General features: G+C 74.7%; 52 protein-coding genes (2 of these 52 cut by a window edge). 31 read left to right on the top strand and 21 right to left on the bottom strand.

All coding sequences use genetic code 11. From position 1 onward, the window contains the following. The 4 genes from secD to RI578_RS07905 form a co-directional block, all read right to left on the bottom strand. Nucleotides 1-884, bottom strand: the 5' end (the start) of a protein-coding gene (gene secD, locus RI578_RS07920) for a protein translocase subunit SecD (RefSeq protein WP_399063054.1). The gene continues 1,399 nt to the left of window position 1, outside the view; only the first 884 of its 2,283 coding nucleotides appear in the window; it begins with the start codon at nt 882-884; its stop codon lies beyond the left edge, outside the window. Between the two features lie 145 nt (nt 885-1,029). After that, nucleotides 1,030-1,479, bottom strand: coding sequence for a hypothetical protein (locus RI578_RS07915; RefSeq protein ID WP_310870429.1), 450 nt, complete (start codon nt 1,477-1,479; stop codon nt 1,030-1,032). 62 nt (nt 1,480-1,541) lie between these two features. Next, entirely contained in the window at nt 1,542-2,255 is a 714-nt protein-coding gene (locus RI578_RS07910) for a response regulator transcription factor (protein ID WP_310870428.1), read from the bottom strand. Between the two features lie 2 nt (nt 2,256-2,257). Beyond that, complete coding sequence (locus tag RI578_RS07905; RefSeq protein ID WP_310875699.1) at nt 2,258-3,211, bottom strand: HAMP domain-containing sensor histidine kinase; 954 nt, start codon at nt 3,209-3,211, stop codon at nt 2,258-2,260. 350 nt (nt 3,212-3,561) lie between these two features. On the opposite strand from RI578_RS07905, the gene RI578_RS07900 reads away from it, so the two are divergent. The 4 genes from RI578_RS07900 to RI578_RS07885 all read left to right on the top strand — a co-directional run bounded on the left by RI578_RS07900 (nt 3,562) and on the right by RI578_RS07885 (nt 6,393). Further along, entirely contained in the window at nt 3,562-3,888 is a 327-nt protein-coding gene (locus RI578_RS07900; protein ID WP_310870427.1) for a TraR/DksA C4-type zinc finger protein, read from the top strand. A 55-nt stretch (nt 3,889-3,943) separates the two neighbouring features. Continuing rightward, nucleotides 3,944-4,324 carry a TraR/DksA C4-type zinc finger protein gene (locus RI578_RS07895; protein ID WP_310875698.1) on the top strand — a complete coding sequence of 127 codons (381 nt, stop codon included), beginning with the start codon at nt 3,944-3,946 and terminating at the stop codon, nt 4,322-4,324. Next, complete coding sequence (locus RI578_RS07890) at nt 4,321-5,166, top strand: rod shape-determining protein (RefSeq protein WP_399059671.1); 846 nt, start codon at nt 4,321-4,323, stop codon at nt 5,164-5,166. The genes RI578_RS07895 and RI578_RS07890 overlap by 4 nt, the downstream gene beginning before the upstream one ends. A 588-nt stretch (nt 5,167-5,754) precedes the next feature. Next, nucleotides 5,755-6,393 (top strand): hypothetical protein, encoded by a 639-nt coding sequence (locus RI578_RS07885; RefSeq protein ID WP_310870425.1) that lies wholly within the window; start codon nt 5,755-5,757, stop codon nt 6,391-6,393. Between the two features lie 7 nt (nt 6,394-6,400). On the opposite strand, the gene RI578_RS07880 is transcribed toward RI578_RS07885, so the two are convergent. Beyond that, nucleotides 6,401-7,189 (bottom strand): hypothetical protein, encoded by a 789-nt coding sequence (locus RI578_RS07880; RefSeq protein WP_310870424.1) that lies wholly within the window; start codon nt 7,187-7,189, stop codon nt 6,401-6,403. A 161-nt stretch (nt 7,190-7,350) separates the two neighbouring features. Beyond that, the gene (locus tag RI578_RS07875; RefSeq protein WP_310870423.1) at nt 7,351-9,033 is read right to left on the bottom strand and encodes a PucR family transcriptional regulator ligand-binding domain-containing protein; all 1,683 of its coding nucleotides are present in this window, start codon (nt 9,031-9,033) and stop codon (nt 7,351-7,353) included. 300 nt (nt 9,034-9,333) lie between these two features. Between RI578_RS07875 and RI578_RS07870 the strand changes: the two genes are divergently transcribed. The 5 genes from RI578_RS07870 to RI578_RS07850 all read left to right on the top strand — a co-directional run bounded on the left by RI578_RS07870 (nt 9,334) and on the right by RI578_RS07850 (nt 16,070). After that, nucleotides 9,334-10,224 carry a xanthine dehydrogenase family protein subunit M gene (locus RI578_RS07870; protein WP_310870422.1) on the top strand — a complete coding sequence of 297 codons (891 nt, stop codon included), beginning with the start codon at nt 9,334-9,336 and terminating at the stop codon, nt 10,222-10,224. Beyond that, complete coding sequence (locus RI578_RS07865; protein ID WP_310870421.1) at nt 10,224-10,820, top strand: 2Fe-2S iron-sulfur cluster-binding protein; 597 nt, start codon at nt 10,224-10,226, stop codon at nt 10,818-10,820. Before RI578_RS07870 ends, RI578_RS07865 begins: the two co-directional genes overlap by 1 nt. Nucleotides 10,821-10,822: 2 nt before the next feature. Continuing rightward, complete coding sequence (locus RI578_RS07860; RefSeq protein WP_310870420.1) at nt 10,823-13,207, top strand: molybdopterin cofactor-binding domain-containing protein; 2,385 nt, start codon at nt 10,823-10,825, stop codon at nt 13,205-13,207. A gap of 201 nt (nt 13,208-13,408) precedes the next feature. Beyond that, nucleotides 13,409-14,866: an NCS2 family permease gene (locus RI578_RS07855; protein ID WP_310870419.1), complete on the top strand. Its 1,458-nt coding sequence runs from the start codon at nt 13,409-13,411 to the stop codon at nt 14,864-14,866. Nucleotides 14,867-14,918: 52 nt separating this feature from the next. After that, entirely contained in the window at nt 14,919-16,070 is a 1,152-nt protein-coding gene (locus RI578_RS07850; RefSeq protein WP_310870418.1) for an XdhC/CoxI family protein, read from the top strand. 15 nt (nt 16,071-16,085) lie between these two features. Here the strand turns inward: RI578_RS07850 and RI578_RS07845 are convergent, their stop codons facing one another. The 3 genes from RI578_RS07845 to RI578_RS07835 all read right to left on the bottom strand — a co-directional run bounded on the left by RI578_RS07845 (nt 16,086) and on the right by RI578_RS07835 (nt 18,310). Continuing rightward, nucleotides 16,086-16,973: an endonuclease/exonuclease/phosphatase family protein gene (locus RI578_RS07845; RefSeq protein WP_310870417.1), complete on the bottom strand. Its 888-nt coding sequence runs from the start codon at nt 16,971-16,973 to the stop codon at nt 16,086-16,088. 85 nt (nt 16,974-17,058) lie between these two features. After that, nucleotides 17,059-17,499 (bottom strand): SRPBCC family protein, encoded by a 441-nt coding sequence (locus tag RI578_RS07840; protein WP_310870416.1) that lies wholly within the window; start codon nt 17,497-17,499, stop codon nt 17,059-17,061. A gap of 31 nt (nt 17,500-17,530) precedes the next feature. Then, nucleotides 17,531-18,310: a polysaccharide deacetylase family protein gene (locus RI578_RS07835; protein ID WP_310870415.1), complete on the bottom strand. Its 780-nt coding sequence runs from the start codon at nt 18,308-18,310 to the stop codon at nt 17,531-17,533. A 129-nt stretch (nt 18,311-18,439) separates the two neighbouring features. Between RI578_RS07835 and RI578_RS07830 the strand changes: the two genes are divergently transcribed. The 12 genes from RI578_RS07830 (at nt 18,440) to RI578_RS07775 (ending at nt 31,386) form a co-directional block, all read left to right on the top strand. Further along, nucleotides 18,440-19,432 (top strand): NAD-dependent epimerase/dehydratase family protein, encoded by a 993-nt coding sequence (locus RI578_RS07830; protein WP_310870414.1) that lies wholly within the window; start codon nt 18,440-18,442, stop codon nt 19,430-19,432. A 180-nt stretch (nt 19,433-19,612) separates the two neighbouring features. Continuing rightward, a complete protein-coding gene (locus RI578_RS07825) occupies nt 19,613-21,253 on the top strand; it encodes a carbamoyltransferase C-terminal domain-containing protein (RefSeq protein ID WP_310870413.1) in 1,641 nt (546 codons plus the stop codon). Continuing rightward, the gene (locus tag RI578_RS07820; protein WP_310870412.1) at nt 21,250-22,284 is read left to right on the top strand and encodes a glycosyltransferase; all 1,035 of its coding nucleotides are present in this window, start codon (nt 21,250-21,252) and stop codon (nt 22,282-22,284) included. The genes RI578_RS07825 and RI578_RS07820 overlap by 4 nt, the downstream gene beginning before the upstream one ends. Beyond that, nucleotides 22,281-22,928, top strand: a complete 648-nt coding sequence (locus tag RI578_RS07815) for an HAD family hydrolase (RefSeq protein ID WP_310870411.1) — start codon at nt 22,281-22,283, stop codon at nt 22,926-22,928. Before RI578_RS07820 ends, RI578_RS07815 begins: the two co-directional genes overlap by 4 nt. Beyond that, the gene (locus tag RI578_RS07810) at nt 22,925-23,914 is read left to right on the top strand and encodes a glycosyltransferase family 9 protein (protein ID WP_310870410.1); all 990 of its coding nucleotides are present in this window, start codon (nt 22,925-22,927) and stop codon (nt 23,912-23,914) included. The genes RI578_RS07815 and RI578_RS07810 overlap by 4 nt, the downstream gene beginning before the upstream one ends. After that, nucleotides 23,911-24,864: a glycosyltransferase gene (locus RI578_RS07805; RefSeq protein ID WP_310870409.1), complete on the top strand. Its 954-nt coding sequence runs from the start codon at nt 23,911-23,913 to the stop codon at nt 24,862-24,864. The genes RI578_RS07810 and RI578_RS07805 overlap by 4 nt, the downstream gene beginning before the upstream one ends. Further along, nucleotides 24,861-26,078: a glycosyltransferase family 1 protein gene (locus tag RI578_RS07800; RefSeq protein ID WP_310870408.1), complete on the top strand. Its 1,218-nt coding sequence runs from the start codon at nt 24,861-24,863 to the stop codon at nt 26,076-26,078. Before RI578_RS07805 ends, RI578_RS07800 begins: the two co-directional genes overlap by 4 nt. Continuing rightward, on the top strand, nt 26,078-26,686 hold the full coding sequence (locus RI578_RS07795; RefSeq protein ID WP_310870407.1) for an SIS domain-containing protein: 609 nt from the start codon (nt 26,078-26,080) through the stop codon (nt 26,684-26,686). The genes RI578_RS07800 and RI578_RS07795 overlap by 1 nt, the downstream gene beginning before the upstream one ends. Nucleotides 26,687-26,694: 8 nt before the next feature. Further along, nucleotides 26,695-28,065, top strand: coding sequence for a D-glycero-beta-D-manno-heptose 1-phosphate adenylyltransferase (gene rfaE2, locus RI578_RS07790; protein WP_310870406.1), 1,371 nt, complete (start codon nt 26,695-26,697; stop codon nt 28,063-28,065). Between the two features lie 542 nt (nt 28,066-28,607). Beyond that, entirely contained in the window at nt 28,608-29,561 is a 954-nt protein-coding gene (locus RI578_RS07785) for a glycosyltransferase family 9 protein (protein WP_310875697.1), read from the top strand. Continuing rightward, nucleotides 29,558-30,493, top strand: a complete 936-nt coding sequence (locus tag RI578_RS07780; protein WP_310870405.1) for a glycosyltransferase — start codon at nt 29,558-29,560, stop codon at nt 30,491-30,493. Before RI578_RS07785 ends, RI578_RS07780 begins: the two co-directional genes overlap by 4 nt. Continuing rightward, nucleotides 30,490-31,386, top strand: a complete 897-nt coding sequence (locus RI578_RS07775; protein ID WP_310870404.1) for a glycosyltransferase — start codon at nt 30,490-30,492, stop codon at nt 31,384-31,386. The genes RI578_RS07780 and RI578_RS07775 overlap by 4 nt, the downstream gene beginning before the upstream one ends. Before the next feature lie 46 nt (nt 31,387-31,432). On the opposite strand, the gene RI578_RS07770 is transcribed toward RI578_RS07775, so the two are convergent. From RI578_RS07770 to RI578_RS07755, 4 genes are all read right to left on the bottom strand, one after another. Then, nucleotides 31,433-31,741: a DUF3040 domain-containing protein gene (locus RI578_RS07770; protein WP_310870403.1), complete on the bottom strand. Its 309-nt coding sequence runs from the start codon at nt 31,739-31,741 to the stop codon at nt 31,433-31,435. Nucleotides 31,742-31,802: 61 nt separating this feature from the next. Next, nucleotides 31,803-32,726, bottom strand: coding sequence for a polysaccharide pyruvyl transferase family protein (locus tag RI578_RS07765; protein WP_310875696.1), 924 nt, complete (start codon nt 32,724-32,726; stop codon nt 31,803-31,805). A 47-nt stretch (nt 32,727-32,773) separates the two neighbouring features. Then, complete coding sequence (locus RI578_RS07760) at nt 32,774-34,216, bottom strand: hypothetical protein (RefSeq protein ID WP_310870402.1); 1,443 nt, start codon at nt 34,214-34,216, stop codon at nt 32,774-32,776. Further along, nucleotides 34,213-34,596: a hypothetical protein gene (locus tag RI578_RS07755; RefSeq protein ID WP_310870401.1), complete on the bottom strand. Its 384-nt coding sequence runs from the start codon at nt 34,594-34,596 to the stop codon at nt 34,213-34,215. The genes RI578_RS07760 and RI578_RS07755 overlap by 4 nt, the downstream gene beginning before the upstream one ends. 316 nt (nt 34,597-34,912) lie before the next feature. Here RI578_RS07755 and RI578_RS07750 point away from each other — a divergent pair, with 316 nt between their 5' ends. Continuing rightward, nucleotides 34,913-38,701, top strand: coding sequence for a WD40 repeat domain-containing protein (locus tag RI578_RS07750; protein ID WP_310870400.1), 3,789 nt, complete (start codon nt 34,913-34,915; stop codon nt 38,699-38,701). Nucleotides 38,702-38,714: 13 nt separating this feature from the next. Here the strand turns inward: RI578_RS07750 and RI578_RS07745 are convergent, their stop codons facing one another. From RI578_RS07745 to RI578_RS07735, 3 genes are read right to left on the bottom strand one after another with little or no spacing between them, the layout of a single operon-like run. Further along, complete coding sequence (locus RI578_RS07745) at nt 38,715-39,053, bottom strand: Asp23/Gls24 family envelope stress response protein (protein WP_310870399.1); 339 nt, start codon at nt 39,051-39,053, stop codon at nt 38,715-38,717. Continuing rightward, nucleotides 39,050-39,724: an Asp23/Gls24 family envelope stress response protein gene (locus RI578_RS07740; RefSeq protein WP_310870398.1), complete on the bottom strand. Its 675-nt coding sequence runs from the start codon at nt 39,722-39,724 to the stop codon at nt 39,050-39,052. Before RI578_RS07740 ends, RI578_RS07745 begins: the two co-directional genes overlap by 4 nt. Further along, on the bottom strand, nt 39,715-40,257 hold the full coding sequence (locus RI578_RS07735; RefSeq protein WP_310870397.1) for an RNA polymerase sigma factor: 543 nt from the start codon (nt 40,255-40,257) through the stop codon (nt 39,715-39,717). The genes RI578_RS07740 and RI578_RS07735 overlap by 10 nt, the downstream gene beginning before the upstream one ends. A gap of 193 nt (nt 40,258-40,450) precedes the next feature. Here RI578_RS07735 and RI578_RS07730 point away from each other — a divergent pair, with 193 nt between their 5' ends. The 6 genes from RI578_RS07730 to RI578_RS07705 all read left to right on the top strand — a co-directional run bounded on the left by RI578_RS07730 (nt 40,451) and on the right by RI578_RS07705 (nt 45,497). Further along, on the top strand, nt 40,451-40,978 hold the full coding sequence (locus RI578_RS07730; protein ID WP_310870396.1) for an Asp23/Gls24 family envelope stress response protein: 528 nt from the start codon (nt 40,451-40,453) through the stop codon (nt 40,976-40,978). Between the two features lie 30 nt (nt 40,979-41,008). Further along, on the top strand, nt 41,009-41,194 hold the full coding sequence (locus tag RI578_RS07725; RefSeq protein ID WP_310870395.1) for a hypothetical protein: 186 nt from the start codon (nt 41,009-41,011) through the stop codon (nt 41,192-41,194). Nucleotides 41,195-41,420: 226 nt separating this feature from the next. Then, on the top strand, nt 41,421-42,587 hold the full coding sequence (locus tag RI578_RS07720; protein WP_310870394.1) for a DUF6286 domain-containing protein: 1,167 nt from the start codon (nt 41,421-41,423) through the stop codon (nt 42,585-42,587). Nucleotides 42,588-42,805: 218 nt separating this feature from the next. Continuing rightward, a complete protein-coding gene (locus RI578_RS07715) occupies nt 42,806-43,390 on the top strand; it encodes a hypothetical protein (RefSeq protein WP_310870393.1) in 585 nt (194 codons plus the stop codon). Next, nucleotides 43,387-44,256, top strand: a complete 870-nt coding sequence (locus RI578_RS07710; protein WP_310870392.1) for a YihY/virulence factor BrkB family protein — start codon at nt 43,387-43,389, stop codon at nt 44,254-44,256. The genes RI578_RS07715 and RI578_RS07710 overlap by 4 nt, the downstream gene beginning before the upstream one ends. 131 nt (nt 44,257-44,387) lie before the next feature. Further along, nucleotides 44,388-45,497, top strand: coding sequence for a winged helix DNA-binding domain-containing protein (locus RI578_RS07705; protein ID WP_310870391.1), 1,110 nt, complete (start codon nt 44,388-44,390; stop codon nt 45,495-45,497). A 112-nt stretch (nt 45,498-45,609) separates the two neighbouring features. Here RI578_RS07705 and RI578_RS07700 read toward each other — a convergent pair whose 3' ends face one another. The 3 genes from RI578_RS07700 to RI578_RS07690 all read right to left on the bottom strand — a co-directional run bounded on the left by RI578_RS07700 (nt 45,610) and on the right by RI578_RS07690 (nt 50,455). Next, complete coding sequence (locus RI578_RS07700) at nt 45,610-46,398, bottom strand: serine protease (RefSeq protein WP_310870390.1); 789 nt, start codon at nt 46,396-46,398, stop codon at nt 45,610-45,612. Nucleotides 46,399-46,669: 271 nt separating this feature from the next. After that, nucleotides 46,670-49,501 carry an AAA family ATPase gene (locus tag RI578_RS07695; protein WP_310870389.1) on the bottom strand — a complete coding sequence of 944 codons (2,832 nt, stop codon included), beginning with the start codon at nt 49,499-49,501 and terminating at the stop codon, nt 46,670-46,672. A gap of 168 nt (nt 49,502-49,669) precedes the next feature. Further along, the gene (locus RI578_RS07690) at nt 49,670-50,455 is read right to left on the bottom strand and encodes a response regulator transcription factor (RefSeq protein ID WP_383552892.1); all 786 of its coding nucleotides are present in this window, start codon (nt 50,453-50,455) and stop codon (nt 49,670-49,672) included. A 193-nt stretch (nt 50,456-50,648) separates the two neighbouring features. Here RI578_RS07690 and RI578_RS07685 point away from each other — a divergent pair, with 193 nt between their 5' ends. Then, on the top strand, nt 50,649-52,322 hold the full coding sequence (locus RI578_RS07685) for an AMP-binding protein (protein WP_310870387.1): 1,674 nt from the start codon (nt 50,649-50,651) through the stop codon (nt 52,320-52,322). Further along, entirely contained in the window at nt 52,319-53,899 is a 1,581-nt protein-coding gene (locus RI578_RS07680) for an AMP-binding protein (RefSeq protein ID WP_310870386.1), read from the top strand. The genes RI578_RS07685 and RI578_RS07680 overlap by 4 nt, the downstream gene beginning before the upstream one ends. A gap of 18 nt (nt 53,900-53,917) precedes the next feature. Here RI578_RS07680 and RI578_RS07675 read toward each other — a convergent pair whose 3' ends face one another. Then, nucleotides 53,918-54,604: a hypothetical protein gene (locus RI578_RS07675; RefSeq protein ID WP_310870385.1), complete on the bottom strand. Its 687-nt coding sequence runs from the start codon at nt 54,602-54,604 to the stop codon at nt 53,918-53,920. A 146-nt stretch (nt 54,605-54,750) separates the two neighbouring features. Between RI578_RS07675 and gcl the strand changes: the two genes are divergently transcribed. Then, complete coding sequence (gene gcl / locus RI578_RS07670) at nt 54,751-56,535, top strand: glyoxylate carboligase (RefSeq protein WP_310870384.1); 1,785 nt, start codon at nt 54,751-54,753, stop codon at nt 56,533-56,535. Between the two features lie 65 nt (nt 56,536-56,600). Here gcl and RI578_RS07665 read toward each other — a convergent pair whose 3' ends face one another. Next, nucleotides 56,601-57,090 carry the 3' portion of a TIGR04222 domain-containing membrane protein gene (locus RI578_RS07665; RefSeq protein WP_310870383.1) on the bottom strand. 155 nt of this gene lie beyond the right edge of the window, so only the last 490 of its 645 coding nucleotides appear in the window; its start codon lies beyond the right edge, outside the window; the stop codon is at nt 56,601-56,603.

The following is a 57,090-nucleotide window of genomic DNA, read 5'->3' as shown; positions in this document are numbered from 1 at the left end:
AGGGCGCCCATCAGCCGGTATACGACGATGATGAACAGCCCGGTCAGGGCGGTGCCGATGACGGCGGCCCAGGCGCCGGCCGAGATCGCCTCGTCGCCCAGGGTGGCGCCGATGGTGCGCTGCTCGATGGTCTCGACCGGCACGGGCAGGGCACCGCCCTTGATGAGCAGCGCCAGTTCGCGGGCCTCGGCGTCGTCGAAGGAGCCGGTGATCTGGGTGGAGCCACCGGCGATGCCCGCCCCGCAGGCCACGGAGGGGTCGACCTGCGGCGAGGAGATGATCTTGTCGTCGAGCACGATGGCGACCCGGCGCTGCGGGTCGCCGGCCGGATGGCAGGCGGCTTCGCCGGTCACCTCGGCCCAGCGGTCGCCGCCCGCGTCCTTGAAGTCGACGGTGACGTGCCACCCGGCTCCGCCCTGCTGGTCGAAGCGGGCGTCGGCGCCCTTGACGTCCTGTCCGGTCAGCGTGGCGGCCTTCAGCCGGAGGGACTGACCGGACTCGTCCGGCAGGACCCGCTCGGCGTCCGTGCCGGACGGGTTCCCGGTGTCGTTCCCGGCGCTGTTCCCGGCGGCCTCGGCCGGGCCGAGGACCGAGTGGACGGTGAGCTGCGCGGTGCGGCCCAGTACGTCGGCCGCCTTCTTCGGGTCCTGTACACCGGGCAACTCGACGACGACGCGGTTGTCGCCGGAACGGACGATGGTCGGCTCGGCGACGCCGAGCGCGTCGATACGGCCGCGCAGCACCTCCACGGTGCGGTCGGTGGCCTCACGGTCGGCCTCGGTGGTGGCGGTGGACTTGGTCTCCAGCACGATCTGGGTGCCGCCGCGCAGGTCGAGCCCGAGGCGGATCGGCATGGTCAGGGCGATGGCCACGGCTCCGGCCATCACGAGGAGGGCGACGAGCGCGCGCCCCTTCGTGGAGTGGGCTCGGGAGCGGGGACGAGAACGTTTCAACGGGGGCCTCCGGCGGGCACGCCGCGGCGGCGGCCCAGCGCGGCCGCGGCGAAGGATGGTGAAAGGACGGGACGTCTCAGGTGCCGGAAGAGACGGGAGGAGCCCGCCCGCGGTCGTGGCTCGTACGGCCGGGGGAGACGGGTACGGGGCCGGGCACGGCCGGGGTCCGCCCGAGGGCGGCCGGGGCGGTGCCCGGGGCGCGCGTGGTGGTGCCGAGGCGGTCCGGTGGTGCCGGGCGCTCTCCGAGATGGTCGTGCCGGGCCCTGGCCTGGGCGGCGCACGTGGTGGCACAGCCGTCGTCGGCGTGGTGGCCGCTGTCCGGGTGCGGGACGGTCGCCGCCGCGGGCACCGGGGCCGGCCCCGGCACGGCGATGCCCGCACCGGCCGCGGGCCATGCCGGGACCAGGGTCAGCACAACGGCCAGCAGCGCGATGAGCGTCGCCGCGAGCCGGTGCCCGGGGGCGGTGGCGGTGGCGGTGGCGGTGGCGCTGCGTCGTGCGGGGGCGGTGCGTCGTGCGGGGCGCATGCACCGTCCCCTTTCGTTGTGGGTGATGCGGCGGTTCGGAGCGGCCGGGCGGTCAGGACCGGTCAGGGTTCGATGAGTCCGGCCCGGATGGCGTAGCGGGTCAGTTCCAGGCGGTCGCGCAGACCGAGTTTCTGCAGGAGGTTCGCCCGGTGCCGCTGGACGGTCTTGATGCTGATGAAGAGGATCTCGGCGATCTCCTTCGAGGAGTGGCCCTCGGCGACGAGCTTGAGGACCTCCTCCTCGCGGGGCGTGAGGATGTGGTCCGCGCTCTCCTCGCCGTGCCGGACCCGGTCGAGGTAGTTGCGGATCAGCGCGGTCACCGCGCCCGGGTACAGGAAGGGCTCGTCGCGCATCGCGGCCCGGCAGGCGGCGACCAGATCGCGGTCGGCGACGGACTTCAGCACGTACCCGCAGGCCCCCGACTTCAGCGCCTGGAACAGGTACTGCTCGTTGTCGTGCATCGTCAGCATCAGGATGCGCAGCCCCGGCTTCAGGGCGGCCAGCTCCCGGGCGGCCTGCAGACCGGTCAGGCGGGGCATCGCGATGTCCAGGACCGCGAGGTCGACGGCGTGCGCCCGCGCCATGTCGATGGCCTCCGCGCCGTCCCCGGCCTCGGCGACCACCTCGAGGTCCGGCTCCCGGTCGAGGATGAGCCGTACGCCGCGGCGTACCAGCGCGTGGTCGTCGGCGAGCAGGATGCGGATCCTCGACGGATCGGACGTGGGCGCCGCGGCCCGGTGGGACGCGGTGGGGCCGGGCAGGGAGGGGTCGGACATGGTCAGGGCTGCTTCCTGGGGACGGGTGCGGTGAGCCGGATCCGGGTGCCGGCGCCGGGTGCCGAGGTGATGTCGAGGGCGGCCCCGATGAGCAGGGCCCGTTCGCGCATGCCGCGGATACCGGCGCCCTCGCACGCCGCCTCGATGCCGCGGCCGTCGTCGGCGATGCTGAGCGTCACCGCGCCGTCGGCGGGGCCGAGGCTGACCTCCAGCCGCCGGGCGTCCGCGTGCCGGGCGGCGTTGGTCAGGCTCTCCTGCGCGACGCGGTAGAGGACCAGCTCGGTCTCGGGGTCCAGGGCGGGCAGATCGGCGTCGAAACGCCGCACCACCCGCAGCCCCGTGTGGGTGGCGAAGTCGTGCGTCAGTGAGGACAGCGCGCTGATCAGGCCGAGGTCGTCCAGGACGCCGGGCCGCAGCCGGCGCACCAGGCGGCGGACCTCGTCCAGGCTCTCCCGGGTGATCTCCTGCGCCTGGTACAGCTCGTCGCGCAGCGGCTGGTCGGCGTCGTCCGCGGCGCGCCCCAGGACCAGCAGGATCGCGGTCATGCTCTGCCCGACCTCGTCGTGCAGCTCCTGCGCGATACGGCGCCGCTCCTCCTCCTGGGCGAGCAGGACGCGGGCGGTGCTCGTGGCCCGCTCGTGCTCCAGCCGGTCGAGCATGGCGTTGAAGGTGCGGATCAGCTCGGGGACCTCGCCGCCGCCGGACACCGGCAGCCGCTGGCCGGGGCGCAGCAGGTCGACGGTGGTCATCAGCTTCGTGAGCCGGTCCAGCGGTGCCAGACCCCAGCGCAGCAGGGCGCCGTTGGCCACCAGCATGACGCCCAGGCCGCCCACCAGGATGACGGCCTCGGTCAGCAGGACCGGTACGGAGACGGTCACCGGAGCCCACAGCAGCAGTGCCGTGGCGAAGCCCAGCACCACCGCGTTGAGCCCGAAGATCCGCCAGAACAGGGACACCGGGGGGTACGCCTCCTTCTGCTCCTTCTGCGACGCGTCGACTGGTACGCCTCCACTGTCGGCCATCGCGCACCCTCGGTGGGAGCCGCGGCCCAGGTCGCGACCGGGCAAGCGACCAGCTTCCCCCGTCCGCCGCCGCCGGGTCGATGGGGCCCGACCCCCATTTCCGGGTCGCGGTACACCCATACGGCCGCCGCCGCGCGCCGCCGAGTGGATCCTCCGTCCCCGGGCAAATGGGGCCTGCGCCCGATGGGTTTCCCCCGACGGCCCGGCCATGGTTGAGGACGACCGGGTCCGATCGACCCGGGCTCTCGTCATACCCGCAGAACTCCCCGAGAGAAGGACTCACCGTGTCGCTCGACGCCTCCCGCATCGAACCCCGCCCCGAGCGGCTGACCGCTCACGAGGCGCGCCAGCGTCTCGAACACGCCCGCAACACCCGCATGACACAGCTGCGGGCCCTCGGAGAGAGCGGCCAGGCGGACGACCAGCTGATGTCCGCGCAGAAGGCCGCCATCGAGCGGGTGCTCAAGGAGATCGAGGAGGCCTTCGCCCGTGTCGACGACGGCACGTACGGCGCCTGCCTGGGCTGCGGCAAGCCCGTCCCGGGGGAGCGCCTGGAGATCCTCCCGTACACGCGGTACTGCGTCGCCTGCCAGCGCCGCGCCGCCGCCTGACCACCGTCCGTCCAGTCTTCGTCTCCCGCCCCGCCCGAGGGGTGAAGTGGGTGAAGTGGTGAACAACCAGATCATCGGCGACCGCGACACGCGGCTGTCGCCCCTGTCGCCGGAGGACCTCGCCGCGCTCCGGGACAGCCTCCACGAGCAGCGGCTGTTCCGCGAGGAGCAGCTGCGGCAGATCGCGTACGTCCCGTCCCGCACCGACGAGCCGGTCCCGCGGCGGTCCGCCGCGCAGACCGAGGTGCGGGTCGAGCTCGCGGCCTCCGCGCGCATGGTCCTCGCCGACGTGGAGGCGGCGCTCGAACGCATGGCCGAGGGCCGTTACGGCCGCTGCCACCTGTGCCGGCGCCCCATCGACCGCGAGCGCCTGGTGATCGTGCCGCAGGCCCGCTACTGCGCTCGCTGCCAGCAGGTGCGGGAGGCCGGCCGATGACCGTGGTCCGCCGGCCCCGGGCCGGCCTCGCCCGGCACCGGCCGTGGCCGATGTGCCGGCAGTGCGGCGGCGTCGCCCTCGACATGGGCAGCGCCCGTACCCGCGCCTGGGTCTCCGGGCGCGGAATGATCCTCGACGTGCCGACGGTGACCTTCCCCGGCGCCGGCGCGGTGTATCCCATCCAGCGCGGCTCCATCGTCGACACCCAGGGCACGGCCCGGATGCTCGACCGGCTGCTCGGCCACCGCCTGCCCCGCTTCGCCCGTCCCCTGGTCGTGGTGACCGCGCCGGTGCTGGACGGGTTCGCCTACCGGACCGAGGCCCGTACGGCCGTGGAGGTGCTTCGCCCGCGCGGTGTGCTGACCGTCCCCAGCGCGCGGGCCGTGGCCCTGGCGGCGGGCGTGGACCTGTCGCGGCCGCTGCTCGTGATCGACATCGGCGCACACCTCACCGAGGTGGTGCTCCTGGTGGACGGCGCCGTCTTCGACGCGCGCCGCACCGCGTTGGGTACGGGGGACATCGACGACGCGACCCCGGCCGCGCGGGTCGCCGAGGCGGTGGTCGACATGACGGCCTCGATGCTGCGGCAGGACGACACGTCCCTCACCGTCGACGCCCTGAGCCGGGGCCCGCTGCTCGCGGGCGGGGGTGCCCTGCGCCCCGACATCACCTGCCACCTCACCGCCGGGCTGCACGCGCCGCTGCGGGCCGTACCGGCCCCGCACACGGCCGCCGTCCGAGGCGCCGCCAAGTTCCTGGAAACCGCACATTCCCACCCGCCGACCGCGACCCCGGAGCCACCGGACGAGCACCAGTACCGACCCGGGGCGCCCGGCCCCTGACGGCGGGGGGGGGGAGCCGTGCGGCCACCCGGGCGCACCCCCTGGGCTGCACCCAGGCGCACCCGCGCGGCCCACCACGGCGCACCCGTGCGGCCCACCGAGGCGCACCCGCGCGGGCCACCGAGGGGCGCCCGTGCGGTTGCCCATGGGCACCAGTGCGGCCGCCGTTGGACGCCCGCCGCCCCACGACGGACGCCATCGCGCTCCCTGGCCGCTCGCACGCCGACGCCGAGGTCGCCCCGCGGCCCTGTTCGCGCTCCTGCCCGTCCCCCAGACCCCCGGTCCGTCGCCGTACCGACAACGGGCGCCCCGTCCACTCGCACGCCGACTCCGACGCCGACGCCGCCCCGCAGCCCCGCAGCCCCGTTCCCGCCCCCCGACCCCACGTCCGTCCCCGCACGGCAACGGACCCCCCCTGACCTCCTGCGGCCCGCCCGCCCGGCGCCGGCCATACCGCCCGCCCCGCCGACCCCCCTTGAGCCCCTCGCGTCATCGAGCGCCCCGAGCCCCACCCCCGACCCGCCGTCGGTGCCGAACCGACATCGGCGGTGCCGTTCCGGCTGCCCCGACTCTGGAAGGAGGCGCACCGTGGCCGGTGAGATACCGCGTGCACAGCCACCGCCCGACGTTCCCGCCCCCGGACGACACCCGCACCTCCTGCTGTGGCGGTGGCGGCGCAATCCCCTGCGGCGCCGTACCGACCGGCTGCAGGGGTGGGCGGCGCTCGGGATCCTGCTCGCCGTGCTGGTGGCGGCTCCGGCGGCGATGTTCGCGGTCGGTGACACCGCCTACCGCCACTACCGGAGCACCGCCGAGCACGAGGCCCGGACCCGGGACCACCGCCCCGCCGTCCTCGTCCACGACGCCCCGCGCCATCCCGAGCCCGGGTCGGACGAGGCGAAGAAGACCAGGTATCCGGTCAAGGTCCGGTTCACCGGTCCGGACGGAACAGCGCGGACCGGGAGGACCGACGTCGAGCCGGGGCTGTCCGCGGACAGCACCGTTCTCGTCTGGGTGAACGCGGCGGGGGAGATCACCGAGCCGCCGCTGACCTCGGAGCAGATCCGCAGCCGCACGATGGGCTGGGCGATCCTCGCCTTCCTGGGCGTCGTCCTCACCGGCCTCGCCGCCCACGCGGCCACCGCACTCGTGCTGCGAGGGCGCAACCTCGCCGGGTGGGACGCCGCCTGGGCCGCCACCGCCCCGCGCTGGAGCAGGTCCCCGTGAACCGACGTCACGCCGTCGCCGCGTCCGCGGCAGGCGGGGCCAGCTGCCGCGCCAGCCACGTCGGCACACCGCCCAGCAGCCGGAACAGCCGCCGCGCCTCCTCCCGCAACCGCGACGCCTCCGGCTCCGACTCCGCGTCCGCGAGCGAGGCCAGCGCGGGGGCCGTACCGACCAGGTAGCCCAGCTCCTCGCGGATGCGCAACGACTCGGCGAAACCGTGCCGGGCCTCGGCCAACTCGCCTTCCCGCAGAGCGAGTCCGGCCAGGTGCCGCCAGGTGAAGGACTGGAGCAGCGGGTCGGCGTGCGCGGTGGCGCCGGCGTGGGCCCGCCGGTACGCCGCTCGGGCCGCCTGCGGTGAGCGGGTGAGGTTCTCCGCGAGCAGCCCGCGCCGGAAGTCGAGCAGCGCCCGCCCCTCCGCCCCCGGCGCGATCAGCGCCGCCGCCCGGCCCAGCGCGGCCCGCGCCTCGTCGGACCGGTCGCGCACCCCGTGCACCGTGGCGGCGTACGCGAGTTGCCCGCGTTCACAGGCCGCGGCCCCGCGCTCGTCGTCGCTGTGGGCCAGCGCCTCGGCGGTGCGCAGCGCGTCCTCGGCCTCCGCCCAGCCCTGCTCGGTGTACAGACACCGCTCCACCAGCAGCGCGGTCCGCTGCAAGGCGGTGGCCGCGGTGACCGGCTCCAGCAGGGCCACCGCGTCGGCCCAGCAGGCGCGCGAGCGCAACCGCCACACGGCGGTCTGGAGCGGATCGTCACCTTCGGTCGTTCCCCAACCAGAACCAGCCATGGCGGAATGCGCCACGTTGCCCTCCCCTTAGCACGCCATCGAGCTCTCGAGTGGTGGCCGCATCTCAGCACGGATCCGGCGGCCCGGCCAAGGGGATGGGTGAAATTTTTCACAAAGTGGGGGGACTTCCCGGTCCGGAGGTTTGGGAGCGTCCGGTCCTTCTCGCGCCCCGCGGCTCAGCTCATCCGCAGTGCCAGGAAGAAATCCAGCTTGTCCTCCAGGCGCGACAGGTCACGCCCCGTCAACTGCTCGATCCGCCCGACGCGGTAGCGCAGCGTGTTGACGTGCAGGTGGAGGCGGCTCGCGCAGCGCGTCCAGGAGCCGTCGCTGTCGAGGAACGCCTCCAGCGTCGGGATCAGCTCGGCGCGATGGCGGCGGTCGTAGTCCCGCAGCGGGTCCAGCAGCCGGGCGGTGAAGGCCCGGCGGACGTCGTCGGGGACGAAGGGGAGGAGGAGGACGTGCGAGGCCAGTTCCTGGTGGCCGGCCGCGCAGACCCGTCCGGGGCGCGCCGCGGCCACGCGCCGCGCGTGCCGGGCCTCCTCCAGCGCGCCGCGCAGCCCCTCCGCCGAGTGCACGGCCGCGCTGACGCCGAGCGTGACCCGCCCGTCGCCGTCCAGTCCCGCGGACAGCGGCTCCCGTACGGACTCCAGCAGCGCGTCCGCGAGGATGCCGGTCTCGGAGCCGTCGTGCTCGCTGGAGACCGCCGGCAGCGGTACGAGGGCGACGGCCTCGTCGCCGGTGTGCGCCACGGCGATGCGGTCGGACTGCTCGGGGCCCGTGGCGAGCGGGTCGACGAGGATCTCCTCCAGCAGGGTCTGGGCGACCGGGCCGGTCTCCGCCGAGCCGTCCTCCCACTCGACGCGGGCCACGACGACCTGCCAGTGCGGGGCCGCGCCGAGGCCCGGCAGCAGCACCGGCGCCGCCACCCGCAGGCGGGCCGCGATCTCGGCGGGCGCGGCGCCCGTCTGCACCAGTTCCAGGACCTCCTGGGCGAGCCGCCGCCGCACCGTGCGCGCCGCGTCCCGCCGGTCCCGCTCGACCGCGATCAGCTGCGTGACGCCGTAGAGCAGGTCGAGCCGCTCCGCGGCCCAGTCCCCGGCGTCCGCCTCCACGACCAGCAGCCAGTCGGACAGCACCGTCTCGCGCACGTCCCGGGCGGCGCCCGCGGCCTGCGGGGCACGCGCGCCGCCGCGCACCGGGAAGAGGCTGTACGTCGTGCCGCCCAGCGGCACCCGGTGCGGCGCGCGCCGGCCCGTGCGGGTGGCCGCGAGGTGATCCGCCGCCAGCTTCGCGCACAGCTCGGCGGAGAGCGCGGGAGCCGCGTCCTTCGGGCCGGCGACCGGCCGCCCCGTCGGGGAGAGCACCCAGGCCCGCAGGTCCAGGTCGGAGCCGAGCAGGTCCAGCACCACGTCGGGACCGCCGCCCGCCGGGCCGGAGGTCATCATCCGGCGGTGCCGGTCCACCACGGCCGCGAGGTCCCCGGCCCGCTCGCCGGACACCTGGCGGACGACGTGCTCGGTGATGGTCGCGAAGGCGACCGACTCGTTCACCGCGAACAGCGGCAGACGGTGCCGCACGCACGCCGCCAGCAGGTCATCGGGCACGCTCCCCAGCTCCGCCTCACCGGCGGCCAGCGCGGCCACCCCGGCCTGCACCAGGAGGCGGACGAACGGCTCGGAGTCGTCGGCGTCCCGGCGCCAGGCCAGGCCGGTGAGGACCAGCTCCCCGCCCGAGAGGTAGCGGCTCGGGTCCCGCAGGTCGGTGGTCATCACGCCCCGGACGGAGCGGTCCAGCTCGTCCTCGCCGCCGAGCAGCTTGAGGCCCAGCGCGTCGGTGTCCAGCAGTGCGCGCAGCCGCATTCTCGTCGCCGCCGATCTTTGTCTCGAAGTGTTCCAGGTCACGCGGCCGTGCCGCCCGATTTCCGGAGGGACCAGAGGAAAGCAAGGAGGTTACTGAGGGCCTCCTTTCATACGAATCTACAAGATGCCCGCCCTGGCCAGCCAACTCCTTCATGGTTTCTGCGACTGACCCTGGTGGAGCACCGGGCGGTGTACTGATGTCACTCCACGTGAACAGCACATGAACGAGCCTGGCCCGCCGCACACGGATTGGCTCAATCTGTACGACTCACCAGACGAAGACGAAGAAGAGAGCCGGTCATGGACTTCCTTCGCCCCGCCAGCTGGGAGGAGGCGCTCGCCGCGAAGGCCGAGCACCCCACCGCTGTGCCGATTGCGGGTGGCACCGACGTGATGGTCGAGATCAACTTCGACCACCGTCGGCCCGAGTACCTCATGGACCTGAACCGCATCGGCGACCTCTCCGAATGGGAGGTCGGCGAGGACTCCGTACGGCTCGGTGCCTCCGTGCCCTACACCGGGATCATGGAGAACCTGAGCACCGAGCTGCCGGGTCTCGCCCTCGCCTCGCACACGGTCGCCTCCCCGCAGATCCGTAACCGCGGCGGCGTGGGCGGGAACCTCGGCACCGCCTCCCCGGCGGGCGACGCCCACCCGGCGCTGCTCGCCGCCGGCGCGGAGGTCGAGGTCGAGTCGGTACGCGGCAAGCGACTGATCCCGATCGACGAGTTCTACACGGGCGTGAAGCGCAACGCGATGGAGCCCGACGAGCTGATCCGCGCCGTGCACGTCAAGAAGGCCGACGGGCCGCAGCAGTTCTCCAAGGTCGGCACCCGCAACGCCATGGTCATCGCCGTGTGCGCCTTCGGTCTCGCACTGCACCCCGAGACCCGTACCGTCCGCACCGGCATCGGCTCGGCCGCGCCCACGCCCGTCCGGGCCAAGGCCGCCGAGGAGTTCCTGAACGCGGCGCTCGCGGAGGGCGGCTTCTGGGACAACGGAAAGATCATCACGCCGTCGGTGGCCAAGCAGTTCGCGGACCTGTGCTCCGCCGCCTGCAACCCGATCGACGACGTCCGGGGCACCGCGAGCTACCGCCGCCACGCGGTCGGCGTCATGGCCCGCCGGACGCTCACCTGGACCTGGGAGTCGTACCGCGGCGCCCGCCACACCGAGGAGGGAGCCGCGTAATGCGTGTCAACTTCACTGTCAACGGACGTCCGCAGGAAGCCGACGACGTGTGGGAGGGCGAGTCCCTGCTGTACGTGCTGCGCGAGCGGATGGGGCTGCCCGGCTCCAAGAACGCCTGCGAGCAGGGCGAGTGCGGCTCCTGCACGGTCCGTCTGGACGGCGTTCCGGTGTGCTCCTGCCTGGTCGCGGCCGGCCAGGCGCAGGGCCGCGAGGTCGTCACCGTCGAGGGCCTGGCCGACTTCGCCAAGGAGCGCGCCGAGGGCTGCGCCACCGGCGCCTGCGGCAGCGGCGCCGCCAAGGGCACCACGCTCGACGAGGCCAAGCGGTGGCAGGCCCGGGGCACCGACTCCCAGACCGGCGAGGGCACCGAACTGGCCCCGATCCAGCAGGCGTTCATCGACGCCGGCGCCGTCCAGTGCGGCTTCTGCACGCCCGGCCTGCTGGTCGCCGCCGACGAGATGCTGGAGCGCAACCCGAACCCGACCGACGCGGACATCCGCGAGGCGCTGTCGGGCAACCTGTGCCGCTGCACGGGCTACGAGAAGATCATGGACGCGGTCCGCCTGGCCGCGGCCCGCCAGTCCGAGGGGGTCTGAACATGGCTGCCACCGGCGCACCCACCAAAATCACCCAGGGGTCCCAGACCAAGGGCGGCATCGGCGAGTCCACGCTCCGCCCGGACGGCACGCTCAAGGTCACCGGCGAGTTCGCCTACTCGTCCGACATGTGGCACGAGGACATGCTCTGGGGCCAGCTCCTGCGCTCCCCGGTCGCGCACGCCGAGATCGTCTCCATCGACACCGGCGAGGCCCTCGCGATGGCGGGTGTCTACGCCGTCATGACGTACGACGACCTGCCGACCGAGGTGCGCAACTACGGCCTGGAGATCCAGGACACCCCGGTCCTCGCCCACGGCAAGGTCCGCCACCACGGGGAGCCGGTCGCGCTCGTCGCCGCCGACCACCCGGAGACCGCGCGCCGCGCCGCCGCCAAGATCAAGGTTGAGTACCGGGAGCTGCCCGTCATCACCGACGAGGCCTCCGCGACCGCACCGGACGCGATCCTGGTCCACGAGGGCCGCGACGACCACCACATCGGCCACGTCCCGCACCCCAACATCGTGCACCGCCAGCCGATCGTCCGCGGCGACGCCGACGAGGCCGCCAAGCGGGCCGACGTGATCGTCAAGGGCGAGTACTACTTCGGCATGCAGGACCAGGCCTTCCTCGGCCCCGAGTCCGGCCTCGCGGTGCCGTCCGAGGACGGCGGCGTCGAGCTGTACGTCGCCACCCAGTGGCTGCACTCCGACCTGAAGCAGATCGCCCCGGTCCTCGGCCTGCCCGAGGACAAGGTGCGGATGACGCTCTCCGGCGTCGGCGGCGCGTTCGGCGGCCGCGAGGACCTGTCGATGCAGATCCACGCCTGCCTGCTGGCGATGCGCACCGGCAAGCCCGTCAAGATCGTCTACAACCGCTTCGAGTCCTTCTTCGGCCACGTGCACCGCCACCCGGCGCGGCTGTACTACGAGCACGGCGCCACCAAGGACGGCAAGCTCACGCACATGAAGTGCCGGATCGTCCTGGACGGCGGCGCCTACGCCTCCGCCTCCCCGGCGGTCGTCGGCAACGCCTCCTCGCTGTCGGTCGGCCCGTACGTGATCGACGACGTGGACATCGAGGCCATCGCCCTCTACTCCAACAACCCGCCCTGCGGCGCGATGCGCGGCTTCGGCGCGGTCCAGGCGTGCTTCGCCTACGAGGCGCAGATGGACAAGGTGGCCAAGGAACTCGGCATGGACCCGGTGGAGTTCCGCCGGATCAACGCCATGGAGCAGGGCACGATCATGCCGACCGGGCAGCCGGTCGACTCCCCGGCCCCGGTCGCCGAACTGCTGCGCCGCGTCAAGGCGATGCCGCTGCCGCCGGAGCGCCAGTGGGAGTCCAGCGAGGGCGCCGACGTACGGCAGCTGCCCGGCGGCCTGTCCAACACCACGCACGGCGAGGGCGTCGTCCGCGGCATCGGCTACGCGGTCGGCATCAAGAACGTCGGCTTCTCCGAGGGCTTCGACGACTACTCCACCGCCAAGGTCCGCATGGAGGTCGTCGGCGGCGAGCCGGTGGCCACCGTGCACACGGCCATGGCGGAGGTCGGCCAGGGCGGCGTCACCGTCCACGCGCAGATCGCCCGCACCGAGCTGGGCGTCACCCAGGTGACCATCCACCCGGCGGACACCCAGGTGGGCTCGGCCGGCTCCACCTCGGCCTCCCGGCAGACGTACGTCACCGGCGGTGCCGTGAAGAACGCCTGCGAGCTGGTGCGCGAGAAGGTCCTGGAGATCGGCCGCCGCAAGTTCGGCTCCTACCACCCGGCCTGGGCGACCGCCGAACTCCTCCTGGAGGGCGGCAAGGTCGTCACCGACGGCGGCGAGGTCCTGGGCGACCTGGTCGACGTGCTGGAGGGCGAGGCCGTCGAGGTCGAGGAGGAGTGGCGGCACCGGCCGACCGAGGCCTTCGACCTGCGCACCGGCCAGGGCAACGGCCACGTCCAGTACTCCTTCGCCGCGCACCGCGCCGTCGTCGAGGTCGACACCGAACTCGGCCTGGTCAAGGTCATCGAACTGGCCTGCGCCCAGGACGTCGGCAAGGCGCTCAACCCGCTCTCCGTCATCGGGCAGATCCAGGGCGGCACCATCCAGGGCATGGGCATCGCGGTGATGGAGGAGATCGTCGTCGATCCCAAGACCGCGAAGGTCAGGAACCCCTCCTTCACGGACTACCTGCTCCCCACGATCCTCGACACGCCGACCATCCCGGTCGACGTGCTCGAACTCGCCGACGACCACGCCCCGTACGGGCTGCGCGGCATCGGCGAGGCACCCACCCTGTCGTCGACTCCGGCGGTCCTCGCGGCCGTCCGGAACGCGACCGGGCTGGAGCTCGACCGCACGCCGGTACGACCGGAGCATCTGACCGGTACGGCGTGACAGACACTCCGGGCGGCGCACGGAACGTCACACACTCCGCGCCGTCCGGAGCACAGCCCAAGTCCCGCTCCGCTCGCGGTGCTTGAAGTACCACCACACATGCGTTCGTCTCGGGCCGTCCCCCGGGTCGTGCATATCCCAAATCCCGCGACCGCCCCAGCGGCCGACCGGGTGCACCTATGAACCTTGGGAGACGGCCCCATGACCCAGCAGTCAGTGGAGCCCAAGACCACCGCCGATGACGCGGGCGCGGGTTCCCGCGTCCCCGCCGGACGGTCTTGGCTCGACCGGTACTTTCACATAACCCACAGAGGGTCGACGATCGCGCGTGAGGTGCGCGGTGGCACCACCACCTTCATGGCGATGGCCTACATCGTCCTGCTCAACCCCGTGATCCTGTCCGGCAAGGACGCCGCGGGGGACACCCTGGGCCAGAAGGCCCTGATCACCGCGACGGCGCTCGCCGCGGCGGTCACCACGCTCCTGATGGGATTCGTCGGCAAGGTGCCGCTCGCCCTGGCCGCCGGACTCTCGGTGTCCGGCGTGATCGCCGGCCAGGTCGTTCCCCAGATGACCTGGCCGCAGGCCATGGGCATGTGTGTGATGTACGGCGTGGTGATCATGCTGCTCGTGGTCACCGGGCTGCGCGAGATGATCATGAACGCCATCCCGCTCGCCCTCAAGCACGGCATCACCATGGGCATCGGCCTGTTCATCGCCATCATCGGCCTGGTCAAGGGCGGCTTCGTCCACCCGGGCAAGGCGACCCCGCTCACCCTCGGCCCCACCGGTGAACTCGCCGGCTGGCCCGTCCTGCTCTTCGCGGGCACCCTGCTGCTGATCTTCATGCTCCAGGCGCGCAACATGCCCGGCGCGATCCTGATCGGCATCGTCACCGGCACGATCGTCGCGGCCCTGCTGAACGCCACCGGGGTCATCGACCCCAAGCAGTGGGCCAACGGAGCCCCCGAGCTGCACGGCAGCGCGGTCTCCATGCCGGACTTCTCGCTCTTCGGCGACCTGGAGTTCGGCGGCTGGGGCGAGGTCGGCGCCATGACGGTCGGCATGATCGTCTTCACGCTGGTGCTGGCCGGGTTCTTCGACGCGATGGCCACGATCATCGGCGTCGGCACCGAGGCCAAGCTCGCCGACGACAAGGGCCGGATGCCGGGCCTGTCGAAGGCGCTCTTCGTCGACGGCGCCGGCGGCGCGATCGGCGGTGTGGCGGGCGGCTCCGGCCAGACCGTGTTCGTCGAGTCCGCGACCGGCGTCGGCGAGGGTGCCCGCACCGGGCTCGCCTCAGTGATCACCGGCCTGTTCTTCGCGGCCTGCCTCTTCTTCACGCCGATCACCGCGATCGTGCCGCAGGAGGTCGCCTCCGCCGCGCTGGTCGTCATCGGCGCGATGATGATGATGAACGCCCGGCACGTGGACTGGGCCGACCGGGCCACCGCGATCCCGGTCTTCCTGACCGTCGTCCTGATGCCGTTCACGTACTCCATCACGGCGGGTGTCGCCGCCGGCGTCATCTCCTACGTCGCCATCAAGGTCGCCCAGGGCAAGGCCCGGGAGATCGGCGCGTTCATGTGGGCGCTGACGCTGATCTTCATCGTCTACTTCGCCCTCAACCCGATCGAGAGCTGGCTGGGCGTGCACTAGCCGCTGCCACGGGAACCCCTTCCATATCACCGCTCTGTGAGGAGACCGACAGATGCTGGACATCGCCGAAGAGCTGAACCGGTGGGTCGAGCAGGGACGCGACTTCGCCGTGGCCACCGTGGTGGCCGTCGGCGGCAGCGCCCCCCGCCAGCCCGGCGCCGCCCTCGCGGTGGACGCCGACGGCACGGCGATCGGCTCGGTCTCCGGCGGCTGTGTGGAGGGGGCCGTGTACGAGCTGTGCCGGCAGGCGCTGGACGACGGCGAAACCGTCCTGGAGCGCTTCGGCTACAGCGACGAGGACGCCTTCGCCGTGGGTTTGACCTGCGGCGGCGTCATCGACATCCTCGTCACTCCGGTACGGGCGGACGACCCCGCCCGTCCGGTCCTCGCCACCGCGCTCACCGTCGCCGCGCGAGGGGAGGCGGCGGCGGTGGCCCGGATCGTGACCGGACCGGCGGAACTGACGGGCCGCGCGCTCGTCGTCCGCCCGGACGGCTCCCACACCGGCGGTTTCGGCGCCCACCCCGAACTGGACCGCACGGTGGCCGCCGAGGCGGGCGCCTTCCTGGACGCGGGCCGCACCGGCACGCTGGAGATCGGAGAGCAGGGCTCGCGTTGCGGAGCACCGCTCACACTTCTGATCGAGTCCTCGGTCCCGGCACCCCGCATGATCGTCTTCGGCGCCATCGACTTCGCCTCGGCGCTCGTCCGCGTCGGCAAGTTCCTCGGCTACCACGTGACGGTGTGCGACGCGCGCCCCGTCTTCGCGACGAAGGTCCGCTTCCCGGACGCGGACGAGATCGTCGTCGAGTGGCCCCACGAGTACCTCGGGCGCACCGAGGTCGACGCGCGCACGGTGCTGTGCGTCCTGACCCACGACGCCAAGTTCGACGTACCACTGCTCGAGCTGGCGCTGCGCCTTCCGGTGGCCTACGTCGGCGCGATGGGCTCCCGCCGCACCCACCTCGACCGCAACACCCGCCTGCGCGAGGTCGGCGTGACCGACCTGGAGCTGGCCCGTCTCAGGTCCCCCATCGGCCTCGACCTCGGCGCCCGCACCCCCGAGGAGACGGCCCTCTCCATCGCCGCCGAGATCGTCGCGGCCCGCCGCGGTGGCACGGGCGCCTCGCTGACGGGCGCCCACACCCCCATCCACCACGACGGCCCGACGGCACCGGCCGGCCGCATCGGCTCGGTGGCCTGAGACCCGCGAGCCGTCTCAGGCCCCACCCGAACCCTTCCCCGGCTTCCGTGACAGAGAGACGTCCGCGACCACCGGCCGGTGGTCCGAGGCCACCGGCTCGTCCGGCACCGAGGCGCCGTGCACCCGCACGCCCTCGCCCACGGCCACGTAGTCGATCCGCTTCACGGGCACCGCGGCCGGATAGGTGCCGCCGGTGCCCGTCCCGGCGTCGCGCAGGTCGGCCCACAGCGGTCGCAGTTCGGGGGCCGCCGGCTCGGCGTTGAAGTCGCCGAGCAGCACCTGCCGTGCCCCCGGCACAGCCGCCCGCTCCCGCGCCATGATCCGCCGGGTGTCGGCGACCTGCGCCTCCCTGACCGCCGGGTCGGAGCGGTAGTCGAGGTGGGTGACGAACACCTGGACCGGCACTCCGCGCACCTTCAGCGTGACCTCGCCGAACCCCGGCGCGGGTGCCGGGACCGGGTTCTCGTCCTGGGTGGACAGGCGCGTGATCTCGTGGTTCGTCGCGGAGCGGATCGGGAAGCGGGAGAGCACCGCCACGCCGTACTCGCGCCGCGGGCTCCCGGCCTCGACGGGGTCGAGGCTGTAGATCGGCGCGAACGACACCCGCATGCCGAGCCGCCGCGCCAACTCCTCGGCGACGTCGAGTCCCTGACTGCGCGACCCCCAGTGCACGTCGACCTCCTGGAGGCCGATCACGTCGGCGTCGAGGGCGCGCAGCGCGGCGGCCTGCCGGTCGAGGTCGAAGACGCCGTCCGACCCCGTCCCGGCATGGACGTTGTACGTGGCGACGCGCAGCGGGACGGAGGTGCCCCGGTCGGCGGAGGCGGCCGGTGCGGCCACCGCCAGGCTCAACAGGGCACCGGCTAAGGACAGTTGGATGAAGGTGCGCGCTCTGGCAGACATGCCGGCACGGTACGCGGGAAACGCCCGGGGCGTGGCGTACGACGCGATCCCGTCCGCGACCCGTACCCCGTGCGCAACCCGTGGTTCACGGACGCCGCAGGAGCCGGTTGACCGCGCGGCCGAAGACGTACCGCCCCGCGCGGCCCAGGACGCCGTCGAAGAGGGACGGCAGCGGGCGGACGCGCAGCTCCTCGCGCCACAGGACGCGGGTCCGGCCGCCGGGGCCCGCGTGGACCTCGATCTCGGCCCAGCCCCTGACCAGCCGGCCGCGTTTCTCCAGCCGGCACCGGCCGGGGGCGTCGTCCCGAGGCGGCTCCCAGACGGTCACCTCCATCCTGTCGTCGAAGGCGAGCGGGCCGGCGCCCGTGCGGGCCACGATCACCGTGCCCCGGCGAGTGGGGCCGGGCGTGGTGACGGTGACCCGGGTCAGCGGCACGGCGTCGCCGTGCCGCTGCCATTCGGTGAGTCGGCGCCAGGCCTCGTCCAGCGGGAGCGGGGCGGTGCGTTCGAGCGAGAAGGTGACCACGGAACGATCGTAGGGAACCGACCGAGGGTAACTAGCGGTACACCTTGCCCGGCTCGGCCTTGCCGGGGGCCAGCAGCTGGGGGACCGTCACGAAGACGTAGCCGCGCTTCTTGAGCGCGTCGATGATCCCGGGCACGGCGGGCACGGTGCCGTCGTAGATGTCGTGCAGCAGGATGATGCCGTCCCGGGACGACTGCTTCAGGACGCGCTCGGTGATCAGGTCGGAGTCGTCGGTCTGGTAGTCCTTGGCGGTCACGCTCCACAGCACCTCCGCCAGTCCCAGCTCGCGGCAGATCTCGTGCACCGTGTCGTTGGTGCGGCCCTGCGGCGGGCGCATCAGGGTGGGGCGCTGCCCGGTCAGGCGCTCTATCTCCCGGTTCGGGCGCTCCAGCTCCTCGCGTATCTCGTCCGGTTCGGCGTCCGTGAGGATTTTGTGCGTCCAGGTGTGGCTGGCCACCTCGTGGCCCTCGTCGGCCATACGTCCGACCAGCTCGGGATACGTGTCGATGTGTCTTTTGCCGAGCAGGAAGAAGGTCGCCGGGACCTTCTTCTCCTTGAGTATGTCGAGCAGCCGGGCGGAGTTCTCGCTCGGTCCGGCGTCGAAGGTCAGCGCGATGCACTTGGCGTGGCCGCAGTCGACGGTGCCCAACCCGGCCCGCGCCTGGGCGCCCGCCGCGCCCCGGACGGAGCTGGGGGAGGTCGTCTCCAGTTTCGTGCAACCGCTCAGTGTCAGTGATGCGGCGGCCGCGAGTGCCGCGACCGCACGCAACCTGGTCCCCGTTTTTGTCATCTTGCTGGTCAGCGAAGGCATGCGAGGACTATACATAGCGAGTATAGACGTAGTTTATAGTGGTCCTTCGAATAGATATTCGAGGTAGTGAGGGCGTTCACCGGGTTACTCAGCCGACACGCAAGTGACGGTGAGAGTGAGGAGGACCCCGTGAGCGAGAGCCCTGAGGGCGACAGCCCCGTGAGTGGACGCGTCTGGCGCCGGGCCCTGGTGACCGGCGGCGCCGGATTCGTGGGATCCCACCTGTGCGGCCGCCTGCTCGAAGCCGGCACCGACGTCGTGTGCCTCGACAACCTGGCCACCGGCTCCCGAGGCAACGTGGCCGACCTGGAACGCCACCGCGGCTTCCGGTTCGTCCACGCCGACGCCACCGACCCGGCCGCCGTGCGCCGCCTGCCCGGCCGGTTCGACCTGGTCCTGCACTTCGCCTGCCCGGCCTCGCCCGCCGACTACCTCCGGCTGCCCCTGGAGACCCTCGACGTCGGCAGCACCGGCACCCGCAACGCCCTGGAGCGGGCCCGTACCGACGGCGCCCGCTTCCTGCTCGCCTCCACCTCCGAGGTCTACGGCGACCCGCTGGAACACCCGCAGCGCGAGACGTACTGGGGCAACGTCAACCCGACCGGCCCGCGCAGCGTCTACGACGAGTCCAAGCGCTTCGCCGAGGCGCTGGTCACCGCCCACCGCCAGGTGCACGGCACCGACGCCGCCATCGTCCGCATCTTCAACACCTACGGCCCCCGCATGCGCACCGGCGACGGCCGTGCCGTGCCCACCTTCATCGCGCAGGCCCTGGACGGCATGCCGCTCACGGTCGCCGGCGACGGCGGCCAGACCCGCTCCCTGTGCTACGTCGACGACACCGTCGACGGCGTCCTGGCCCTCGCCGCGTCCGGCGAGGACGGGCCGATGAACATCGGCGGCGCCGACGAGATCACCATGCTGGAACTGGCCCGCCGCGTCGTCGAGCTCACCGGCTCCGGTTCCCGCATCCGCTTCGTCGAGCGTCCCGTCGACGACCCCGGCCGGCGCAAGCCCGACACCACCCTGGCCCGGGAACGGCTCGGCTGGCAGCCGCGGGTCGGGTGGAGCGAGGGGCTGGAGCGGACCATCGGCTGGTTCGCGCACTCCGTCGCCGCGTAGGCCTCCTGCGGTTGCGGCGCCACCTCGTCACGGTGAGTGATTTGTGCGCTCATTTCTGGAATTGAGTTGGCTCCAAGTGTTTGAGGCAGCCGCACCACGGGACCCGCGAGCCGAGAGAGACCCAGAAGTACCAGAGAGACCGAGCAACACCCACGAGCCGCCCGGGACGGAGCACCCCCCATGCGCATCCTTGGTATCAACGCCCTGTTCCACGACCCGGCCGCCGCACTCGTCGTCGACGGCCGGACCGTTGCGGCCGCCGAGGAAGAGCGCTTCAGCCGCCGCAAGCACGGCAAGCGCCCGGTGCCCTTCTCCGCGTGGGAGGTACCGGAACTGTCGGCGCGGTGGTGCCTGGAACACGCCGGAGTGCGGCCCGGGGAACTGGACGCCGTCGCGTACTCCTTCGACCCCAAGCTCGCCCGGCCCGCCCGGGACATGGGCCTGGACGACCCCTGGGACCCGCTGCGGCTGGAGTACGCCCGCCGCGCCCCCGAGTTCCTCGCCGAGGCGCTGCCCGGACTCGACCCCGACCAGGTCGTCTTCGTCCCGCACCACGTGGCGCACGCCGCCTCCGCCGGACCGGCCTCACCGCACCCCGACAACGACGTCCTCGTCCTCGACGGACGCGGCGAGTCCGCCTCCCACCTGGCCGGCCGCTACCGCGACGGCAAGCTCGACACCCTCGCCACGCAGGCGCTCCCGCACTCGCTCGGCCTGGTCTACGAGGAACTGACCGAGCACCTCGGCTTCCTGCGCAGCAGCGACGAGTACAAGGTGATGGCCCTCGCCTCCTACGGCACCCCCCGCCACCTCGACCGCCTGCGCGAGCACATCCACGCCACCGGCGACGGCGGCTTCCGCGCCCACGGCGTCGACTGGGCGGCCCTCGCCCCGGCCCGCGCCAAGGGCGAGGACTGGACGAAGGACCACGCCGACCTCGCCGCGAGCACCCAGGCCGTACTGGAGGAACTGCTCCTCGAACTCGTCCACTGGCTGCACCGCGAGGCCGGGGGAGAGGCCCTGACCATGGCCGGGGGCGTCGCGCTCAACTGCGTCGCCAACTCGAAGATCGCCGCCAGTGGCCCGTACCGGCACGTGTGGGTGCAGCCCGCCGCAGGGGACGCGGGCACGGCCCTCGGCAGCGCCCTGCACGTCGCCGCCGCCCAGGAGGGCGCCGCTCCCGAGCCCATGCCCGGCGCCGACCTCGGCCGCGGCTGGAGCGACGAGGAGATCCGCGCCTGGCTGGAGACCGCCGCGATCCCCTACGAGGAGCCGGACGACATCGCCGAGACGGTCGCGGAGGAGCTGGCCCGGGACGGCGTCGTCGCCTGGTTCCAGGGGCGCAGCGAGTTCGGGCCGCGCGCCCTCGGCCACCGCTCCCTGATGGCCCACCCGGGCCGCGCCGAGAACCTGGAGCGGCTCAACCACGTCAAGGGCCGCGAGGAGTTCCGCCCCGTCGCGCCCATGGTGCTGGCCGACCGCGCCGCCGACATCTTCACCGGGCCGATCCCCAGCCCGTACATGCTCTTCGTGCACGACGTCGCCGCCGCCTGGCGCGACCGCATCCCGGCCGTCGTGCACGTCGACGGCACCGCCCGCATCCAGACCGTGGAGGAGCGCCGCGAGCCGCTCGTCGCGCGGATGCTGAACGCCTTCGAGCGGCGCACCGGACTGCCCGTCGTGGTCAACACCAGCCTCAACACCGCCGGGCGGCCCATGGTCGACGACCCGCGCGACGCGCTGGAGTGCTTCGGCTCCGCACCCGTGGACCTGCTGGCCATCGGCCCGTTCGCGGTGCGCCGGGGGAAGGCGTTCGCATGAGCGGCGCACCTTCGACCGGCGGCCCCATGACCGGCTACGCCGTGGTCGTCCCCACCCTCGTGCGCGACACGCTGGCCGACTGCCTGGCCGCGCTGGCCGCCGCGACCGGGCCCGGCCCCGACGAGATCATCCTCGTCGACGACCGGCCCGGCCCGGACGCCGACCCGGACGCCCTGGAACACCCCCTGACCGTCCTCGGCGACCTGCGCGAACGCGCGGTGGTGCTGCGCAGCGGGGGCCGGGGCCCCGCCGCCGCCCGCAACACCGGCATCCGCGCGGTCACCTCGCCCTGGACCGCCTTCCTCGACGACGACGTGCAGGTCGGCCCGCACTGGTGCGACCAACTGGTCCAGGACCTCGCCGAGGCGGCCCCCGACACCGGTGCCGTGCAGGGCGTGATCGCCGTGCCGCTGCCCGGCGAGCGCCGCCCCACCGACTGGGAGCGCGGCACCGCCGGTCTCGCACGGGCCCAGTGGATCACCGCCGACATGGCCTACCGCACCGACGTGCTCAAGCAGGTCGACGGCTTCGACGAACGCTTCACCCGCGCCTTCCGCGAGGACGCCGACCTCGCGCTGCGCGTCCTCGACGCGGGCTGGCGCATCCGGCGGGGCCGCCGCACCACCCGCCACCCCGTACGCGACGCCTCCCGCTGGGCCTCCCTGAAGCAGCAGCGGGGCAACGCCGACGACGCCCTGATGCTGCGGCTGCACGGCCCCGACTGGTGGGCCAAGGCGGTGGCGCCCAAGGGCCGGATCCGACGCCACGCGGCGATCACCGCCGTCGGCGCGGCCGCCCTCGCCCTCGCCGCCGCCGGCCGGCCCCGCGCCGCCGCGGTCGCCGGGCTCGGCTGGGCCGCGGGCACCGCCGAGTTCGCCTGGGCCCGCATCGCCGCGGGACCGCGCACCCGTGACGAGGTCACGACCATGCTGGTCACCAGCGCGCTCATCCCGCCCGCCGCGACCTGGCACCGGCTGAGCGGAATGTGGCGGCACCGCCGCGCCCCCGCCTGGCGGGAGGTGGCCGCATGAGCCCCGTCAAGGCCGTGCTCTTCGACCGCGACGGCACCCTCGTCCACGACGTCCCCTACAACGGCGACCCCGAGCGGGTCCGGCCGGTGGAGGGCGCCCGTGAGGCGGTCGCGCTGCTGCGCGCACACGACATCCGCACCGGCGTCGTCACCAACCAGTCCGGCGTCGCCCGCGGCCTCATCAGCGACGCCGACGTCCGTCACGTCAACCGGCGGATCGACGACCTCGTCGGCCCCTTCGACGTCTGGGCGATCTGCCCGCACGGCCCCGACGACGGCTGCCACTGCCGCAAGCCGCAGCCCGGCCTGGTCCGCTGGGCGGCCGGACGCATCTGCACCGCCCCCGCCGACTGCGTCGTCATCGGCGACATCGGCGCCGACACGGAGGCCGCCGAACGCGCGGGCGCCCACGGCATCCTCGTCCCCAACGCGCAGACCCGCCCGGAGGAGACGGCCGCCGCGGCCCATGTCGCGCCGGACCTGCTGACCGCCGTACGGGCGGTACTCGCGGGCCCGCCCAAGGGCCGGGTCCTCGCGGACGAACGGCCCATCGGCGCGGCCTTCCGGACCCGGACGGCCCCCGTCCTCGCTCCCGAGGCGGCCCCGTCACGTGCCGCCGCAGAGACCCGTGGGAGGCCGCGATGAAGGCGCTCGTCACCCGGCTCGACAGCTTCGGCGACGTACTGCTCGCCGGACCCGCCGTGCGGGCCGTGGCCGCCCGGGCCGACCACGTCACCATGTTGTGCGGATCGCGCGGCGCGCCCGCCGCCCGGCTGCTGCCCGGCGTGGACGAGGTGCTGGTGTGGGACGCGCCGTGGGGCGGGTTCCAGCCGCCCGACGTGAACCGGGCGGACATCGACGCGCTCGCGGACCGGATCGACGCCGACACCGCGCTGATCCTCACCTCCTTCCACCAGTCACCGCTGCCCACCGCCCTGGTCCTGCGCCTGGCCGGCGTCCGGCACATCGCCGCGGACAGCGTGGACTACCCCGGCTCCCTGCTCGACCTGCGCCACCAGCGCGCCCCGCACGCCCACGAGGCCGAGGCGGCGCTCGACCTCGCCGAGGCGGCCGGGTTCCCCCGCCCCGACGACGGGCGGCTGCGCGTGCGCACGCCGCCCCGCGCCGACGCGCTGACCGGCCCCGGCCCCTACGTCGTGCTCCACCCGGGCGCCAGCGTCCCCGCCCGCGCCTGGAGCCGCGAACGCGCCGCCGAGGCCGTGCGCGAACTCGCCGCCGCCGGGCACCGCGTGCTGGTCACCGGCGGCCCCGACGAACGCGACCTCACCGCGTACGTCGCGGGCGAACACGGCACCGACCTCGGCGGCCGCACCGAGGCCCCGGAACTGTCCGGCGTCCTCGCGGGCGCCGCCGTCGTCGTCACCGGCAACACCGCGCCCGCCCACCTCGCCGCCGCCGTCGGCACCCCGGTCGTGTCCCTGTTCGCCCCCGTCGTACCGGCCGAGCGCTGGCGGCCGTACGGCGTCCCGTACGTCCTGCTCGGCGACCAGGACGCGCCCTGCGCGGACAGCCGGGCCCGGGACTGCCCCGTCCCCGGCCATCCCTGCCTGAACACCGTCACGGCCACCGACGTGGCGGCCGCCGTCGAGAAACTCCTGGGGGAGGCATGAGGATCCTCATCTGGCACGTGCACGGGTCGTGGACCACGGCCTTCGTGCAGGGCCCGCACACCTACCTCGTCCCGGTCACCCCGGACCGCGGACCCGACGGCCTCGGCCGCGCCCGCACCTGGGACTGGCCCGACTCCGTGGTGGAAGTGCCGCCGGAGCGGCTGCGGGACGAGCACATCGACCTCGTGATCATCCAGCGCCCGCACGAACTCGCCCTGGTCGACGAGTGGCTCGGCCGCCGCCCCCCGCTGGTGTACCTGGAGCACAACGCCCCAGACGGCGACGTGCCCGACACCCGCCACCCCGCCGCGGACCTCCCCGACGTCACCACCCTCGTCCACGTCACCCACTTCAACCGGCTGATGTGGGACGCGGGTCCGAGGGAGACGACGGTCGTCGAGCACGGCATCGTCGACCCGGGCCACCGCTGGACCGGTGAGCTGGACCGGGCCGCCGTCGTCGTCAACGAGCCGATCCGGCGCGGGCGCACGACCGGGACCGACCTGCTCCCCGCCTTCTCCCGCGCCGCCCCGCTCGACGTCTTCGGCATGCGCACCGAGGGGCTCGCCGAGCACATCGGCGTCGACCCCGAACGCTGCCGCACACAGGACGTCCCCCAGAGCGACCTGCACACCGAACTGGCCCGCCGCCGCGTCTACGTCCACCCCGTCCGCTGGACCTCCCTCGGCCTGTCCCTCCTGGAGGCCATGCACCTGGGCATGCCCGTGGTCGCCCTCGCCACCACCGAGGTGACCGAGGCCGTGCCCCCCGGCGCCGGAGTGGTCTCCAACCGCATCGACGTACTGACCGACGCCGTACGCGACTTCCTCGCCGACCCGCCGCACGCGCGGACGGTCGGCGACGGAGCCCGTGCGGCGGCCCTGTCCCGCTACGGGCTGTCCCGCTTCCTGGACGACTGGGAGCGGCTGCTGAAGGAGGTGACCCGATGAGGATCGCCATGGTGTCCGAGCACGCGAGCCCCCTCGCCGCGCTCGGCGGCGTCGACGCCGGTGGACAGAACGTCTACGTGGCCCGTCTCACCGAGGAGTTGGCCAAGCGCGGCCACGACGTCACGGTCTACACCCGCCGGGACGCCACCGGTCTGCCCGACCGGGTGCCGCTGCCCGGCGGCGCGGTCGTCGAGCACGTGCCGGCCGGACCGCCCGCGGTCGTGCCCAAGGACGAACTGTTCCCGCACATGCCCGCCTTCGGCGCACACCTGGCCCGCGCCTGGGCCCGGGAGACGCCCGACGTGGTGCACGCCCACTTCTGGATGTCCGGCATGGCCTCCCAGATCGGCGCCCGGCCGCACGGCGTCCCCCTCGTGCAGACCTTCCACGCCCTCGGCACCGTCAAGCGGCGCCACCAGGGCATGCGGGACACCAGCCCGTACGAGCGCATCGGCATCGAACGGCAGCTCGGCCGCGCCTGCGAACGCGTCCTGGCCACCTGCACCGACGAGGTCGTCGAACTCGGCGACATGGGCGTACCGCCCCGGCAGGTGTCCGTCGTCCCCTGCGGTGTGGACGCCGAACACTTCCACCCCACCGCCGACACCGGCCGCACCCCGGACCGACGGCAGCGGCACCGCCTGCTCGCCTGCGGCCGGCTCGTGCCCCGCAAGGGCTACGACCAGGCCATCCGCGCCCTGGCCCAGGTCCCCGACACCGAACTCCTCATCGCGGGCGGCCCGCCCGCCGGCGGCCTCGACGCCGACCCCGAGGCCCAGCGGCTGACCGCGCTCGCCCGCCGCACCGGCGTCGCCGACCGGGTCCGGCTGCTCGGCGCGGTCGACCCCGAGGACATGCCCGCCCTGCTCCGCAGCGCCGACCTGGTGCTGTGCACGCCGGTCTACGAGCCCTTCGGCATCGTGCCGCTGGAGGCGATGGCCTGCGGCGTGCCCGTCCTCGCCACCGATGTCGGCGGCCACCGCGACTCCGTGTCCGACGGGACCACGGGCCGCCTGGTCACCCCGCAGGACCCCGAGGCCATCGCGGACGCCGCCCGCGAACTCCTCGCCGACGAACGGCTGCGCCGCCAGTACGGCAGGAACGGCCGCCAACGCGTCCTGCGGCACTACACCTGGGCGCGCGTCGCCGACGGTGCGGAACAGGTGTACCGCCTGACCCTCGCCGACCACGCACTGTCGAAGGAGGTGGCGTGATGACCGTGCACCCGCCCGTCGTAGGGCACTGCGACGAACTCCAGGAGGCGCTGGGGGCGTTCCGCGCTTCCGCGCACATCACCGAACGCTGGGGTTCGCGGCTCGCCGCCGTCCTCTCCGGCGGCGGCCGGCTGCTGGCCGCGGGCAACGGCGGCAGCGCCGCCCAGGCGCAGCACCTGACCGCCGAACTCGTCGGCCGCTACCGCGACGACCGCCCGCCGTTCTCCGCCATCGCCCTGCACGCCGACACGTCGTCCACGACCGCCATCGCCAACGACTACGGCGTCGACGAGGTGTTCGCCCGCCAGGTCCGCGCCCACGGCCGCGACGGCGACGTGCTGATGCTGCTGTCCACCAGCGGCGCCAGCGCCAACCTGCTCTCCGCGGCCGACGCCGCCCGCGCGGCCGGCGTGCACGTGTGGGCACTCACCGGCTGCGAGCCCAACCCGCTCATGGCGGGCAGCGACGAGTCCCTGTGCGTGGCAGCCCCTTCGACGGCCACCGTCCAGGAGATCCACCTGGTCGCCGTGCACATGATCTGCGCGGCCTTCGACGTGGCCCTGGAACGGGGCGTACGGGGCGCGGGTGACAAGGGAACGCGGAGGTGACGGCACGCATGGCTGACAGGACCCCCCTGGTCGTGGTCGGCGACGCCCTGCTGGACCGCGACCTGACCGGCTCCGCCGACCGGCTGGCGCCCGACGCGCCGGTCCCGGTCGTCTCGGAGTGCGCCGAGCGCGTAGGCCCCGGTGGCGCCGCGCTCGCCGCGTATCTCGCCGCCCGCGACGGCCGCGAGGTCACGTTGATCACGGGCGCGGGAGACGACCCGGCCAGCCTGGCCCTGCGCGAGCTCCTCGCCCCCTGGCTGACCCTGATCGCCCTCCCCCTCACCGGAACGCTGCCCGAGAAGACCCGCGTCCTGGCGCAGGGCCGCCCCGTCGTCCGCCTCGACCGCGGCGGCGGGCGGGCCCGCGAGGCCACGGACGAGGCCCGCGCCGCGCTGCGCTCCGCCCGGGCCGTGCTGGTCTCCGACTACGGCCGCGGCACGGCGGACGCCCTGCGGGACGTACTGGCCGCCCGCCCGCCGCTGGTTTGGGACCCGCACCCGCGCGGCGGCCCGCCGGTCCCCGGCACCCGGCTGGTGACACCCGCCGAGAAGGAGGCGCACGGCTTCGCACCGCGCGACGGCCAGCCGGGCGGGGGACTGCGCGCCGCCGCGCTCAACGCCGCCGCCCTGGTACGGGACTGGCGGGTGGCCGCGGTGACGGTGACCCTCGGTTCCCGGGGCGCCCTCCTCTCCTACGGCGAACACCCCCTGCTCGTCCCCGCGCCCGCCGCCCACCACGGCGACTCCTGCGGCGCGGGGGACCGGTTCGCCGCCACCGCCGCCGGGCTGCTCGCCGACGGGGTGCTGGTGGGGGAGGCCGTCGAGGGCGCGGTGGGCGCCGCGACGGCGTTCGTCGCCGCGGGCGGCGCGGGCGCCCTGCCCCCCGCCGACACGGGCCCCGTGTCTCCCTCCTCGCCCGACACCGACGACCCGCACGCCCTGGCCGCCCGCGTCCGCGCCCAGCACGGCACGGTGGTCGCCGCGGGCGGCTGCTTCGACCTGCTGCACGCCGGGCACGTCGGCCTCCTCCAGGCCGCCCGGCGGCTCGGCGACTGCCTGGTCGTCTGCGTCAACTCCGACGCCTCCGTCCAGCGCCGCAAGGGCGACGGCCGCCCCGTCAACCCCCTCGCCGACCGGGTCCGCGTGCTGCGCGCGCTGGCCTGCGTCGACGCGGTCGCCGTCTTCGACGAGGACACTCCCGAACGCCTCCTCGGCGACCTGCGCCCCGACGTCTGGGTCAAGGGCGGCGACTACGCCGGCGCGGACCTCCCCGAGGCGGCCCTCCTCCAGGAGTGGGGCGGCCAGGCGGTCCTCCTGCCGTACCTGGACGGCCGCTCCTCCACGGCCCTGATGGCCCGCGCCGCGGAGGGCGTGCGATGACCCACGCCCCCTCGACCCCGGCGCGCGGCCGAGCCCCCGCCCCACCGCCCGCTGACGACCTGCCGACGAACGCCACCAAGTCCCGTGCCTCGACGGGCGGCTCGGTGCCTTCGGCGTCGGTGGGTGGGCCTGTGGCGGGCGGCTCTGTGGCTCCGGCGTCCGACGGTGGGTCCGTGGCGGGCGGTCCTGTGGCTCCGGCGTCGGTGGGTGGGCCTGTGGCGGGCGGCTCTGTGGCTCCGGCGTCCGACGGTGGGTCCGTGGCGGGCGGTCCTGTGGCTCCGGCGTCGGTCGGTGGGCCTGTGACGGGCGACCCCGTGGCTCCGGCGCCCGACGGTGGGTCCGTGACGGCCGCCGCGCCTTCGGTGTCCGCCGGTGGGCCCGTGACGGGCGACCCCGTGCATCCGCCGTCCGGCGGGACTGCGCACCCGCCCGGCGCCGGGCCGGCGCACGCCGCCTCCGACGCGGTGCCGGACAGCGGGCCGGACAGCAGGACGGACGGCGGGCCGGGGGAGCACGGGGCCGGTGGCGGGGCGCGGCCCCGGGTGCTCGTCCTCCGGGCCCTCGGGCTCGGGGACCTGCTGGCCGGGGTGCCCGCGCTGCGCGCGCTGCGTCGCGCGTACCCGGGGCACGAACTGGTGCTGGCCACCCCCGCCGAGCTGGCGCCCGTGGTCGCGGCGACCGGCGCCGTGGACCGGCTGCTGCCCGCCGCCGAGCCCGGCCGTGCCGTCCCGCGCGCCCTCGACTGGACCGGACCGCCCCCCGACGTCGCCGTCGACCTGCACGGCAACGGGCCGCCCAGCCACCGTCTGCTGATGGGCCTCGCCCCGCTGCAGCTGCTGGCGTTCGCGCACCCGGAGACGCCGGAGGTGGACGGGCCGCCCTGGTACGCCGAGGAGCACGAGCGCGACCGGTGGTGCCGGCTGCTGCGGGCGTACGGCATCGACGCCGACCCGGCCGACCTGCGGCTGCCGCGCCCGGACGTACCGTCCGCCGCCCCCGGAGCCGTCGTCCTGCACCCCGGCGCCGGCGCCCCCTCCCGCTGCTGGCCCGTGGAACGGTACGCGGCCGTGGCGGAGGCGCTGCGCGCACGGGGGCGCCGGGTCGTCGTCACCGGGGGAGCGGACGAGGGAGACCTGGTGGCCCGGCTGGCCAAGCTCGCCGACCTGCCCGACACGGACGTGTTCGGCGGCGGCCTGCCCCTCGACCGGCTCTCCGCCCTGGTGGCCGGCGCCCGCGCCGTCGTCAGCGGCGACACCGGCGTCGCCCACCTCGCCGTCGCCCACGCCACGCCCTCCGTCACCCTCTTCGGCCCGGTCCCGCCCAGCCGCTGGGGCCCGCCCGACCACCCCCGGCACCGCGCCCTGTGGCACCCGGGCCCGGACGGCGACCACGGCGACCCGCACGGCCACGAGACCGACCCCGCGCTGCTGCGGATCACCACCGACGACGTCCTGGACGCACTCGACGCCCTGGACGCCCTGGGAGAGGCACCATGAACCACGCCACGAACCGCGGTCCGTCCAGCACCCGCGAACTGCACCACGCCGACCCCACGAAACCCGCCCCCGTCGGCATCGTCATCGCCACCCGCAACCGTTCCGCGAGCCTCGCCGTCACCGTGCGGCACCTGCTCGCGCTGCCCGAGCGGCCCGAGATCCTCGTCGTCGACAACGCCTCCACCGACGACACCCGCGCCATGCTGGCCCGCGACTTCCCACAGGTCCGCGTGGTCTCCCTGCCGTTCAACCGCGGCGCCCTCGCCCGCACCCACGGCGTCCGCGCCCTCGACACCCCGTACGTGGCGTTCAGCGACGACGACTCCTGGTGGGCGCCCGGCGCCCTCGCCGCCGCCGCCCGGCACTTCGACGAGCACCCCCGGCTCGGGCTGCTCTCCGCCCGCACCCTCGTCGGCCCCACCGACGCCGCGGACCCCCTCAACGACCTGCTCGCCGATTCCCCCCTCGGCCCGGCCACCGACCTGCCCGGCATCCAGGTGCTCGGCTTCCTCGGCTGCGCCGCCGTCACCCGCCGCACGGCCTACCTCGACGCGGGCGGCTACCACCCCCTGCTCTTCTTCGGCGCCGAGGAGACCCTCCTCGCCTACGACCTGGCCGCCCGCGGCTGGGGCGTCACGCACTGCCCCGACGTGACCGCCCACCACCACCCGGACCCCGGCCCCCGCACCGACCGCCCGGCCGTCGTACGCCGAAACGAACTGCTCACCGCCTGGCTGCGCCGCCCCCTCCCGCACGCGCTCGCCCGCACCCGCGGCCTCGCCGCCGACGCCCGCCGCGACCCGCACGCCCGGCGCGCCCTGCGCGAGACGCTCACCCGCCTGCCCGCCGCCCTGCGTGCCCGCAGGCCCCTGCCCCCGCACGTGGAGCGCGCCGCACGCCTCCTGGACACGGCGAACGGAGGGACGTCATGACCGACACCCGGACCACCGTCGTCGTCATCACCCACAACCGGCGCCCGGAACTCCTGCGCACCCTGGACCGCCTCGCCGAACTCCCCGAGAAGCCCCCGGTGATCGTCACCGACAACGCCTCCACCGACGGCACCGCCTCCGCCGTCGCCCGCCACCATCCGCGCGTACGGCTCCTGCGCCCCGGCCGCAACCTCGGCGCCGTCGGCCGCAACCTGGCGGTCCGTCAGGTCCACACGCCCTACGTCGCCTTCTGCGACGACGACTCCTGGTGGGCGCCGGGCTCCCTGGCCGGAGCCGCCGACCTGCTCGACCGGTACCCGGCGGTCGGCTCGGTCACCGCCCGCATCCTCGTCGAACCCGACGGCACCGAGGACCCGATCGTCAAGGAACTGCGCGACTCGCCCGTGCCCCGCCCGGACTGGCTACCGGGGCCGGCCCTCGGCTCCTTCCTGGCCGCCGCGACCGTACTGCGCACCGACGCCTTCCGCGCCGCGGGCGGCTTCCACCCCAGGCTGTGGCTGGGCGGCGAGGAAGAGCTGCTCGCGGCCGACCTGGCGGCGAACGGCTGGTGGCTGACGTACGCCGACGAACTGACGATCCATCACCACCCGTCCGAAGTCAGGGACTCGACGCTGCGGCGGGCGCACGGCATCCGCAACACCCTGTGGTTCACCTGGCTGCGCCGACCGGCCGGCCCGGCCCTGCGCCGCACCCTCCACCTGGCCCGCACCGTCCCGCGCGACACCGCGTCCCTGCGCGCCTTCGCGGAGGCGACGGCCGCCCTGCCGTGGGTGCTGCGCGAGCGCCGGGTGCTGCCGCCGGAGGTCGAGGCCCGCCTGCGCTCACTCGAACCCGCCCAACGCGACTCGACGGCCCGCAGCTACACGGGCTGACGGACGCGGCACGAAGCCGACCGCCTCCTCGGCCCGCCTCCCTCCCCTAACCCTCCGTCCACCGGCACAGCAACCGGAACGCCGCGAACAGCGTCACCGGCCACGCCACGGCGAAGGCCCAGATCACACCGGGCTCGGACGTGACGATGCCGGCGACCATGAGGGTGACCGACAGCGCGAACAGCAGGAGGACGGTCAGGGTGCGCGGGCGGTACGCGGCCAGGCGGCCCAGGTCGGGGCGGCGGCCGAGCCGCAGCGTGCGCAGGCGCCTGTCCAGGCGGCGGTCGCGGCGCAGCGCCCGTTCGACCTCGTCGAGTATGCGCTGCTCGTGTTCGGGGAGTCGGCCGATGCTCACGATGTCTCCTCCTGGGGGGGGGCGGACCGACGGCCCCCCGAGTGCCCGTGCGGCCGGGGAGCTAACCGGCCGTCCGCACCCCCGGCGCCTCCAGCGCCGCCACGAGACCGTCCGCGGCATCCGCGGCCGCGTCCGCCGCCCGGAACCCGGCACCGATCCGCCGGGCCTCGTCCCGCCCGCCGGTCAGGCACCAGTGCCACCAGTGCTCCAGCACGTCCTCCGCCAGCCGGTCGGCGGCCACCAGCGCCGGCCAGCCGCAGGCACGGGCCTGCGCCGTCACCTTCGCGCCGCCCGCGACCGGGTCCACCGCCAGCGCCGGCGTCCCGGCCCGCAGCGCCAGGACCAGCCCGTGCAGCCGGTCGGTGACGACCAGGTCCAGCCGGGCCAGTACGGCCTCCAGCTGGGCCGGCGTGCCGCACAGCCGCCAGTCGTGCGCGTCGAGCCGCGTCTCCAGTTCCAGCCGGGCACAGTCCTTGCCGGCCAGCCAGCGCGTCAGCCCGGCGGCGACCTCCTCGTGCCGTCGCTGGCCCCCGTACTCGTGCTGCCCGTGGGTGAGGACCACCCCGACGACCGGCCGGGCGGGCAACGCGGGTGCGCGGGCCGCGAGATCCAGGGTCGGCGCGGCGCCGGCGGCGTCCCGGGCCAGCACCTCGTGGAAGCCCGTGACGGCCGGGGAGGCGGGGTCGACGACGGAGACGCCGACGGCGATCCGCACGCAGTGCGCGAACCGCCGGTGCACCTCCTCGACCTGCGGCCCGTGCGCCGGCCCGCACACGAAGACCAGCCGGGAGTACGCCGCCGGGTCCACGTCCGCGAAGTGCGCACCGTCCGCCCGGAACCCGGGGCTCCATACGACGTCGTACGCGAGCCCCGCGTCCCGCAGCACCTCCTCCACCCGCCGCAGCGCCAGCACGTCCCCGGCGGTCGCCTCCCCGTGCAGGAAGCTGAACCAGCCGGTCACCAGGGTCTTGTCTCGTCCGTGCACAGTGCGCACGGGTGCCCCGCCGGCGGCGCGGCAACCCCGCCGGCCGGTCAGCGCTTGACCACCGACTCGAAGGCGTCGCGCACGTCGTCGTCCGAGGGCGTGACGGACTGCTGCGACGGCGGACTGCCGTAGTACGAGATGAAGTACGGGCAGCTGGTGCCGCTGATCTGCAGCTTGCGGTCGGTCACGAGCTTCCCCGTCCGCAGCGCGTAGGCCTTCACCCGGACCTCGACCTTGTGGAAGGTGACGCTGCGGACGCGCTCGTCGTCGTCCCGGTACTGGCAGGTCTCGACGGTGTTCCCGACGCCCGCCGAGTCCACGCACACCACCAGCGCCGCCTTGGCCGCGTCGGAGGCGTGCCACCCGTCCGGCAGCTTGTCCGAGTACTCGCCGTCGCCCACGAACAGGGCGCGGTTCGTGCCCTTGCGGTAGGCGGGCGCCTGCGAGTACTTCGCCGGTTCCCGGCAGTAACCGGTGCTCATGTCGTCCGCCGCCGTCACCAGCTCCCTGACGTGGTCCAGCTCGATGGCCAGACCGGCCTTCCGGATTCCCTTGCGGGCGGCCTCCGCGCGGTCGTCGCCGGGGTGCTCGTCGAGCAGCCGCCGGTAGCGGTCGCGCGCGTCCGCCCACTCCTCGTCGGTCATGAGGGTGTCGGCGCACTCCATCAGCGCCTCGGGCGCTATCCGGGCCGCGGTGGCGGAGGAGGGGCCGTTCAGGCTCTTCGGCCCGCTGTCGCGCTCACGCAGCCAGTCGGCGATGCGGATGGTCCGGCAGCCGTCTTCGGTGGGCAGATCCCGGAGGAAGCGGTTCAGGGTCGTCCCGACCGTCTGCTCGTTGCCGGGCTCCTCGAGGACCGTGCCGAGCCGTCCGAAGCCGGTCTCCAGCATCTCCAGGTCACCGGTGAGCCCGCCGCTCAGATAGCCCGCCGCCGTGTCCAGGCGCTCGCACGTCCCGACCGCCGTGTCGCCGCGGGCGGCCACCGGGGCGGCGGCCAGCCGGTGGCCGGGCCCCACCCTGTCCTGCGCGGCCACCACGGCCACGCAGTCCCCGTCCTCGCGGGCCTCGGCGACGGCGTCCTCGATCCCGTGGGCGTCGAAGCGCAGCCACCCGGCGGTCGCCAGCACCGGGAGGGTGAGGGCGAGCGCGAGCACCCGCTGACCGCGCCGGGGGCCCGCCGCCGGGTCGCGCCGCGCCAGCCGCAGGCCGTGCGCGACGACCGCCGCCCACCACAGCAGCAGGAGCAGCTCGGACCACGTCTCGGCCTTCGAGACGATCAGCCACACCAGCGCGCCGGTGACCACCGCGGCACCCCAGAACAACCCCCGTCGCCCCAGGATCAGGTAACCCACGCCGAGCAGCGAGGCGTTGCCGACGGCGACGGCGAGCGGATCGGGCTCCCGGGGTTCGCGCGGCGGGGCGGGCGGCCAGTGCTCCGGCTCGGGCAACTCGGACTCGGGGTACTCCGGCCCGTCGTACGGCGGGCGGGTCATGCCTCGCTCCCCTCGTCGCCCTGCCGGGCGCGGACGTACGCCTCGGCGGCGGGCGCGTACAGCAGGAACAGCCCGGGGACCGCCAGAACCGCGGCCATCAGGAGGGTGAGACCGCCGTACAGCGGGTCGACGAGCGCGAACGGGGCCGCCAGCAGCAGGATCAGCACGGTCAGACAGGCGGCCGTGGTGCGCGCGGTCCGCCGCCCGCGGCCCGCCCGGACCGCGAACCAGACGCATGCGAGCCAGAGCGCGGTCATCAGCGTCCGGGCCTGCGCCTGCGGGTCGGCCGTCGCCGCGACGACGGCCGTCAGGGTCCCCAGTGCCAGCAGGACCACGGCCAGGGTGACGCCGGCCGGCCGACGCGTGGTGGCGGGAGTCATCGGATCACTTTCCCTCATGTGCCTTTCCCCGGAGCGGGCGAAGTGGGTGCGGGGTGGCACGGCACGGCCGCGCCGGACCCGGTGTCCGCGCCGCCCCGCACTCCCCCGGCCACCGATTCCACCGCGGAATACCGTTGTTCAGCAGCCCGGAGGCGGCACTGAACAATGCGCGACCGGAGTGAAGAGGCCGTGAACTCCCCGTGCGTCCCCCGCCGACGATCACCCGTTCGCTTGCCGCGCCGTCCGGCGGCTCCCTACCGTGGGCGCCCGGGCGGAAACCGAGAGCGACAAGCGACGACGGCGTGGGCGGGGATACGTGAGCGGAAGCGGAGTGGGACGCCGGGAGCGACGGCTCGACCCGGACGCCGGACCGGTGCAGCGGTTCGCCGCGGAACTCCGCGCCCTGCGGGAGTCGGTGGGGCGACCGACGTACCGGGCGATGGCGCAGAAGGTCCCGTTCTCGGTGACCGCCCTGTCGCAGGCGGCGGCCGGCCGGCAGCTCCCCACCCTCGCGGTGACCCTCGCCTACGTCGACGTCTGCGGCGGCGACCCGGAGGAATGGGAGCGGCGCTGGCGCGAGACGAGCGCGGAGGCCGCCGCCCTCGCCGCCGCCGACGAGGACACGCGACCCCCGTACCGGGGCCTGACACGGTACGAACCGGACGACGCGGCCCTGTTCTTCGGGCGTGACCGGCTGGTCGGCCGGCTGACCGAGCTGACCCGCCGGCACCGCTTCACCGCCGTCTTCGGACCCTCCGGCAGCGGCAAGTCCTCCCTGCTGCGGGCCGGTTTGATCCCGCGCCTGCGCGAGCCGGGAACCGACGCGGACGCCCCCGAGCCCCCCGCGGCCGTACGCATCCTCACCCCCGGCGCGTACCCGCTGCGCACCCACGGGGACCGGTTGGCCCCCGTGCCGGACACCGGTGCGGACACCTGGCTGATCGTCGACCAGTTCGAGGAGCTGTACACCCTCTGCACGGACCCGGCCGAACGGAACGCCTTCGTCGACCGGCTGCTCGCCGCCACCGCCCCCGACAGCTCACTGCGGGTGGTGATCGCCGTACGCGCCGACTTCCTGGGGCGGTGCGCCGAACACCCCGAGCTCACCGCGGCGTTGCAGGACGCGACCCTGCTCGTCGGACCCATGGGCCGGGACGAGCTGAGGGAGGCCGTCGTCCGGCCGGCCGCCGCGGCGGGACTGGTCGTCGAACGCGCCCTGACCGCACGGCTGCTCGACGAGGTCGAGGACGCGCCCGGCGGACTGCCGCTGATGTCGCACGCGTTGCTGGAGACCTGGCGGCACCGCACCGGCCGGACCCTGACCGAGTCCGCCTACGAGGCCGCCGGCGGACTGCGCGGCGCCGTCGTCCGCACCGCCGAGGAGGTGTACGGCGAACTCACCGGGCCCCAGGCCGACCTGGCCCGGCGCATCCTGCTGCGGCTCGTCGCCCCGGGCGACGGCACCCCCGACACCCGTCGGCCCGCCGAGCACGCGGAACTCGACCTCGGCGACCCCGACAGCGCCCGTGCCGTGCTGGACCGGCTGGTCCGGGCCCGGCTGCTCACCCTCGACGACGGCACCGTCGAACTGGCCCACGAGGCCCTCATCACCGCCTGGCCGCGGCTGCGCGGCTGGATCGACGCCGAACGCGACCGGCTGCGCGTCCACCGGGCACTGTCCGAGGCCGCCGGCACCTGGCTGGCCCTCGGCCGGGAGAACGCCGCGCTCTACGCGGGCTCGCGCCTGTCCGCCGCCCACGACGCCTTCCCGCAGGACCAGCGGAGCGCGGATCTCACGCCGGTGGAGAGCGAGTTCCTGGCCGCGTCGATCCGCCGGCGGCGCCGCGCGGTATGGCTCCGGCGCGGCCTGTCCGCGGCGCTCGCCCTGCTGGTCCTGGTCGCCTCGGGCACCGCCGTCGTCGCTCTGCGGGCGCGGGCCACCGCCCAGGCCGAGCGGGACGACGCCGTTTTCAGCCGGATCACCGCGGAGGCCGACCGGCTGCGCGGCACCAACACCGCGCTGACCGCCCGGCTCGACGTCGCCGCGTTCGGCATGCGCTCCACCGCCGAGCTGCGGACCCGGCTCACCACGGACGCGGGCCGGGTGCTGTCCACCCGGCTGTCCGGACACGAGGGCATCGGCAGTGCCGTCGCGTTCGCCCCCGACGGCCGGACCCTCGCCGGCGGCGGCCACGACGGCACCGTACGGCTGTGGGACACGGCGGGCGCGGACGAGCAGCTCGGCGAGCCGCTGCGCATCGCCGGCGGACCGGTGGGCGACGTGGCCTACTCACCCGACGGCGCCCTGCTGGTCGCGGCCGGGCACGGCGGCGCCGTCCGGCTCTGGGACGCGCACGACCGCGCCCGGCCGCGGCCCGTCGGCCCGCCCCTGGTGAGCCACGACGGGGAATCCGTCGTCGCCGTCGCCTTCACCCCCGACGGCCGCACCCTCGCCACCGCGGGCGACGACGGCACCGTCCGCCTGTGGGACGTGGGCGACCCGGCCCGGCCCGAGCCGCTGGGCGCACCGGTCCGCGCCGACGCCCGCAGCGTCCGCGACGTCGCCTTCGCCCCCGACGGCCGCACCCTCGCCACGGCCGGCCACACCGGAACCGTCCGCCTGTGGAGACTGGACGGCGCCGACGGGGCGACCCCGCTCGGCGAGCCCCGGCGCGCACACGAGGAGGCCGTCTGGTCGGTGGCGTTCTCCCCGGACGGCGCCACCCTGGCCACCGCCGGCTACGACGAGACGGTGCGCCTGTGGGACGTGTCCGGCTCGGGCGGCCCGACCCCGCTGGGCGATCCGCTCACCACGCACTCCGCCGCCGTGTGGGCGGTGGCGTTCAGCCCGGACGGACACACGCTGGCCACGGCCGCGCAGGACGACACCGTGGTCCTGTGGAACGTGGCCAACCCGAAGTACCCGCAGCAGATCGGCGAGCCGCTGACCGGGCACACGGAGGGCCTGTGGGACGTGGCGTTCGCCCCGGACGGCCGCACCCTCGCCACCACCGGTGCCGACCGCAGCGTCCGCGTCTGGCACCTGCCGGAGAACGTCCTCACCGACTTCACCAACCCGCTCACCTCCGTGGCCTACGGCCCGAAGGGCCGCCTCCTCGCCGCCGCCAGCACCGACGACGCCCTGGTCCGGCTCTGGGACGTCGGCCGGCCGGGACACCCCCGCGCGCTGCCGCGACACCTCACCGGCCACGAGGCCCCCGTCCTGACCGCGGCCTTCGCCCCCGACGGCCGCACGGTCGCCACCGGCGCCGAGGACGGAACCGTACGTCTGTGGGACGTCTCCGAACCCGCCCGCCCCGCCCCCGCCGGCACCCTCCCCGACGCGCACCCGGGCGGCGTCCTCACCGTCGCCTTCGCCCCGGACGGCCGCACCCTCGCCACCGGCGGCGCGGACGGCCGGGCCAGGCTGTGGGACGTGCGCGGCCCGCACGACGTACGGCCTCTCGGCGTGCCCCTGATCGGCCACACGGACTGGATCACCTCCGTGGCCTTCGCCCCGGACGACGGCCGCACCCTCGCCACCGGCAGCCAGGACAAGACGGCCCGCCTGTGGGACGTGGGCGACCGCGACCGGGCCCGCCCCGTGGGCGAACCCCTCACCGCCCACGGCGACTGGGTCAACTCGGTGGCATTCTCCCCGGACGGCCGCGCCCTCGCCACCGGCGGCCGGGACCGCACGGTACGGCTGTGGGACGCCACCGACCCCGGCCGGGTCCGCCCCCTGGGCGAGGCGCTGACCGGGCACCGCGGCGGCGTCACCTCCGTGGCCTTCGCCCCGGACGGCCGCACCCTCGCGAGCGGCGGCGAGGACCACGAGGTACGCCTGTGGAACGTCGCCGACCCCGTCCACGCCGAGCCCTTCGGCGACGAACTCACCGGCCACCTGGAGACGGTCACCTCGGTCGCGTTCAGTCCCGACGGCGACACCCTCGCCTCCGCGAGCAACGACCTCACGGCGCGGCTCTGGACGCTCGACACGGAACGGACGGTCCGTCACATCTGCGCCCGCACCGGCGGCGACCTCACCCCCGCCACCTGGCACGAACTCCTGCCGCGGCTCGCCCACCGGCGCACCTGCGGGTGACGCGGCCGCGGGCTCATACTGCGTTGGTGACGGTCACCGTCACCTGCGCGCCGGGCGCCGTCTCCGCGAGGGCCGTGGCCACCGCGTCGCGTACGGCGCGGGCGACGGTCAGGGCGCGGTGGCCGCGGTGGACGACGACCTGGACGTCCACCTCCCACGGCCCCGTCCCGGAGGCCCGGGTCACCCGTACGCCCGCCGACGTCCGGCCGGCCGGGAGCGGCGGTCCGGTGCGGGCGGAGCCGCGGAACAGGTCCACGAGTCCCGGCCGCAGGAAGGCCACACCGGGCACGTCGGCGGTGACCCGGGCGACGGTGCCGGCGAGGGCGTCCCGGCCGGTGGCGGCAGCGGTCACGGTCGTTCCCCTTCTTCTTCGTTGGTGTCCGAATCCGTCTCGGCCGGGTCCGTCACGTCCGTGATGTGCACGTCCACGTCCGCCACCGGCAGCCCCAGCGCCTCGTCCGCCGCCCCGCGCACCCTTCGGCGGATCTCCTCCGCGAGGTCGGGCAGGCCCGGCGCGATCGGCACGACGACCTCCAGCCGCACCCGGACCGGCCCGCGCGCGGGCACACCGCCGGCTTCGGCGGGCCGGATCCGGCAGGAGCCGGCCCGCACGCCGGGAACGGTCTCGGCGGCGGCCCGCAGCGTCTTGGCGGCCATCGCCTCGCGCACCCACAGGTCCTCCTCCCACTCCCCGAGGGGCAGCGGCGGCCCGGGCCGCAGCTCCAGCCGGACGACGTCCATGACGCGTTCGGTCAGCGCCCCGGCGTCCCACTCCGGCTCCCGCCCGCTCCCGGCCTCGCGCACCGCCGCACCGAGCAGGTCGAGTTGCCGGACGGCCGCCGCGCAGTGCGGGCAGGCGCGCGGGTGCGGGTCGTCCGCGCCCTCCTCCCGGGTCTCCCACACCTCGGACAGCAGCCGCCCGCACGCCAGCCGCTCGTCGTCCGGCAGACCGTCCGCCGTGCCGTCCGCGCCGCCGGGCCCGGCGCCGGGCCCGGGCAGCTCCGCCCCGGTGTTCATCGCCATTCGGTCATCGCCTCCGTCAGGCAGCGTCGTGCGCGGAACACCCGGCCGCGGGCAGCCTCGGGGCTGATCCCGACCGTCTCCGCGATCGTCTCGTACGACAGACCCTCCAGCTCTCTGAGCACCCAGCAGACGCGCTGCTCGGGGGAGAGCGCGGACAGCGACCGGCCCAGCGCCACCGCGGCGGCGTGCGACTCGGCGGCCCGGGCGGGCGAGGCCACGTGGTCCGGCGCGACGGGCTCGGGCACGCTGTCCAGGTCCGTCACGGGGCGCCGGGAGCGCAGCATGTTCAGGCACCGGTTGACGACGATGCGGTGCATCCAGGTGGCGAAGGCCGACTGCCCGCGGAACTCCGGCAGCCTGCGCCAGGCGCTGACGAACGCGTCCTGCACGGCGTCCTCCGCCTCGGACGGGCTCCCCAGCATGCGCGCCGCGAGCCGCAGCAGCCCGGGCGCGTGCCGGCGCACGAGCGCCTCGAAGGCGTCCTCGTCGCCCTCGGCGGCCCGTACCGCGAGCAGTCCGTCGTCCCCCGGCACGTGCGCTCCCTTCCGTCGTTCCCACAGTCCCCGCAACGGGTTCCCCGGTTGGACACGCCGACCGCGCCCGGCGTTACGCGGACCCACCGAAAAGGTCGGCGCGGAAGAAATTCCCCTCGACCGCGTAACGCCGTACCGCCACCCGTGTCCAACGTCCAGAAGCACCAAACGACCACGGCTGACGGAGGACACCATGACGACGGCACCGCAGACGACCGCGACGGAGAAGAAGAACGGCATCACGGGCCAGGCGGGCGGCACCGGCCGGAGCGCGCAGGGCGGCGCGACGACCACGGTGAGCGGCGGCTCCACCGGGGCCACCGAACCGGCCGGCACGCGCGGCCGCACGTCCATCGCCGACGTCGTGGTCGTCAAGATCGCGGGCATGGCGGCGCGGGAGATCCCCGGCGTGTACGACATGGGCGGCGGCCTGTCCCGCACCATCGGCGCGGTCCGCGACCGGGTGCCCGGCGGCCGGCCGAACGTGGGCCGCGGCGTGAAGGTCGAGGTCGGCGAGCGGCAGACCGCGATCGACCTGGACCTGGTCGTCGAGTACGGCGTACCCATCGCCGACCTCGCCCGGGACGTCCGGGAGAACGTGATCGACGCGGTCGAGCGCATCTCCGGCCTGGAGGTCGTCGAGGTCAACATCACCGTCAACGACGTCCACCTGCCCGACGACGAGGACCCGGAGCGCCCGGTCGAGACGCGCGTCGAGTAGGGACCGGTTTCGCAGAGGCGGAGGTGAGTGATGAGCAGAGCGATGACCGGCATGCTGGTGGGCATGGCGCTGGCCTTCGCCGGCTGGTTCGGCGGCTTCGGTGCGTTCCTGCTGGTGGCCGCGCTGGGCGCGGTCGGCGGCGTCCTGGGACGCCTGATGGACAACGGCACGGACTGGCGCGAGTTCCTGGCCCCCGGCGACCGGAGGACACGGTGACGGGGGCGGGGGGTCCCGGCGGTGGGGCCGGGCCGGCGTCGGGCTTCGGCGGTGGGGCCGGCCTGCCATCGGTTTCCGGCGGTGGGGTCGGCCTGCCATCGGGCTTCGGCGGTGGGCTCGGCCTGCCATCGGTCTCGGGCGGTGTGGTCGGCACGGCGCCGGCCCCCGGCGGTTCCAACGGCACGGACCGGCGTGAGTCCCCGGCCCTAGGCGACCGGAGCGTGCGGTGACCGGGGCGCCGGCCCGGGGCGGTGCGGCCGGCCTGCCATCGGTCTCCGGCGGTACGGCCGGCCTGTCGTCGGCCCCCGGCGGTGGGGCCGGCACGGCACCGGCCCCCGACGGCCCCAACCGCACGGCGCCCGCCGACCGCGGCAGGACCGTCGTCGCCGACCGGGCCGTGCGCCGGATCGCGGAGCGCGCGGCCGGTGAGGCCGACCTCGGCGGGCGGCGCGCCCAGGTCGTGCACGGTACGGCGACGGTCGACGGACGCCGCGCCGACGTCTCCGTCGACGTGCGGCTGCCCTACCCGGCGGTGCTCGGGGAGGCGGGGGAACGGGTCCGTGGCCGGATGGCGGACCGGGTCGCCGAGCTGAGCGGCCTCTCCGTGCGGGCGGCGACCGTCCGCGTCCAGGCGCTGACCGCGGACCGGGCGGCCCCGCCGCCGCCCACCGCCGACCGGGAGCGGCCGTCCGGCCGGGCCCGGCGGCCCTGGTCGCCGCGCCGGGTCCCGGCCGCACTGGTGTCCCTGACCGCGGCCGCGGTGTGCGCCGTCCTCCTGTACGACGTCCTGTCCGTGCACCTCGCCGACCGGCGTCCGGCCGGCTGGCGCACCGGGGCGGTCGACTGGCTGGCGGCACACGGCCCCGGGGACGGCCCGGTCGTGGCGGGCGGCGCCGTCGCCGCCCTCCTGGGCGTCTGGCTGCTGTGGCTGGCGGCGACACCCGGCCTGCGCGGGGTGCTCCCGATGGCCCCGGCGTCCGGGCACCGCCGGCAGCGAGCGGTGCTGGAGCGGTCGGCGGCGGCGGAACTGCTGCGCGACGCCGCCGCCGCCGTACCCGGCGTGACGGACGTCCGGGTGCGCTGCGGCAGACGGCGCGTACGGCTGCGGGCCCGCCTCGGTTTCGGCGACCGGCCCGCGGCGCACGCCGCCGTCCGTGCCGCGGCCGACTCCACCCTGGCCGGTCTGGGCCTGTCCAGGCCCCTGAAGTCACGCGTCACCCTGCGCACGGAGCCCTACTGGCGCCCGCCCGGGACAGCCGTCGCGGACGGCCCGGGGACCGCGGACGGCCCGGGGGAGTCCTCCGACTCGGCGCCGGGGGACCAGCGGGCGCTGGACATGCCGGAGGCGCCGAGCGCCGCGGGGCGGCCGGACCGCGAGGGAGGCGCGCCGTGAGCACGCCGCGCATGCCCCCGCACACCGAGCCCTCCCGGCGGCCGCCGGCGTCCCGTGACTCGACGCGCGGGGACGCGATCGGCGTCGGGCGTCAAGGCCGCGGGGGAGACACGTCGTGCCCCCGCCCCGCACCGAGCCCCACGGGGTGCACCCCGCACCGGTGGCGGCGGCGAACCGGGGCAGCCGTATGACCGGACGTCCGTGAAGGAGACCGACTCGTGAACCCGTTGCGCAACACCGTCAACCGCGCGCTGCTCGCGCTGACCGGGACGGCTCTGCTGGCCGGCGGTGGGTGGCTCGCCCTCACCGCCGGCCCGGTCGCCGAGCGGCTGCCCGGGTGGTGGCCCGGCCCGGGCTCCGGCACGGTGCTGCTGGACCGCGCGGGCCTCGCCGACCTCCGCGGCCACGGTTGGTGGACCGTGGTGGCCGTCGCCGGCCCGGCCCTGGCGCTGCTGCTGTGCCTCACCTGGCTCCTGGCCCAGTCGCGACCCGGCGGACGCCGCCGGCTGCCGCTGGCCGGACCGCCCCTCACCCTGCGCTCCCGCGCGCTGGCCGACGCCGTCGCCCGGCGCGCCGAGGCCACCCCCGGGGTCGCCCACGCCCACGTACGACTGCCCGCGGGACCGAAGCGGTCGCGGGCCCGCGTACGCCTGCTGCTGGAGCCCGACGCCGCACCCGGACCGGTCCTGGAACGGCTCACCCACGGCGCACTCGACGAGGCCCGCCGGTCCCTGGCTCCCCACCCGCTGGACACCCACGTCCGCGTGGGCGCGCGGTCCCGCCGCGAGCGGCGTACGCGATGACGGCCCACCCGGAGGCACGGCTGACCCGGCTCAGGGACCGTTCGGTGCCGTGGACCGGGGCGCTGCGCCGGGTGCCGCGGGCGATGTGGGACGACAACGTCTCGGACTGGGCGGCGGCCCTCACCTACTACGCCGTCCTCGCCCTGGTGCCCGCCCTCGTCGTCACCGCGTCCGTCATCGGCCTGGTGGCCCCCGACCTGACGGACCGTCTCATCGCGGACGTGACGTCCTGGGCGCCCGCGCAGTCCGGCGCCGAACTGCACCGCACCCTGCACGAGATGGCCGGGCAGCGCTCCGCCGCCCTGACCGTGGCCGTGGCGGGCGGCGTCGGCGCGCTCTGGTCGGCCTCCAGTTACCTGGCCGTCTTCCGGCGCGCCCTGCACGACATGCACGGCGTCCCCGACCGGCGCCCCCTGTGGCACCGGCTGCACCGCATCGTCCTGACCGCGCTGAGCCTGCTCGGACTGCTCGTCGCCAGCGCCCTGGTGCTGCTGCTGACCGGACCGCTGGCCCAGGCGCTCGGCCGGTGGGTCGGCATCGGTGCGACGGCGGCCACCGCATGGTCCGTGCTGCGCTGGCCGCTCCTGCTGTGCCTGGTCGCGCTGCTGGTCCTCGTCCTGTTCCGCACCGGCCCCGCGGCGGCCCGCCGAAGCCGCCAGGCCCTGCCCGGCGGCGCCCTGGCGGCGCTGCTGTGGCTGGCCTCCTCGGCGGCCTTCTCCCTCTACGCCTCCGGCATCGGCACCTACGGCAGGCTGTACGGCTCCCTGGCCGGCGTCGTCGTCTTCCTGGTGTGGCTGTGGGTGTCGCACCTCGCCCTGCTGGCGGGCGCCCGCTTCGCGGTGGAGCTGAGCCGGGCCGAGGACTGAGGCCGGGGACCGGACGAGGACTGACCGGGGACCGGACGAGGACCGAGGCCGGGGACCGGACGAGCGGTGCCCCGCGCTTCCGGGCCGCTCGCGGACAGAGGCTGTCCGCGAGCCCCGCTACCGTGCACACCATGACGACCAAGGCACGAACGACGACGGCCCCCGTCCTCGGCACCCGCGCCCTCAACCGGGCCACGCTGGCCCGGCAGTTGCTGCTGCGCCGCGCGTCGATGTCCGCCGAGGCCGCCGTCGCCCACCTCGTCGGACTCCAGGCGCAGAACGTGAAGCCCCCGTACTACGCGCTCGCCGCCCGCCTCGACGGCTTCACGCCCGACGACCTGTCCGGGGCGATGGCCGACCGCCGGGTCGCCCGCCTCGTCACCATGCGCTCGACCATCCACACTCACACCGCCGACGACTGCCTCACCCTGCGTCCGCTGGTGCAGGCCGCCCGGGACCGGGAGCTGCGGAACTTCCGCGACGGCCTGGTGGGCGTCGACCTGGACCGGCTCACCGTCCTCGCCCGCGAACTCGTGGAGGCCGAGCCGCGCACCCTGGGCCGGCTGCGCGAGGCCCTCCTCGCCGAGTGGCCGGACGCCGAGCCGCAGGCGCTGTCCGTCGCCGCCCGCTGCCGGCTCCCGCTCGTGCAGGTGACGCCGCGTGGGCTGTGGGGGAGGAGCGGCCAGGTCACGCTCACCACCGCCGAGCACTGGCTCGGACGTCCCGCGCTGCCCGCGCCGGCACCGGACGACACCGTGCTGCGCTACCTCGCCGCCTTCGGTCCCGCCTCCGTGCGGGACATGCAGACCTGGGCGGGACTGACCCGTCTCCGGGACGCCTTCGAACGGCTCCGCCCCCGGCTCGTCACCTTCCGGAGCGAGGACGGCACCGAGCTGTTCGACCTCCCCGACGCGCCCCGCCCCGACCCGGACACGCCGGCCCCGCCGCGCTTCCTCCCGGAGTTCGACAACCTGCTCCTCTCCCACGCCGACCGCACCCGCGTCGTCCCGCCCGCGTACAAGGGCCGCACCTGGAAGAAGAACCAGGCCTACCGCGTGCTGCTCGTCGACGGCTTCGTGGCCGGGCTGTGGAAGCTCGACGACGACGCGCTCGTCGTCGAGCCCTTCGACCGCCTCACCCAGGCGCACAAGGACGAGGTCGCGGCCGAGGGGAAGCGGACGCTGGCGACGATGCACCCGGGGGCGGCGTACGACGTCCGCTTCGGCACGGTGCGCGAGTGACCGCGAGTGACATGGAGAGGGGGCGTTGCGGGCCGCTCGTGGAGGCTCGCAACGCCCCCCGGTCTTTCACCTGAGAGGTACTCAGGAGATCAGGAGAGCCGCCGGGTCGGGGCTACGAGGTGACCTGCGCGGTCACCAGGTCCGAGAACGTGGTCAGCCGGGAGTAGACACCCGGGTGACCGGCCCGGGCGCAGCCCTCGCCCCAGGAGGTGACGCCGGCCAGGACGCCCCCGACGAGCAGGGGTCCGCCGCTGTCGCCCTGGCAGGTGTCCACACCGCCGGAGGTGTATCCGGCGCACACCATGTCGCTCGCGACGAAGTCGGAGCCGTAGGAGCCGCGGCAGCTCGTGTCCGAGACGACCGGCACGGTCGCGGTCCGCAGCTGGTTGGAGGAGCTGCCGTTCTCCCGGGTGGTGCCCCAGCCGAGGACGCGGGCGGTGGTGCCGGCCGCGTAGACGGAGGTGTCCGAGGAGGAGACGTACTTCGCCGGGGTGTACGGCATCGACCTCGACAGGGTCAGCACGGCCACGTCCTCGCCGTTGGTGGCGCCGGTGTAGCCCGGGTGGATCCAGATCCTGCTGACCTGGGCGACCGTACCGTTGCTGCCGTTGAGGTAGGTGCGTCCGCCGACCACGCGCACGCTGCGGGTGGTCTCGCCGACCATGCAGTGGGCGGCGGTGACGACCTTGGTGGGACTGACCAGGGTGCCGCCGCAGAACTGGTTCTGCGAGGCGTCCGTGACCTGCATGACGAACGGATAGGCGCTCGTCGTGGTGGTCGTACCGCCGACGATCGGCTGCGGTGCGGCGACGGCGGAGGGGGCGGCGAGCAGCGCGGTGGCGGCGGCGCCGGCGGTGGCCAGGGCGGCGGCGGCCGATCTGGCGCGGGTGAGCCCGAACATGAGTCTCCTCAAGGGGTTGCCGGTGGGGGGTCGCACGGGCGTGGGGGGTAGCACGGGGGTCTCGGGACAGACCCCCGTATGCCCGGGCGAGCGGCACGTGCTCACGCTAGAACCGGCGGTACGGACCGCCCAATGAGGGAAGCCCCTAGGGGAGTCGGGCAGGGAAAACCCTCGGTCCACCGTCGGTAAACCCTGCCCGTCTCGGGCTGGTGAGCCCTGCCCTCCTCAGTCGGTGAACCCCGCCCTTCTCAGGTCGGTGAACCCCGCCCTCTCAGTCGGGGCGCCGGCCCGCCGCCAGTCTGACGATGTCGACCCGGGATCGGATCCCGAGTTTGCGGTAGACCCGGGTCAGGGTCGCCTCGACGGTCTTGACGCTGACGAACAGGCGGGCGGCGATCTCCCGGTTGGTCGCGCCCTCCATGACGAGCGCGGCCACCTGACGCTCCATCGAGGCGAGCCCCGCCAGAGCGTCCGGCACGGCGGGCGGCGCCGGTGGCGGCCCCGCCGCCTGCGCCGCGACCGCCGCCTCCACCTGCCGCAGCCAGGGCAGCGCCCGGCAGCGCCGGAACAGCCGGGCCGCCTCGTCGTACGACGCCGGTCCGGCCGCCCGCCCCGGCCGTCCGGCGTGCAGCACCGCCAGCGCGAAGGCCGCCCGCGCCTCCTCCAGGCCGTAGCCCAGCCCGGCGAGCCGCTCCCGCGCCGACGCCAACCGGGTGACGGCGGCCCGGTGTTCGCCCCGCGCCGCCCGCACCTGTGCCTCGGCCCGGTCCAGCACGGCGAGCACGCTCTCCCGTCCGAGCCGGAGCGCGTGCGCGCGCGTGACCTCGATGACGTCCTGGGCCTCGGCCGGCTCCCCGGTGCGCACCAGGGCCTCGGCGAGGTCGCCCTGCCACCGGCCGCGCGCCGGGTCGGTGATGCCCGCGCCGGCCTCCAGCTCCCGCACCCGGCGCAGCGCCCGCACGGCCGCCCCGGCGTCGCCCGCCACCAGGCTCGCGTGCCCGAGCGCGGCCAGCGCCCGCGACAGGTACACGGCGTCGCCGTCCTCCTCGGCCCGCCGCACCGCCTCCCGCGCCAGCGCCAGCGCCCGTTCCACGTCACCGCCGGCGGCCTCGGCGAGCGCCGCCTGCATCGCGCCAGCGCCCTCGCCGATGCCCGCGTCCCGCGCCAGCGTCAGGCTCTCCCGGGCCAGTTCGAGGGCTCGGCCGCAGTGCCCGGAGTGCAGTTCGGTCTCGGCGAGGAAACGCAGGTAGTGGACCTCGCTCTCGGCCATGCCGCGCCGGCGCACCTCGCGCAGCAGCGCGGTGACGGTGGTCCGCGCCTCGGCCAGCCGGTCGCTCATCACCAGCCACCTGAACCGCGAGGAACCGGCCCCGTTGTGATGGCACGCCACCCGGGGGTCCTGCGGCTCCTCCAGCGCCCGCCGGATGGTCGCCGGGGCGCCCGGATGCCCCATCAGCGTCTCGGCCTGGGCCTGGAACGCGAGCGCGAGCACTTCGGTGCGCCGGTCCCCGGCCCGCGCCGCCAGCCGGGCCGCGTGCGCGGCCTCCTCCCGGCCCTGCGCGAAGTCGCCCTGCACCACCAGCGAGCGCCACGCCAGTTGGTAGTGGACCAGGGCGAGCAGCCGCGGGTCGTCACCCGCGTCGGCCAGGGCCTGCGGGAAGACGGCGTCGACCTCGCCGATGGCCTGCCCGGCCGCCTCGATCACCACCATCCAGGCGCGTACCCGCTCGCCGGGCACGCCGGTCCGGGTCAGCACCTCGCGGGCGATGTCCCGGGCGAGGTCCGGCTCGCCGGCGGTGATCGCGTCCTCGGCGGCCGTCAGCCGGCGCTCGTCCGGGCCGGGGGCGCTGTCCGCCGGGGTGTGCCGGGCCGCGAGCAGCCCCAGCGACGCGGCCACCGACGGCGCCCCGCGGTCCCGGGACAGCGCGGCGGCCTCCGCCAGCCGGGCCGCCACCTCCGGGTCGGTGCCGGTGGTGGCCAGGGCCAGGTGCCGGGCGCGCTCGATCGGGTCGGAGGCCGCCGTGGACAGCGCGGCGTGCGCCGCCCGCCGCTCCGGCGCCGGTGCCTCGGCGTACAGCGCGGCCGAGATCAGCGGGTGCGCGAACCGTACGGTCGGACCCTCCGGGTCGGTCGCCAGCAGCCCGAGCGTCGCCGCCTGGGCGGTCTCGGCCTCCGCGTTCTCCCGGCCGGCCGCGTGCAGCAGCGCCGGGGTGGGGCGGGCACCGGCGCTCGCGACCAGGAGGGTGCGCCGCGCCTCGTCCGACAGCATCTCCAGCCGGGACAGGACCAGGGCGCGCAGCGAGGTCGGCACCGGCAGCGGCTCGCCCGGCCGCGGCGGGGTGGGGCTCTCGGCCAGCGCCCGGCCCAGCTCCAGGGCGAACAGCGGATTGCCGCCGCTGGTGCGGTGGATGTCGCGGACCGTGGAGCGGGGCAGGCCCGCGTAGCCGCGCTCGTCGAGCAGCGTCGACACCTGGGCGCGGGTCAGCGGGCCGAGGCGGACCGCGCGGGTGTCCGGCGGGGACGCGCGCAGATGGCGGTCGTACGCCGCGCCCTCGGTCTCCGGTCCCTCCGTCCGCACCGCGCACAGCAGCCGTACCGGGGTGTCGCCCAGGCGGCGGGCGGCGAAGCCGAGGAGTTCCGCGCTGGCCGGGTCGAGCCACTGCAGGTCGTCGGCGACGACGAGGACGGGCCCCGCGGCCGCGAGCGCGCGCAGCGCGGAGAGCACGGCCAGGCGCAGCGCGAGGCCGTCGCGCTGGAGCGTGGACTCGCCGCGCCCGGTGAGCGCCGACTCCAGCGCGGTGCGCTGGGCGGCGGGCAGCCCGTCCGACACGTCGTCCAGGACCAGCCCCAGGAGGTCGGCGAGGGCCAGGAAGGGCAGATGGGATTCGGACTCGGTGGCCGAGCAGCGCAACACGGTACGGGCGGTGCGGGCATATTCCGCGGCCAGGGTCCGCAGGACGGTCGACTTTCCAATTCCCGCGGGCCCGTGCAGCAGCACACTCCCCCCTCGGGCGAGCTGCTCACGCGCCGCGCCGAACGACTCCTCCCGCCCGATGACCAGGTCGGAACGGCACCCGCCAGACTCCGCGAAGTCCCGTCGCACGGTGACCGCTCCCCTCCGTATGTCGTGTCCCGGCCAATATTAGGCATCGGTCCATTGAATTACGGGGGCACGAGCAGGTGAGGCGAATAACAAACGGCGGCACCGAAAACAAAGGCCGCGGAAAAACACCGCGATTGCCCGCCCACGACAGCGGCACCGCTCCACCCCCTACGGCAGCCACCCCGCCCTGCGCGCCGCGACGACCGCCTCTCCGCGCGTCCGGGCGCCGAGCTTGCGCATGGCCGAGCGCAGGTAGCCCTTGACGGTCTCCGGCCGCAGGCCGAGCCGCTCCGCGGCCGCCGCGTTCGTCGCGCCCGCGGCCACGCAGGCCAGCACGTCCATCTCGCGCGGAGCCGGCCGGGGCCCCTGGGCGGCGGGCCCGCTCCCCACCGCGAGCAGGCCGCACGCGCGCAGCAGTTCGTCCCGCAGCGACGGGTCCGCGATCCTGGGCGCCAGTGCCCGCAGCGCCGCGTGCGCCTCCCGCACCTGTTCCCAGGCCGCGGCGCCCGCGGCGTCGCCCGCCGGCTCCGGCCGGGCCGCCGCGAGCAGTTCACCCGCCTCGTCCCGCAGCACCAGCGCCTGCTCCACGTCCCGCGCCGCCGCCACGGCCGCGCTCAACGTGCGCTCGCCCAGCGGCTGGGCCGTGCGCAGGGCGCCGTACAGCACGCCGCGCACCCGGCGCCGTACGACCACCGGCACCGCCAGCACCGAGCGCAGGCCCTCGGCGGCGACCGGGAGGTCGTACTCGTGGCTGATGTGCCGGGAGACGGAGTAGTCCGTCACGGCGCACGGCCGGGTGAGCTGCACGGCCTTGCCGCCCAGCCCGTTGCCCGAGACCACCGCGAGGGCGCTGAGCGCGGTCGTGGCGGTGCCGCTCAGCTCGCTGATGCGCACCCGCCGCCCGGACTCCACCAGCCCGCCGAAGGCGACCGGCAGCCCGGTCGTGCGCCGCATCCTCACCAGCGCGTTCCGGATCTCCACCCCGTCGGCCGCGTCCACCGCCACTCGTTCCGCCCTCCCTCGCGCCCGTTCGGGGCCCACGCCCCCGTCCGGGACGCACACCCCCGTTCGGGGGTAGTGAGACCTGCATCACGGATTAGACGATGGCACAGAGCCGCCCGGCAAGGTCCGGCACGAAGGAGGACAGATGACGACGGCCACGGAGCTGTTCCGCAGCGCACGGGACTTCCTGCTGGAACACCGCGAGGACTACACCGCCGCCCACGAGGGCTTCACCTGGCCCCGCCCCGAGCACTTCAACTGGGCGCTGGACTGGTTCGACGTCATCGCCGACGGCAACGAGCGCACCGCCCTGCACATCGTCGAGGAGGACGGATCCGAGGTCCGGGTCTCCTTCGCCGAGATGTCCGCCCGCTCCGACCGGGTCGCGAACCGGCTGCGCGAGTGGGGCGTCGGCCCCGAGGACCGCGTCCTCGTCATGCTCGGCAACCAGGCCGAACTGTGGGAGACGGCGCTCGCGGCGATGAAACTCCGCGCCGTCGTCATCCCGGCCACCCCGCTGCTCGGCCCCGCCGACCTCCGCGACCGCGTCGACCGCGGCCGGGTGAGCCATGTCGTCGTCCGCGCCGAGGACACCGGCAAGTTCGCCGATGTACCCGGTGACTACACGCGCGTCGCGGTGGGGGGAACGACGGAGCCCGGCTGGCGGCGTTACGAGGACGCGTACACGGCCTCCGACGCCTTCACCCCCGACGGCCCCACCGCCGCCGACGACCCGCTGATGCTGTACTTCACCTCGGGCACGACCGCCCGCCCCAAGCTGGTCGAGCACACCCACGTGTCGTACCCCGTCGGGCACCTGGCGACCATGTACTGGATCGGGCTCAAGCCCGGCGACGTGCACCTGAACATCTCCTCGCCCGGCTGGGCCAAGCACGCCTGGTCGAACCTGTTCGCGCCGTGGAACGCCGAGGCGACCGTCTTCCTGTACAACTACACCCGGTTCGACGCGGCCCGGCTGATGGCCGAGATGGACCGGGCCCGGGTGACCACCTTCTGCGCGCCGCCGACCGTGTGGCGCATGCTCATCCAGGCCGATCTCACCCAGCTCGCCACCCCGCCGCGCGAGGTCGTCGCCGCCGGTGAGCCGCTGAACCCCGAGGTGATCGAACAGGTCCGCCGCTCCTGGGGCAGGACCATCCGGGACGGCTTCGGACAGACCGAGACCGCCGTCCAGGTCTCCAACAGCCCCGGCCAGGTGCTCAAGACCGGTTCCATGGGCCGCCCCAGCCCCGGCTACCGCGTCGAACTGCTCGACCCGGTCACCGGCGCGCCCGGCGTGGACGAGGGCGAGATCGCCCTGGACCTGTCCGACCGCCCCGTCGGCCTGATGACCGGCTACCACGGCGACCCCGACCGCACCGCCGAGGCGATGGCCGGCGGCTATTACCGCACCGGCGACATCGGCGCCCGCGACGCCGACGGGTACCTGACGTACGTCGGCCGCAGCGACGACGTCTTCAAGGCCTCCGACTACAAGATCTCCCCGTTCGAGCTGGAGAGCGCGCTGCTGGAGCACGCGGCGGTCGCCGAGGCCGCGGTCGTGCCCGCGCCGGACGAGCTGCGCCTCGCGGTGCCGAAGGCGTACATCGTCCTGGCGGCCGGCTGGGAGCCGGGCCCGGACGTCGCGAAGGTGCTGTTCGAGCACTCCCGCGAGACCCTTGCCCCCTACAAGCGCGTCCGCCGCCTGGAGTTCGGCGAGCTGCCCAAGACCGTCTCCGGCAAGATCCGCCGTATCGAACTGCGCGAGGCCACGGCGGCGGGCTCGGACGCCGAGTACCGCGAGGAGGACTTCCGGTGAACTCGTACACCCACGGGGTCGGCGACACCCCGCTGCTCGGCGACACCATCGGCGCCAACCTGGACCGCGCGGTCGCGGCCTGGCCGGATCGCGAAGCGCTGGTCGACGTGGAGAGCGGGCGGCGCTGGACGTACGCCCAGTTCGCCGCCGACGTCGACGAGTTGGCGTACGCGCTGCTCGCGAGCGGGATCTCCCGGGGTGACCGGGTGGGCATCTGGGCGGTCAACTGCCCCGAGTGGGTGCTCGTCCAGTACGCGACCGCCCGTATCGGCGCGGTCATGGTGAACATCAACCCGGCCTACCGCACCCATGAGGTCGAGTACGTCCTCAACCAGGCCGGTGTCTCGCTCCTGGTCGCCTCCCTCAGCCACCGGACGAGCGATTACCGGGCGATGGTCGAGCAAGTACGGGGCAAGTGCCCGCGGTTGCGGGAGACGGTGTTCATCGGGGATCCGAGCTGGGAGGCGCTGACCGCGCGCGGGACGCCGGCGCCGTTCGAGGAGCTGTCCTGCGACGACCCGATCAACATCCAGTACACCTCCGGGACGACGGGCTTCCCGAAAGGGGCGACGCTCTCCCACCACAACATCCTCAACAACGGTTACTTCGTCGGGGAGTTGGTCGCCTACGACGAACAGGACCGGATCTGTGTCCCGGTCCCGTTCTACCACTGCTTCGGCATGGTCATGGGCAATCTCGCCGCCACGTCCCACGGCGCCTGCATGGTGATCCCGGCCCGCACGTTCGACCCGAAGGCCACGCTGGAGGCCGTCCAGCGGGAGCGCTGCACCTCTCTGTACGGCGTCCCCACCATGTTCATCGCGGAGTTGAACCTCCCCGACTTCGCCTCCTACGACCTCACCTCCCTGCGCACCGGCATCATGGCCGGCTCGCCCTGCCCGGTGGAGGTCATGAAACGGGTGGTCGCCGAGATGCACATGGAGCAGGTCTCCATCTGCTACGGCATGACCGAGACCTCACCGGTCTCGCTCCAGACCCGGATGGACGACGACCTCGAACACCGCACCGGCACGGTCGGTCGGGTCCTGCCCCACATCGAGGTCAAGGTCGTCGACCCGGTCACCGGCGTGACCGTGCCGCGCGGCGACGCCGGCGAGCTGCGCACCCGCGGCTACAGCGTGATGCTCGGCTACTGGGAGGAGCCCGAGAAGACCGCCGAGGCGATCGACGCCGGCCGCTGGATGCACACCGGCGACCTGGCGGTGATGCGCGAGGACGGCTACGTGGAGATCGTCGGCCGCATCAAGGACATGATCATCCGGGGCGGTGAGAACATCTACCCGCGCGAGGTCGAGGAGTTCCTCTACGCCCACCCGAAGATCGCGGACGTCCAGGTCGTCGGCGTACCGCACGAGCGCTACGGCGAGGAGGTCCTCGCCTGCGTCATCCCGCGCGACGCGGCCGATCCGCTCACCCTGGAGGAGCTGCGCGCCTACTGCGAGGACCAGCTGGCCCACTACAAGGTGCCCAGCCGCCTTCAGATCCTCGACTCCTTCCCGATGACCGTCTCCGGGAAGGTGCGCAAGATCGAGCTGCGGGAGCGGTACGGCGCGTAGGGCGCACCGAGTGGGAGATCAGCCGGCCGTGGCGTCCAGCGCCACGGCCGGCGCGTTGACCGGGCGCGGCACACCCGCGGGGTCGAGGACGAAGAGCGCGACGCCCAGCGGATCGGCGCGGGCGCGGGCCTCCTCGGCGTACCCGGCGAGGGAGAAGTAGACGCAGGTCGCGGACTCCGCCATGGCGGTCAGCCACAGGCACTCCACGTCCCGGGCCGAGGCCGGTCCCACCGTCGGATCCACCTGGACGACGATGCCGGGCGCGGCCAGCCCGATGCCGGACACGGGCCGCTGCTCGGCGCGGCGGACGTCCCGGTGACCCAGCCCGCGCAGATACAGGACAGCGGCGGTGACCGCGTCGCGGGCGGTGCGGATTGGGACGGCCCGGTGGGCCGGGACCCGCGACCCGGGGGTGCGCCCGGACCGGCCGGTGGCCGCGCGGTCCACCGGCACGCACAGCACCGTCCCGCACGAGCAGCCCAGCTCCGGCCGCGGCCACCGGCTCTCGGTCCCGCAGGCCGCGCAGCGCACGCCGATCCACTCCTCGTCCCACGTCCGGTGGGTGACCGCGGTCGGCGACCCGCGCGGATCGAGCGCCGGGGCGACGGGCGCCCCGCACGCACAGGGATATGCCGGTGCCGTGTAGCGGTGCCGGCGCCCGCAGGCGGTGCAGCACACCGAGATGGTCTCGGACATGGCCCCCATCGTCCTCTCTTGACGACCCTCCGCTACCCACTTACATTACTTCCAGATCGTAGAAAACAAATTTCGCTATACGGAAGTTGCTACGGAAGAGCTCACCGCGGGGCGCGACGGGCGTGCGAATCCGAAAGCCGGAGCAGGAGTACTCGATGGCTCGTATGACCGCTGCCCGAGCGGCAGTTGAGATCCTCAAGCGCGAAGGCGTCACCGACGCGTTCGGTGTGCCGGGCGCGGCGATCAACCCCTTCTACGCGGCGCTCAAGGCATCCGGCGGCGTGAACCACACCCTCGCCCGCCACGTCGAGGGCGCCTCGCACATGGCCGAGGGCTACACCCGGACCCACCCCGGCAACATCGGCGTCTGCATCGGCACCTCCGGGCCGGCCGGCACCGACATGATCACCGGCCTCTACTCGGCGATCGGCGACTCGATCCCGATCCTGTGCATCACCGGCCAGGCGCCGACCGCGGTGATCCACAAGGAGGACTTCCAGGCCGTCGACATCGCCTCCATCGCCAAGCCGGTGACCAAGATGGCCGTCACCGTCCTGGAGGCCGCGCAGGTCCCCGGCGTCTTCCAGCAGGCGTTCCACCTGATGCGCTCCGCCCGGCCCGGCCCGGTCCTGATCGACCTGCCGATCGACGTCCAGATGACGGAGATCGAGTTCGACCCGGACACCTACGAGCCGCTCCCGGTCTACAAGCCGGCTGCGAGCCGCGCCCAGATCGAGAAGGCCATCGGCCTGCTCAACGCCTCCGAGCGCCCGCTGATCGTGGCCGGCGGCGGTGTCATCAACGCCGACGCCGCCGACCTGCTTGTGGAGTTCGCCGAGCTGACCGGCACCCCGGTCGTGCCGACCCTGATGGGCTGGGGCCTGCTGCCCGACGACCACGAGCTGAACGCCGGCATGGTCGGCCTGCAGACCTCGCACCGCTACGGCAACGCGACGTTCCTGGAGTCCGACTTCGTCCTCGGCATCGGCAACCGCTGGGCCAACCGCCACACCGGCAAGCTCGACGTCTACACCGCCGGCCGCAAGTTCGTCCACGTCGACGTCGAGCCGACCCAGATCGGCAAGATCTTCGCCCCGGACTACGGCATCGCCTCCGACGCGAAGGCGGCCCTGAAGCTGTTCGTCGAGGTGGCGAAGGAGCTGAAGGCGGCCGGCAAGCTGCCCGACCGCTCCGCGTGGGCGGCCTCCGCCCAGGAGAAGAAGGCGACCCTCCAGCGCCGTACCCACTTCGACGACATCCCGATCAAGCCGCAGCGCGTCTACGAGGAGATGAACAAGGCCTTCGGCCCGGAGACCCGGTACGTCTCCACCATCGGCCTCTCCCAGATCGCCGGCGCCCAGATGCTGCACGTCTACCGTCCGCGGCACTGGATCAACTGCGGCCAGGCCGGCCCGCTCGGCTGGACCGTCCCGGCCGCGCTCGGCGTCGCCAAGGCCGACCCGGACGCGCAGGTCGTGGCGCTCTCCGGCGACTACGACTTCCAGTTCATGATCGAGGAACTGGCCGTCGGCGCGCAGCACAAGATCCCGTACGTCCACGTCCTGGTCAACAACTCGTACCTGGGCCTGATCCGCCAGGCGCAGCGGGCGTTCGAGATCGACTTCCAGGTCAACCTGGAGTTCGAGAACATCAACTCGCCCGAGCTGGGGGTCTACGGCGTCGACCACGTCAAGGTCGCCGAGGGCCTCGGCTGCAAGGCGATCCGGGTGACCGACCCGGGCGAGCTGGGCGCGGCCCTGGAGCAGGCCAAGAAGCTCGCCGCCGAGCACCGGGTGCCGGTCGTGGTCGAGGCGATCCTGGAGCGCATCACCAACATCTCCATGTCGGGCACCAACGACATCGGCAACGTCATGGAGTTCGAGGAGCTGGCGACCGAGCCGGGGCACGCCCCGACGGCGATCCGGACCCTGAAGGCCTGACCCGCGCGCAGCACCACGAGAGCGGCCCGTTCCTGACGAACGGGCCGCTCTTTCGCGTGCCCCGCTCAGTCACCGCCGCCACCACCTCCGCCCCCGCCGCCGCAGTAGTACGCCATGCCGCCTCCCGAGCCGCTTCCGCGTTCGGGCGGTGAGTGCTTGAGCAGGCCCTTGTCCGTCACCTCAACCCGGTCGGTGAGCCCGGCCCGCAGAGCGAAGCGGGGCAGCAGGACGCGCAGGGCGGCCACGTCGTGCAGGGCGACGGCGAGCAGCCTGTCGTCGGCCGTCAGACCGCGTCGGCTCGTGGGCAGCGGATGTGCCTCCCGCAGGGCCCGCACCCGGCGGCGGGCGGCACGGGTCGGACCGAGCAGCGGGTAGCGCAGCAGCCCGGCCTCCGCCAGCGGGATGCGCATCAGCGCCACCGCCAGGCGGACGTCCGGGTGCCGGGTCAGCCTCCTTGGCGCGAGGGGCTCGTGGAGGGAGCCCCACACCGCTTCCGCCAGCGGCGGGAGAGGCACCGCGGCCGCCCCCGGCCCCGACGACAGGGCCCGTACGGTG

This window comes from Streptomyces sp. BB1-1-1 (assembly GCF_031597775.1).
GTDB classification, from domain to species: Bacteria; Actinomycetota; Actinomycetes; order Streptomycetales; family Streptomycetaceae; genus Streptomyces; species Streptomyces thinghirensis.
The sequence above is the reverse complement of the archived record's forward strand: the minus strand, read 5'-3'. Positions and strand labels throughout refer to the sequence as shown.

Excerpts from the sequence above, each read along its gene's own strand:
- RI578_RS07915 (WP_310870429.1), bottom strand. The coding sequence starts at position 1,479 with ATGCGCCCCGCACGACGCACCGCCCCCGCACGACGCAGCGCCACCGCC.
- RI578_RS07910 (WP_310870428.1), bottom strand. The coding sequence starts at position 2,255 with ATGTCCGACCCCTCCCTGCCCGGCCCCACCGCGTCCCACCGGGCCGCG.
- RI578_RS07890 (WP_399059671.1), top strand. The coding sequence starts at position 4,321 with ATGACCGTGGTCCGCCGGCCCCGGGCCGGCCTCGCCCGGCACCGGCCG.
- RI578_RS07875 (WP_310870423.1), bottom strand. The coding sequence starts at position 9,033 with ATGCGGCTGCGCGCACTGCTGGACACCGACGCGCTGGGCCTCAAGCTG.
- RI578_RS07870 (WP_310870422.1), top strand. The coding sequence starts at position 9,334 with ATGGACTTCCTTCGCCCCGCCAGCTGGGAGGAGGCGCTCGCCGCGAAG.
- RI578_RS07865 (WP_310870421.1), top strand. The coding sequence starts at position 10,224 with ATGCGTGTCAACTTCACTGTCAACGGACGTCCGCAGGAAGCCGACGAC.
- RI578_RS07860 (WP_310870420.1), top strand. The coding sequence starts at position 10,823 with ATGGCTGCCACCGGCGCACCCACCAAAATCACCCAGGGGTCCCAGACC.
- RI578_RS07855 (WP_310870419.1), top strand. The coding sequence starts at position 13,409 with ATGACCCAGCAGTCAGTGGAGCCCAAGACCACCGCCGATGACGCGGGC.
- RI578_RS07850 (WP_310870418.1), top strand. The coding sequence starts at position 14,919 with ATGCTGGACATCGCCGAAGAGCTGAACCGGTGGGTCGAGCAGGGACGC.
- RI578_RS07845 (WP_310870417.1), bottom strand. The coding sequence starts at position 16,973 with ATGTCTGCCAGAGCGCGCACCTTCATCCAACTGTCCTTAGCCGGTGCC.
- RI578_RS07835 (WP_310870415.1), bottom strand. The coding sequence starts at position 18,310 with ATGCCTTCGCTGACCAGCAAGATGACAAAAACGGGGACCAGGTTGCGT.
- RI578_RS07825 (WP_310870413.1), top strand. The coding sequence starts at position 19,613 with ATGCGCATCCTTGGTATCAACGCCCTGTTCCACGACCCGGCCGCCGCA.
- RI578_RS07820 (WP_310870412.1), top strand. The coding sequence starts at position 21,250 with ATGAGCGGCGCACCTTCGACCGGCGGCCCCATGACCGGCTACGCCGTG.
- RI578_RS07815 (WP_310870411.1), top strand. The coding sequence starts at position 22,281 with ATGAGCCCCGTCAAGGCCGTGCTCTTCGACCGCGACGGCACCCTCGTC.
- RI578_RS07810 (WP_310870410.1), top strand. The coding sequence starts at position 22,925 with ATGAAGGCGCTCGTCACCCGGCTCGACAGCTTCGGCGACGTACTGCTC.
- RI578_RS07805 (WP_310870409.1), top strand. The coding sequence starts at position 23,911 with ATGAGGATCCTCATCTGGCACGTGCACGGGTCGTGGACCACGGCCTTC.
- RI578_RS07800 (WP_310870408.1), top strand. The coding sequence starts at position 24,861 with ATGAGGATCGCCATGGTGTCCGAGCACGCGAGCCCCCTCGCCGCGCTC.
- RI578_RS07795 (WP_310870407.1), top strand. The coding sequence starts at position 26,078 with ATGACCGTGCACCCGCCCGTCGTAGGGCACTGCGACGAACTCCAGGAG.
- rfaE2 (WP_310870406.1), top strand. The coding sequence starts at position 26,695 with ATGGCTGACAGGACCCCCCTGGTCGTGGTCGGCGACGCCCTGCTGGAC.
- RI578_RS07780 (WP_310870405.1), top strand. The coding sequence starts at position 29,558 with ATGAACCACGCCACGAACCGCGGTCCGTCCAGCACCCGCGAACTGCAC.
- RI578_RS07775 (WP_310870404.1), top strand. The coding sequence starts at position 30,490 with ATGACCGACACCCGGACCACCGTCGTCGTCATCACCCACAACCGGCGC.
- RI578_RS07760 (WP_310870402.1), bottom strand. The coding sequence starts at position 34,216 with ATGACCCGCCCGCCGTACGACGGGCCGGAGTACCCCGAGTCCGAGTTG.
- RI578_RS07755 (WP_310870401.1), bottom strand. The coding sequence starts at position 34,596 with ATGACTCCCGCCACCACGCGTCGGCCGGCCGGCGTCACCCTGGCCGTG.
- RI578_RS07740 (WP_310870398.1), bottom strand. The coding sequence starts at position 39,724 with ATGGCGATGAACACCGGGGCGGAGCTGCCCGGGCCCGGCGCCGGGCCC.
- RI578_RS07730 (WP_310870396.1), top strand. The coding sequence starts at position 40,451 with ATGACGACGGCACCGCAGACGACCGCGACGGAGAAGAAGAACGGCATC.
- RI578_RS07725 (WP_310870395.1), top strand. The coding sequence starts at position 41,009 with ATGAGCAGAGCGATGACCGGCATGCTGGTGGGCATGGCGCTGGCCTTC.
- RI578_RS07710 (WP_310870392.1), top strand. The coding sequence starts at position 43,387 with ATGACGGCCCACCCGGAGGCACGGCTGACCCGGCTCAGGGACCGTTCG.
- RI578_RS07705 (WP_310870391.1), top strand. The coding sequence starts at position 44,388 with ATGACGACCAAGGCACGAACGACGACGGCCCCCGTCCTCGGCACCCGC.
- RI578_RS07700 (WP_310870390.1), bottom strand. The coding sequence starts at position 46,398 with ATGTTCGGGCTCACCCGCGCCAGATCGGCCGCCGCCGCCCTGGCCACC.
- RI578_RS07690 (WP_383552892.1), bottom strand. The coding sequence starts at position 50,455 with ATGCGGCGCACGACCGGGCTGCCGGTCGCCTTCGGCGGGCTGGTGGAG.
- RI578_RS07685 (WP_310870387.1), top strand. The coding sequence starts at position 50,649 with ATGACGACGGCCACGGAGCTGTTCCGCAGCGCACGGGACTTCCTGCTG.
- RI578_RS07675 (WP_310870385.1), bottom strand. The coding sequence starts at position 54,604 with ATGGGGGCCATGTCCGAGACCATCTCGGTGTGCTGCACCGCCTGCGGG.
- gcl (WP_310870384.1), top strand. The coding sequence starts at position 54,751 with ATGGCTCGTATGACCGCTGCCCGAGCGGCAGTTGAGATCCTCAAGCGC.